At 61.4% G+C, this 57,085-nt stretch carries 49 protein-coding genes (1 of these 49 cut by a window edge); 24 read left to right on the top strand and 25 right to left on the bottom strand.

Features of this window, described 5'->3' with window-relative positions; all coding sequences use genetic code 11:
- The 3 genes from ACIPOO_RS26485 to ACIPOO_RS26475 form a co-directional block, all read left to right on the top strand.
- Positions 1–236, top strand: partial view of a GNAT family N-acetyltransferase gene (locus ACIPOO_RS26485; protein ID WP_400610939.1) — the end only. 328 nt of this gene lie to the left of the window's left edge; only the last 236 of its 564 coding nucleotides appear in the window; its start codon lies beyond the left edge, outside the window; it ends in the stop codon at positions 234–236.
- 88 nt (positions 237–324) lie between these two features.
- The gene (gene tesB / locus ACIPOO_RS26480) at positions 325–1,194 is read left to right on the top strand and encodes an acyl-CoA thioesterase II (RefSeq protein ID WP_400610938.1); all 870 of its coding nucleotides are present in this window, start codon (positions 325–327) and stop codon (positions 1,192–1,194) included.
- Positions 1,191–1,793 (top strand): HAD family hydrolase, encoded by a 603-nt coding sequence (locus ACIPOO_RS26475; RefSeq protein ID WP_400610936.1) that lies wholly within the window; start codon positions 1,191–1,193, stop codon positions 1,791–1,793. The genes tesB and ACIPOO_RS26475 overlap by 4 nt, the downstream gene beginning before the upstream one ends.
- Positions 1,794–1,922: 129 nt before the next feature.
- Here the strand turns inward: ACIPOO_RS26475 and ACIPOO_RS26470 are convergent, their stop codons facing one another.
- The 8 genes from ACIPOO_RS26470 to ACIPOO_RS26435 form a co-directional block, all read right to left on the bottom strand.
- Entirely contained in the window at positions 1,923–2,912 is a 990-nt protein-coding gene (locus ACIPOO_RS26470) for an alpha/beta hydrolase (protein ID WP_400610934.1), read from the bottom strand.
- A 4-nt stretch (positions 2,913–2,916) separates the two neighbouring features.
- Positions 2,917–3,804 carry a neutral zinc metallopeptidase gene (locus ACIPOO_RS26465; protein ID WP_400610932.1) on the bottom strand — a complete coding sequence of 296 codons (888 nt, stop codon included), beginning with the start codon at positions 3,802–3,804 and terminating at the stop codon, positions 2,917–2,919.
- 145 nt (positions 3,805–3,949) lie between these two features.
- The gene (locus ACIPOO_RS26460) at positions 3,950–4,312 is read right to left on the bottom strand and encodes a hypothetical protein (RefSeq protein WP_400610930.1); all 363 of its coding nucleotides are present in this window, start codon (positions 4,310–4,312) and stop codon (positions 3,950–3,952) included.
- Entirely contained in the window at positions 4,313–5,284 is a 972-nt protein-coding gene (locus ACIPOO_RS26455) for a hypothetical protein (RefSeq protein ID WP_400610928.1), read from the bottom strand. It lies immediately after the preceding gene.
- Positions 5,285–5,402: 118 nt separating this feature from the next.
- Complete coding sequence (locus tag ACIPOO_RS26450; protein WP_400610926.1) at positions 5,403–6,341, bottom strand: LysR family transcriptional regulator; 939 nt, start codon at positions 6,339–6,341, stop codon at positions 5,403–5,405.
- A 71-nt stretch (positions 6,342–6,412) separates the two neighbouring features.
- Complete coding sequence (locus ACIPOO_RS26445; RefSeq protein WP_274136050.1) at positions 6,413–7,939, bottom strand: tripartite tricarboxylate transporter permease; 1,527 nt, start codon at positions 7,937–7,939, stop codon at positions 6,413–6,415.
- Positions 7,936–8,469 (bottom strand): tripartite tricarboxylate transporter TctB family protein, encoded by a 534-nt coding sequence (locus ACIPOO_RS26440; protein ID WP_400610924.1) that lies wholly within the window; start codon positions 8,467–8,469, stop codon positions 7,936–7,938. Before ACIPOO_RS26440 ends, ACIPOO_RS26445 begins: the two co-directional genes overlap by 4 nt.
- Before the next feature lie 64 nt (positions 8,470–8,533).
- Positions 8,534–9,550, bottom strand: a complete 1,017-nt coding sequence (locus tag ACIPOO_RS26435) for a Bug family tripartite tricarboxylate transporter substrate binding protein (protein WP_400610922.1) — start codon at positions 9,548–9,550, stop codon at positions 8,534–8,536.
- Between the two features lie 728 nt (positions 9,551–10,278).
- On the opposite strand from ACIPOO_RS26435, the gene ACIPOO_RS26430 reads away from it, so the two are divergent.
- The 5 genes from ACIPOO_RS26430 (at position 10,279) to araD1 (ending at position 16,217) form a co-directional block, all read left to right on the top strand.
- Entirely contained in the window at positions 10,279–11,628 is a 1,350-nt protein-coding gene (locus ACIPOO_RS26430) for an MFS transporter (protein ID WP_400610920.1), read from the top strand.
- Positions 11,621–12,580: an amidohydrolase family protein gene (locus tag ACIPOO_RS26425; RefSeq protein ID WP_400610918.1), complete on the top strand. Its 960-nt coding sequence runs from the start codon at positions 11,621–11,623 to the stop codon at positions 12,578–12,580. The genes ACIPOO_RS26430 and ACIPOO_RS26425 overlap by 8 nt, the downstream gene beginning before the upstream one ends.
- A complete protein-coding gene (locus ACIPOO_RS26420; protein ID WP_274136040.1) occupies positions 12,577–13,581 on the top strand; it encodes a 4-hydroxythreonine-4-phosphate dehydrogenase PdxA in 1,005 nt (334 codons plus the stop codon). Before ACIPOO_RS26425 ends, ACIPOO_RS26420 begins: the two co-directional genes overlap by 4 nt.
- 333 nt (positions 13,582–13,914) lie before the next feature.
- Positions 13,915–15,090 carry an L-rhamnonate dehydratase gene (locus ACIPOO_RS26415; RefSeq protein ID WP_400610916.1) on the top strand — a complete coding sequence of 392 codons (1,176 nt, stop codon included), beginning with the start codon at positions 13,915–13,917 and terminating at the stop codon, positions 15,088–15,090.
- 131 nt (positions 15,091–15,221) lie between these two features.
- Complete coding sequence (gene araD1 / locus ACIPOO_RS26410) at positions 15,222–16,217, top strand: AraD1 family protein (RefSeq protein ID WP_400610914.1); 996 nt, start codon at positions 15,222–15,224, stop codon at positions 16,215–16,217.
- Between the two features lie 101 nt (positions 16,218–16,318).
- Here the strand turns inward: araD1 and ACIPOO_RS26405 are convergent, their stop codons facing one another.
- The 3 genes from ACIPOO_RS26405 to ACIPOO_RS26395 all read right to left on the bottom strand — a co-directional run bounded on the left by ACIPOO_RS26405 (position 16,319) and on the right by ACIPOO_RS26395 (position 20,259).
- Positions 16,319–17,605 carry an MFS transporter gene (locus tag ACIPOO_RS26405; protein WP_400610912.1) on the bottom strand — a complete coding sequence of 429 codons (1,287 nt, stop codon included), beginning with the start codon at positions 17,603–17,605 and terminating at the stop codon, positions 16,319–16,321.
- A gap of 276 nt (positions 17,606–17,881) precedes the next feature.
- Positions 17,882–18,967 carry a tRNA (uridine(54)-C5)-methyltransferase TrmA gene (gene trmA / locus ACIPOO_RS26400; RefSeq protein ID WP_400610910.1) on the bottom strand — a complete coding sequence of 362 codons (1,086 nt, stop codon included), beginning with the start codon at positions 18,965–18,967 and terminating at the stop codon, positions 17,882–17,884.
- Positions 18,964–20,259: an NCS2 family permease gene (locus tag ACIPOO_RS26395; RefSeq protein WP_274135748.1), complete on the bottom strand. Its 1,296-nt coding sequence runs from the start codon at positions 20,257–20,259 to the stop codon at positions 18,964–18,966. Before ACIPOO_RS26395 ends, trmA begins: the two co-directional genes overlap by 4 nt.
- A 443-nt stretch (positions 20,260–20,702) precedes the next feature.
- On the opposite strand from ACIPOO_RS26395, the gene choX reads away from it, so the two are divergent.
- The 5 genes from choX to ACIPOO_RS26370 all read left to right on the top strand — a co-directional run bounded on the left by choX (position 20,703) and on the right by ACIPOO_RS26370 (position 25,835).
- The gene (gene choX, locus ACIPOO_RS26390) at positions 20,703–21,644 is read left to right on the top strand and encodes a choline ABC transporter substrate-binding protein (protein ID WP_274135747.1); all 942 of its coding nucleotides are present in this window, start codon (positions 20,703–20,705) and stop codon (positions 21,642–21,644) included.
- 166 nt (positions 21,645–21,810) lie between these two features.
- Complete coding sequence (locus ACIPOO_RS26385) at positions 21,811–22,743, top strand: alpha/beta hydrolase (protein ID WP_400610907.1); 933 nt, start codon at positions 21,811–21,813, stop codon at positions 22,741–22,743.
- A gap of 463 nt (positions 22,744–23,206) precedes the next feature.
- A complete protein-coding gene (locus ACIPOO_RS26380; RefSeq protein ID WP_400610905.1) occupies positions 23,207–24,646 on the top strand; it encodes a cytochrome ubiquinol oxidase subunit I in 1,440 nt (479 codons plus the stop codon).
- Between the two features lie 3 nt (positions 24,647–24,649).
- Positions 24,650–25,657 carry a cytochrome d ubiquinol oxidase subunit II gene (gene cydB, locus ACIPOO_RS26375; protein WP_274135745.1) on the top strand — a complete coding sequence of 336 codons (1,008 nt, stop codon included), beginning with the start codon at positions 24,650–24,652 and terminating at the stop codon, positions 25,655–25,657.
- Positions 25,658–25,667: 10 nt separating this feature from the next.
- On the top strand, positions 25,668–25,835 hold the full coding sequence (locus ACIPOO_RS26370; RefSeq protein ID WP_400610903.1) for a DUF2474 domain-containing protein: 168 nt from the start codon (positions 25,668–25,670) through the stop codon (positions 25,833–25,835).
- Between the two features lie 113 nt (positions 25,836–25,948).
- On the opposite strand, the gene ACIPOO_RS26365 is transcribed toward ACIPOO_RS26370, so the two are convergent.
- Both ACIPOO_RS26365 and ACIPOO_RS26360 read right to left on the bottom strand, forming a co-directional pair.
- Complete coding sequence (locus ACIPOO_RS26365; protein WP_400610901.1) at positions 25,949–27,073, bottom strand: methyltransferase; 1,125 nt, start codon at positions 27,071–27,073, stop codon at positions 25,949–25,951.
- Positions 27,074–27,222: 149 nt separating this feature from the next.
- Positions 27,223–27,456 (bottom strand): LuxR C-terminal-related transcriptional regulator, encoded by a 234-nt coding sequence (locus ACIPOO_RS26360; RefSeq protein ID WP_400610899.1) that lies wholly within the window; start codon positions 27,454–27,456, stop codon positions 27,223–27,225.
- Between the two features lie 324 nt (positions 27,457–27,780).
- Between ACIPOO_RS26360 and ACIPOO_RS26355 the strand changes: the two genes are divergently transcribed.
- Positions 27,781–28,557: a ferredoxin--NADP reductase gene (locus ACIPOO_RS26355; RefSeq protein WP_400610897.1), complete on the top strand. Its 777-nt coding sequence runs from the start codon at positions 27,781–27,783 to the stop codon at positions 28,555–28,557.
- Positions 28,558–28,728: 171 nt separating this feature from the next.
- On the opposite strand, the gene mscL is transcribed toward ACIPOO_RS26355, so the two are convergent.
- Positions 28,729–29,178 (bottom strand): large-conductance mechanosensitive channel protein MscL, encoded by a 450-nt coding sequence (gene mscL / locus ACIPOO_RS26350; RefSeq protein WP_274135735.1) that lies wholly within the window; start codon positions 29,176–29,178, stop codon positions 28,729–28,731.
- Between the two features lie 196 nt (positions 29,179–29,374).
- Between mscL and radA the strand changes: the two genes are divergently transcribed.
- A complete protein-coding gene (radA, locus tag ACIPOO_RS26345; RefSeq protein ID WP_274135734.1) occupies positions 29,375–30,745 on the top strand; it encodes a DNA repair protein RadA in 1,371 nt (456 codons plus the stop codon).
- Positions 30,746–30,864: 119 nt separating this feature from the next.
- Here the strand turns inward: radA and ACIPOO_RS26340 are convergent, their stop codons facing one another.
- Positions 30,865–31,233, bottom strand: coding sequence for a PilZ domain-containing protein (locus tag ACIPOO_RS26340; RefSeq protein WP_274135733.1), 369 nt, complete (start codon positions 31,231–31,233; stop codon positions 30,865–30,867).
- Between the two features lie 134 nt (positions 31,234–31,367).
- On the opposite strand from ACIPOO_RS26340, the gene ACIPOO_RS26335 reads away from it, so the two are divergent.
- The 3 genes from ACIPOO_RS26335 (at position 31,368) to yjiA (ending at position 34,811) form a co-directional block, all read left to right on the top strand.
- Positions 31,368–33,437, top strand: coding sequence for a carbon starvation CstA family protein (locus ACIPOO_RS26335; RefSeq protein ID WP_400610894.1), 2,070 nt, complete (start codon positions 31,368–31,370; stop codon positions 33,435–33,437).
- Between the two features lie 26 nt (positions 33,438–33,463).
- Positions 33,464–33,661: a YbdD/YjiX family protein gene (locus ACIPOO_RS26330; RefSeq protein ID WP_274135730.1), complete on the top strand. Its 198-nt coding sequence runs from the start codon at positions 33,464–33,466 to the stop codon at positions 33,659–33,661.
- Positions 33,662–33,839: 178 nt separating this feature from the next.
- Positions 33,840–34,811, top strand: coding sequence for a GTPase (gene yjiA / locus ACIPOO_RS26325; RefSeq protein ID WP_400610892.1), 972 nt, complete (start codon positions 33,840–33,842; stop codon positions 34,809–34,811).
- 165 nt (positions 34,812–34,976) lie between these two features.
- Here the strand turns inward: yjiA and glyA are convergent, their stop codons facing one another.
- A complete protein-coding gene (gene glyA, locus ACIPOO_RS26320; RefSeq protein WP_274135727.1) occupies positions 34,977–36,230 on the bottom strand; it encodes a serine hydroxymethyltransferase in 1,254 nt (417 codons plus the stop codon).
- 233 nt (positions 36,231–36,463) lie between these two features.
- A complete protein-coding gene (locus ACIPOO_RS26315) occupies positions 36,464–40,303 on the bottom strand; it encodes an EAL domain-containing protein (protein ID WP_400610890.1) in 3,840 nt (1,279 codons plus the stop codon).
- A gap of 386 nt (positions 40,304–40,689) precedes the next feature.
- Between ACIPOO_RS26315 and ettA the strand changes: the two genes are divergently transcribed.
- A complete protein-coding gene (ettA, locus tag ACIPOO_RS26310; RefSeq protein ID WP_274135726.1) occupies positions 40,690–42,354 on the top strand; it encodes an energy-dependent translational throttle protein EttA in 1,665 nt (554 codons plus the stop codon).
- 285 nt (positions 42,355–42,639) lie between these two features.
- Here the strand turns inward: ettA and ACIPOO_RS26305 are convergent, their stop codons facing one another.
- Both ACIPOO_RS26305 and ACIPOO_RS26300 read right to left on the bottom strand, forming a co-directional pair.
- Entirely contained in the window at positions 42,640–43,137 is a 498-nt protein-coding gene (locus ACIPOO_RS26305) for a GreA/GreB family elongation factor (RefSeq protein ID WP_274135724.1), read from the bottom strand.
- An 84-nt stretch (positions 43,138–43,221) separates the two neighbouring features.
- Complete coding sequence (locus ACIPOO_RS26300; protein ID WP_400610887.1) at positions 43,222–43,581, bottom strand: hypothetical protein; 360 nt, start codon at positions 43,579–43,581, stop codon at positions 43,222–43,224.
- A gap of 229 nt (positions 43,582–43,810) precedes the next feature.
- Here ACIPOO_RS26300 and ACIPOO_RS26295 point away from each other — a divergent pair, with 229 nt between their 5' ends.
- Positions 43,811–45,019, top strand: a complete 1,209-nt coding sequence (locus ACIPOO_RS26295; protein WP_274135721.1) for a multidrug effflux MFS transporter — start codon at positions 43,811–43,813, stop codon at positions 45,017–45,019.
- A 674-nt stretch (positions 45,020–45,693) separates the two neighbouring features.
- Complete coding sequence (locus ACIPOO_RS26290; RefSeq protein ID WP_400610884.1) at positions 45,694–46,386, top strand: ArsR/SmtB family transcription factor; 693 nt, start codon at positions 45,694–45,696, stop codon at positions 46,384–46,386.
- Between the two features lie 88 nt (positions 46,387–46,474).
- On the opposite strand, the gene ACIPOO_RS26285 is transcribed toward ACIPOO_RS26290, so the two are convergent.
- Complete coding sequence (locus ACIPOO_RS26285; RefSeq protein WP_274135717.1) at positions 46,475–47,428, bottom strand: adenosine deaminase; 954 nt, start codon at positions 47,426–47,428, stop codon at positions 46,475–46,477.
- Between the two features lie 180 nt (positions 47,429–47,608).
- On the opposite strand from ACIPOO_RS26285, the gene ACIPOO_RS26280 reads away from it, so the two are divergent.
- Positions 47,609–48,700, top strand: coding sequence for a calcium:proton antiporter (locus ACIPOO_RS26280; RefSeq protein WP_400610882.1), 1,092 nt, complete (start codon positions 47,609–47,611; stop codon positions 48,698–48,700).
- 106 nt (positions 48,701–48,806) lie between these two features.
- Here the strand turns inward: ACIPOO_RS26280 and ACIPOO_RS26275 are convergent, their stop codons facing one another.
- The 5 genes from ACIPOO_RS26275 to ACIPOO_RS26255 form a co-directional block, all read right to left on the bottom strand.
- Positions 48,807–50,162 carry an 8-oxoguanine deaminase gene (locus tag ACIPOO_RS26275; protein ID WP_400610880.1) on the bottom strand — a complete coding sequence of 452 codons (1,356 nt, stop codon included), beginning with the start codon at positions 50,160–50,162 and terminating at the stop codon, positions 48,807–48,809.
- Between the two features lie 159 nt (positions 50,163–50,321).
- Positions 50,322–51,008: an SDR family oxidoreductase gene (locus ACIPOO_RS26270; protein WP_400610878.1), complete on the bottom strand. Its 687-nt coding sequence runs from the start codon at positions 51,006–51,008 to the stop codon at positions 50,322–50,324.
- 473 nt (positions 51,009–51,481) lie between these two features.
- A complete protein-coding gene (locus tag ACIPOO_RS26265; RefSeq protein WP_400610876.1) occupies positions 51,482–52,075 on the bottom strand; it encodes an IMPACT family protein in 594 nt (197 codons plus the stop codon).
- Positions 52,076–52,110: 35 nt separating this feature from the next.
- On the bottom strand, positions 52,111–52,770 hold the full coding sequence (locus tag ACIPOO_RS26260) for a TetR/AcrR family transcriptional regulator (RefSeq protein WP_274135710.1): 660 nt from the start codon (positions 52,768–52,770) through the stop codon (positions 52,111–52,113).
- Positions 52,771–52,859: 89 nt separating this feature from the next.
- The gene (locus tag ACIPOO_RS26255) at positions 52,860–53,780 is read right to left on the bottom strand and encodes a LysR family transcriptional regulator (protein ID WP_400610874.1); all 921 of its coding nucleotides are present in this window, start codon (positions 53,778–53,780) and stop codon (positions 52,860–52,862) included.
- A 139-nt stretch (positions 53,781–53,919) separates the two neighbouring features.
- Here ACIPOO_RS26255 and ACIPOO_RS26250 point away from each other — a divergent pair, with 139 nt between their 5' ends.
- Both ACIPOO_RS26250 and ACIPOO_RS26245 read left to right on the top strand, forming a co-directional pair.
- Complete coding sequence (locus tag ACIPOO_RS26250; RefSeq protein WP_274135708.1) at positions 53,920–55,266, top strand: aspartate aminotransferase family protein; 1,347 nt, start codon at positions 53,920–53,922, stop codon at positions 55,264–55,266.
- Positions 55,267–55,336: 70 nt separating this feature from the next.
- Positions 55,337–56,830, top strand: a complete 1,494-nt coding sequence (locus ACIPOO_RS26245) for a CoA-acylating methylmalonate-semialdehyde dehydrogenase (RefSeq protein ID WP_400610872.1) — start codon at positions 55,337–55,339, stop codon at positions 56,828–56,830.
- The last annotated feature ends 255 nt before the right edge of the window (positions 56,831–57,085 follow it).

The following is a 57,085-nucleotide window of genomic DNA, read 5'->3' as shown; positions in this document are numbered from 1 at the left end:
ACGCCAGCGAAGCGGCCTGGACCGTGCTCGGCTGCGGTTTCGAGCACGTGGAGCTGGACGAGATCGTGTCCTTTACGGCGGTCAGCAACCTGCCTTCGCAAAAGGTCATGCAGGCCATCGGCATGCGTCATGAGCCGAGCGACGATTTCGAGCATCCGAACCTGCCCGCCGAGCACCCGTTGCGCCCGCATGTGCTGTACCGCATCAACCGTCAGCAGTGGCTCGCCACCTTGTGATTGGCGGGAATCGCGCTACAAACATCTGTATCATTTCGCACAGACTGTGACGAATACGTGCGAGACGACTGTGTGTGAGGAGCTGGGAATGAGCCATGTGCTGGATGATCTGGTAGCGCTGCTGAGCCTTGAACCGATCGAAGAAAATCTTTTCCGTGGCCGTAGCCAGGACCTGGGCTTTCGCCAGCTGTTTGGCGGGCAAGTGCTGGGCCAGTCGTTGTCGGCGGCGAGCAAGACCGTCGAAGACGCCCGCCATGTTCATTCGTTGCACGGCTATTTCCTGCGCCCGGGTGACGCCCATCTGCCGGTGGTCTACCAGGTTGACCGGGTTCGCGACGGCGGCAGCTTCAGCACCCGGCGCGTGACGGCGATCCAGAAGGGGCACCCGATCTTCACCTGCAGCGCGTCCTTTCAGTACGACGAAGAAGGCTTCGAGCACCAGAGCCAGATGCCGCAAGTGGTCGGTCCGGAAAACCTGCCTTCGGAACTGGAGCTGATGCGCCAGCGCGAGCACCTGATTCCGGCGCACATGAAAGACAAACTGCTGTGCCCCAAACCCATCGAGTTTCGCCCGGTGACCGAGTCCGACCCCTACAACCCCAAGCCGACCGATCCTGTGAAATACGTGTGGTTCCGGGCGGATGGCGAGTTGCCGGACATCCCCGCGCTGCACAAATACATGCTCGCCTATGCCTCGGACTTCAATCTGCTGACCACCTCCCTGCTGCCTCACGGCAAGACGGTCTGGCAGAAAGACATGCAGATCGCCAGCCTCGACCATTCGCTGTGGTTCCACGGTGAACTGCGCGCCGATGACTGGTTGCTCTACGCGATGGACAGTCCCTGGGCCGGAAACTCCCGTGGCTTCTCTCGCGGCAGCGTGTACAACCGCGCAGGTACGCTCGTAGCCTCGGTCAGCCAGGAAGGGTTGATTCGCCATCGCAAGGACTGGGCATGAGCCTTTCGCAGTTGCGCCACTGGGTATTCGACATGGACGGCACGCTGACCATCGCCGTGCATGACTTCCCGGCCATCAAGCGCGCGCTGGGCATTCCCCAGGAAGATGACATTCTCGGCCATCTGGCAGCCTTGCCCGCCGATGTTGCGGCGGCCAAGCATGCGTGGCTGCTGGAACATGAGCGTGAACTGGCAGTGGCGTCGAAGCCTGCGCCCGGTGCCGTGGAACTGGTCAAGGAACTGGCCGGGCGTGGCTATCGCCTGGGCATCCTGACCCGCAATGCCCGGGAGCTGGCCTACGTGACGCTGGAGGCCATCGGGATTGCCGACTGTTTTCATGTCGATGACGTGCTGGGCCGCGACGAAGCACCGCCCAAGCCCGATCCAGGCGGGCTGCTCAAACTCGCCCAGGCGTGGAACGTCGAGCCGTCGCAGATGGTGATGGTCGGTGATTACCAGTTCGACCTGGCCTGCGGCAAAGCCGCCGGGACGCACACCGTGCTGGTCAACCTCCCCGAAAACCCCTGGCCGGAACTCACCGACTGGCATGCCGATGATTGCACGGCGTTGCAGGCGATGTTGGGCGGTGCGCAAGGCTGATTAAAAGCAAAAACTGTGGGAGCGAGCTTGCTCGCGAAGGCTATTGCATGGCCGACACAGAGGGGTCGATCTGGCCGCCGTCTTCGCGAGCAAGCTCGCTCCCACAGTGGGGCGTGTGTGCCGCCGACATCAATTGCCCTTGAACAACGCCGCCTGCCCCTCGGGCGAGGTGAACATCGCGTCGCCGTTGTGACCCACGCCTTTGACCTCGACCACACGCTGGTTCAAGCCCTCGGGATGGCGCTTGGTCAGGTAATCGAAGTAATTGTGCCCGCGCACCAGGCGATACGCCCCTTGCGCCTCGGCGCCGCAGTCCTTGTCCAGTGCCGGATGGTTCGGGTCGGTGTCCTGCTCGCCCAACAGGTAGGTGACGTCGCGTTTCACATAGGCCGCTTCAAGCTCGGCCGCCGTTTCCTTGCCCGCATAAGGTGGCAACTTGTTCAGGCCGTACTTCCAGGTGTCGAAGCCCGGGCAACTGGCGGTGGTCACCGGCAGCGGACGGGTCGCGTCGAAGTACGCATAGGAAGACGGGTTGGCGATCACATACCGCAGCTTGATGCCTTCCTTCTTCAGTAGCGCATCTTCCTTGCCGCCGATCATCGCGTAGCGCTGCACCACCTGCGCGCCACCGGAATGCCCGGCAATCACGACTTCCTTGAGGTTGGGGAACAGCTTGCTGTCGGAGAGGCGCTTGAGGATATGGTCGATGACCACGAACGAGCTGACAGGCTTGGCCCCCAGCGACTTGTCGCCTGCCATCCAGTCATTGCGATGCCAGCGCAGGACGGTTTCCGGCAGATGGTGAGCGGTGATGTCCTTTTCATCGAGGAACTGCGGCGCAATCAGCAGGGTTTTCGACCGCTGCTTTGACTGGTTGGCGGCGCGCTCGACGCTGCGCAGGTAGGTCTGGGCATTACGCAAACGCCCGTGAAGCACAATCACCACTCGCTGGATCTGCGGGCTCGGGCGCACCCAGCTCTGGCTCAGCCCCAGGGTGGCCTGGGACGTTCCGTTGATCAGCAGCCGGTCGGGGCTGATGGATTTGACCGCCTGATCCGCAGCATGAGCGGTAACGCTCATCAGGGTGCCCAACAACAGGATCGAAAGCGGTTTCATCATGTGATCAGAGGCTCTTGGCGGCGAATGTATCGCATTGGTTGATTTGTCCCTGGGCAAAACCTGCCTTGAACCAGCGCACGCGCTGGGCAGACGTCCCGTGGGTGAACGAGTCCGGTACTACACGTCCCTGGCTTTGCTGCTGCAAACGGTCATCGCCAATGGCATTGGCCGCATTCAGCGCCTCTTCAATATCACCGGGTTCGAGCCAGTTCAAACGCTTTTGCGCGTTAAAGGCCCAAACACCGGCAAGGCAGTCTGCCTGAAGCTCCTGGCGCACCAGCAGGCCGTTGTCACCCTCCATGCGCATGCCGCGCTGACGGGCGGCGTCAACTTTAGCCGAAACCCCGAGCAAGGTCTGCACATGATGGCCAACTTCATGCGCAATCACGTACGCCTGGGCAAAATCCCCGGCCGCCTTGAAACGCTGGCTCATCTCCTGGAAGAACGCCATGTCCAGGTAAACCCGCTGATCCCCCGGGCAATAGAACGGACCGCTGGCCGAGGTGGCATAACCGCAGGCGGACTGCACCTGGCCGCGGAACAGAATCAGCGTCGGGTCCTTGTACTGCCGCCCGCCCGCCTGGAACAGCTGGCGCCAGGTGTCCTCGGTATCCCCCAGAATCGCCCGCACGAACTCCGCCTGCTCATCGTTGGCCGGCGGCGCCTGACGCGTCTGCGGATTGACCGCCGATGTCTGTTGCTGGCCCATCTGCCCGGCGATCTGCCCCAGGATCTGCATCGGGTCCTGACCGGTCAGCAGGCCAATGGCGACAATGATCACAATCCCGCCAAGCCCCAGCCCCTTGCCCCCAATGCGCAACCCACCCCCACCCCCGGTGTCGTCGCGCGCATCGACGACGTTGTCACTGCGACGTCCTTTTTTCCAGAGCATGGTAGGAACCCTCGGTTGGTGGTGTAGGAAGTGTAGACGGCGGGGGAGGCCGGCCGTCTGGTTAGCCGGAAAGTAAGAGGGGAGGTGAGGGAAATGGTTCAGGGCATGCCTTGATACTGTACGGGCATGCCCAGATGAGATTTTGTCAGGAGGTTGTTATTGCGTAATTCAAAATCGCCAGGCAGCCGCAATTAAGCAATAGCCAAATGTAAATGGCCCAAATTCGCCGCCTCAGAGACAGGGGAACCCTGAGGTGAGCATTTTTAGCGATATCACCTCGGCGATACATTATTCCGGGCATGTATATAAATGCGAAGATCATGCTCAGCCGCATATGCCTGCCGATGATTCCGCCTCCCCAAATATTTCTTGTATTGACGACTCCCGGGCAGTCGGACAGGTAGTGCTCAATGATGTCGAGATTTTTATGCCCGAACCGGGCCATGACGATAAGGTTGAGCAAAGTAGAAATGAACCAGGTCAATCCAGAGGCCAGAATAATAGGCATTTATGGCCTCCACTCGTAGATCAATTCGCCCATTCGTTCGCCAAACCTTTCTCCTCCAACGCCTCCTGCGTACCCACCTGCCGCCGCAGCGATGATTCCACACCCAATCACCCCCAGCCCTCCAGTAGTCACTCCAAAGACGACCATACACAGAGGTGTCAGAAAAGCTGTACCGAGTGTGCCTCCCGCCATCCCGCCGGCAATACCACCAGCTAGTTTGCTCCCCTCAACATATTTCGCCTTCCTGCACATCTCCTCCCGCCCCGTAATGCAAGCCTCTTTGATCTCCAGATGCGTCGAGTAAGCGTTCAACGCAATACCGATCGGCGTCCCGGCCTTCAACAATTTCGAAGCCTTGGCAATATGATTCAAACGGTCCGTATACCCCCGAAGCTCCCGCGTATGCAGGTAACTCTTGGTGGATATCCCGAGCATTTTCTTGATCGACCCCTTGTTGTGCATTCCGGTCCCCCAGCGAGCGATACCCTCTAGTTGGCCATCGAGCCTGGCGAACAGCACGCGCCGCTGGTTGATGAACTCTTGCCTCGCGATGGGCGTGCCGCGTTTGAGAGAGAGCTGATGCAACCGCTGGATATCCTGCAGCGTTTTCTCCACGCCTTTGAGGTGGTTTTCCCAACTGCCAGTGGCGGCGCCGATCCCCAGCGAGCTGTAGCCCAGGATTTTCTGCAGAAGATCGTAGTTCGTGATGATCTCGCGATCCGACCCCACTTCGTTCCGGAACAGCGAGTGGTAGGTGCCATAGGCGAGTCTCGTCATCTCCGCTTCTTCGGGCGAGATGCGTGGCGTGGATTCGTCGGCAACCACCATGAGCTGGCCGGGCATGACCATGTTGTTGCGCAGGTGGGCGTTGAGCTGATCGAACTTGGCGCCGCCACCTACCTGCGCCTTGATGAGGGGGTAGTTCTGGAATCGGTCGTTGATGAATACGTACGGCTTGCCTGCGACTGCCATTTTCCTGTCCTTGAGAAATGGGAAGCCGGCAGGATAGGAAAAGAGTTGAAGCGATACGATGGACAGGCGCGCAGTTTGAGCAAATTCAGAACAGCCCTACTCAAAGGGCTCAAAGTTCCTACAAGTCAGGCTGCTCAGCCTTCACCGACTGGATAAACGCCTGCATCGCCGAGGACTGAATCCGGTGTCGTCGGGTAATCAGTCCGTAGGGCGGCAGGCGTGCTTCGAAGTGGATCGGCAGGACCGCCAGCAGGTCGCGTCCGGCGTAGTCTTCGACCACGGAAACCGGGGTGACACCGAGCATGTCGGTCTGTTGCACCAGTGACAGCAGGGTCATGATGGAGGTGGTTTCGACGATGCTGTTGGGGATATCGACGCGGGCGTTGTGGAACACCTGGTTGATGATCGCGCGCATGGGGCTGGGTTGCTGTTGCAGTACCCAGGTTTCGTTTTGCAGGGCGGCCCAGCTCAGGTCCTTGGCGTGAACCAGCGGGTTCTGCGCGCCGGCGATCACGCACAGGGCTTCTTCGCCGAGGCTGTCGAACAACAGTTCTTCCGCGCGTGCGCCGCCGGGGATGCGGCCCAGCACGACATCGAGCTGGTCTTGGAGCAGGGCCTGGACCAGCACGTCGCTGGTGTCGACTTGAATGCTCATGGACAGGCGCGGGTGGCTCTTTTTCAGGTTGGCGATGGTGCGGGTCAGCAGCCCGGAGGACAGGGCAGGGATCGCGCCGACCGCAACGCGCCCCAGGTTGCCGGACTCCAGCGCCACCAATTCCTCGCGCATGCCGCTCAGTTCGGCAAACACCATGCGCGCGTAATAGATGACGGTTTCGCCGAACGGCGTCGGGCGCATGCCCCGTGGCAGGCGTTCGAACAGTTCGACGCCCAAGAGATCCTCGGCTTCGTGCAGCATCTTGGTGGCCGCAGGCTGGGTCATGCCGATGTTGTCGGCCGCCCGGCGCAGCGAGCCGAACTCCTGCAGCGCCAGCATCAGCCGCAACTGGCGCAAACGCAGGCGGCTGTGGATAACGCTGGCTTCCGGAATTCGGGTCATGGCAGTGGCTCGCGCAAAAGTCTGCGGCGAGCCTGCCAAGAACTGCAACGCATTGCCAGCATTGCGTGTCATCACAGGGTTTTGGCCTTGATTGCATGACGATTGCGCCAGCCAAAGGCGGCTTTGATGCCAGCGCTGATGATGGGCCAGAACAGCATCGCCAACGCAGCGGTGGTCAGGCTGCCCACTAGCGGGTTGGACCAGAAGATGCCCAGTTGCCCATCGGAAAACAGCATCGACTGGCGAAACGCATCCTCGGCCTTGTCGCCCAGCACGGCGGCCAGCACCAGCGGGGCAATCGGGTAGCCGAGTTTCTTGAACAGATAACCCAGTGCGCCGAAGCCCAGCATCAGCATGACGTCGAACATCGAGTTGTGCACCGAGTAGGCGCCGATGGCGCAGACCATGATGATGATCGGAGCGATGATCGAGAACGGGATGCGCAGGATCGAGGCGAACAGCGGCACGGTCGCCAGCACCACCAGCAGGCTGACCACGTTGCCCAGGTACATGCTGGCGATCAGCCCCCAGACGAAGTCGTGTTGCTCGGCGAACAGCGTCGGCCCCGGGTGCAGGCCCCAGATCATCAGCCCGCCGAGCATCACCGCAGCGGTCGCAGAACCCGGGATGCCCAGGGTCAGCATCGGCAGCAAGGCGCTGGTGCCTGCGGCGTGGTCGGCGGTTTCCGGGGCGATGACGCCTTCGATTTCGCCCTTGCCAAAGTTGTCGCGGTTTTTCGAGAACTTGCGCGCGATGCTGTAGCTCATGAACGAGGCGGCAGTCGGGCCGCCAGGCGTTATGCCCATCCAGCAGCCGACCAGGGTGCTGCGCAGGATCGTGAACCAGTAACGCGGCAGTTTGGCCCAGGTGCGCAGGATCACCATCGGCGTGATGCGCGCATGTTCGCCACGGAACACCAGGCCCTCTTCGACGGTGCAGAGGATTTCACCGATGCCGAACAGGCCGATCACCGCGACTTCGAAGCTGATGCCGGTCATCAGTGCCGGTTGATCGAAGGTCAGGCGCAGGTTGCCGGAAACGGTGTCCATGCCCACAGCGGCCATGGCGAAGCCGATCATCATCGCGACCACGGTTTTCAGCGGCGGGTTCTTGCTCATGCCAATGAAGGTGCAGAAGGCCAGCAGGTACACCGCGAAGAACTCCGGCGAGCTGAAGGTCATGGCGAATTCGGCGATCCGCGTGGAAAGGAATGTCAGCAGCAACACCCCGGCCAGCGCACCGATCAGCGCCGAGCTGAAGGCCGCGGTCAGGGCTTCGGCGGCACGGCCATCGCGGGCCATGGGGTAGCCGTCGAAGGTGGTCGCCACCGACGACGGCTCACCGGGAATGTTGAACAGGATCGAGGTGATCGACCCGCCAAACAGCGCCCCCCAGTACATGCACGACAGCAGGATGATCGCCGACACCGGCGACATGGTGAACGTCAGCGGCAGCAACAGCGCCACGCCGTTGGGGGCGCCCAGGCCCGGCAACACGCCGACCAGGATGCCCAGCAACACGCCAACGACCATCAGGCCGATGTGGCCTGGCGTGAGGATCAGGTTCATGCCTTGCAGCAGGGAATCGAACTCGCTCATTTCAGCGATCTCCACACAGAGCCGATCAGGTCGCCCAGCGGGCCTGCATCCAGCGGCACCCGAAACCACAGATCGAAGATCAGGTAGCTGGCCAGCACCGCGCCCACTGACACCGCGCCGATCTTCCACGTGCCGTAGGGCTTGGCGCGGGTCTTGTCGCGCCACATGAACCAGGCGATGAACACCGCTGAGGCGAGGTAGATCCCGGTGAACGGCATGGCGCAGACGAACAGCGCGATGGGAATGAACACCGACAGCACCTGGCGGAACTCACCACGGCTGACGAAACTGACGCTTAGCGGTTTCCAGCGAATCAGCGCGAGCACGCCATTGGCCAGGCTTGCCGAGGCCAGCAACAGGCCGATGTAGAACGGGAAATAACCAGGCTCCGGACCGGCGTCGCCCCAGCCGATGCCTTGCTCGACACTGCCGAACATCACCACCACGCCGATGACCAGCGTGAACAGCGCAAGCCCCAACTCGACCCAGCGGGTACCGACCAGGGAGCTTGAGTGAGAAGAATTGGACATCAGACACCTCCAGCGAATGACGGCCGCCCGCGCTCCGGCAGGAGGCGGGCGGTGACAGGGCAGGTCAGTTGCGCAGCCAGCCAGCGTCCTTGAACACCGGTGTGACGCGGGCGGTGTCTTTCTCGATATAGGCCGTCAACTGTTCGCCTTCGAGGAAGGTCGGCACCAGCGCGTTCTGTTTCACGTAGGCCTTGAATTCAGGCGTCTCGGAGACCTTGCGCATCAGTTCGGTGTAGAACGCCCGCTGTTCTGCGGTGACATTGCCCGGCATGAAGATGGTGCGCGGGAAACGGTATTGATCGATGCCAAGGCCGGCCTCGTGGCAGGTCGGTACGTCGGCCCAGGATTTATCCCCGGCGACCTTGTCGGTATAGCCCATGCGCTCCTGGCTGAAGACGCACAGCGGCTGCACCTGATCGCCGCGCCACTGGCTGATGCTTTCGGCGGGGTTGTTGACGTTGGCGGCGATGTGTTTGCCGGCCAGTTGGGTGGCGGCCTCGCTGCCGCTCTTGAACGGGATGTAGGTCAGCTTGGTGCTGTTGGTCTGGTTCAGCAGCAGGGTCAGGGTCTGGTCGACATCCTTGGACTGACTGCCGCCCATGCGGATTTTCGACGGGTCGGCCTTGACCGCCTCGACGAAGCCCTTGGCGTCTTTCCAGGGCGCGTCCTTGTAGGTCCAGAGGATGAAATCGTCTTCGGCCACGGCGGCGACGGGCGTCAGTTCCTGCCATTCGTAACCGAGCTTGGAGACCAGCGGCAGCAGGTAGATGTTGTTGGTGGCGATCACCAGTTTGTCGGCGTCGCCCTTGGAGACTTTCATGTCGAGGAAGGCTTCGGCCCCGTTGCCGCCGCCCTTGTTCAGCACCACCGTGTTTACATCCAGTAACTTATGCGTGCTGATGATCGACTGGATCAGCCGGCCCAACTGGTCGGTGCCGCCGCCTGGGCCACCGGCCACGACGATCTCGACATTCTTGTCAGGTTGCCATGCTGCCAGAGCGAGGGTGGGAAGTGCCGTGGCGCACATCAGTGTGCAGCCGAGCAGCAAACGGGACGCGCGTCGGAAGGATGCGGTTCGCATGATGATCCTCTTTTTTGTATTTGTTATGAGCGGCCGTCATCGTGATCGACCATGGACCGAGTGTGTGAAAGTTGCTATGTCGCGTCTAGTCAAAACATCAGATACACCGATAGCCTGGGGTTATAGGTCATTCACAGCCATGTAGGAGCGCGCTTGCCCGCGACGGGGCATGTCAGACGATGGAGATGTGGCGGCTGTACCGGCGTCATCGCGGGCAAGCGCGCTCCTACAGGGCGTAGTGGCTGTTACGGGGTGCAGGCGCCGAAAGGTGAGGATTATTGCAGGAGCGCGCTTGCCCGCGACAGGATGTGTGAGGCGATGGAGATGTGGCGGTTGTACCGGCGTCATCGCGGGCAAGCGCGCTCCTACAGGGCGTGGTGGCTGTTACGGGGTGCAGGCGCCGAAAGGTGGGGATGATTGTAGGAGCGCGCTTGCCCGCGACGGGATGTGTGAGGCGATGTAGATGTGTGGGATGTACCGGCGTCATCGCGGGCAAGCGCGCTCCTACAGGGCGCCGCTACCCTGAGCTTGCTCGCGATCAGGTTTCAGCCGCGCAGAGATACCCGAAAACACACCCAACCCGACACGTCGCGCTATATCCTCCAGCTATCACCGTATTTCCAGTTTTGATTAGACGGTTATCGCTTGCGCCTCGATAGTGGCTGCCAAGACCGGCGCGTTCGCAGAAGTGCGTCGACAATAAGAACAACAAATCGAGGTACGCACCCATGGCTCGCAGCAGCGCCGATGTGCCCTTGTCCGCAACGGGCGACTCCTTTGCTCCTCCTGTTTCCAGCGTGGCCAGTTCGGCCCGGGCCAGCACGGTGCGCTGGCGTATCTTCGCCATTATCTTCGTGCTGACCATGGTCAACCTGATCGACCGGGTTTCGCTGTCCATCGCGATGCCGACCATCGCCAAGGAATTCACGCTCTCCCCGGCCATGCAGGGCCTGATTCTCAGCAGCTTTTTCTGGGCCTATGCCCTGTTGCAGATCCCCGGCGGCTGGATGATCGATCGCTTCGGGCCGCGCCGGGTGATTACCTGGTCCACCGGGCTGTGGGGCACGTTCCAGGTGCTGGCCGGTTTTGCCACGGGCGGTGCGTCGCTGTTGTTTGCGCGGATGTTTCTGGGCGCCGCCGAAGCGCCGTTGTTTCCGTCGGGCGGCAAGCTGATTTCCCTGTGGCTGGCGCCGAGCGAGCGCAGCCGCGGCGCAGTGATGATGGACAGCGGCAGCCCCTTGGGTGTGGCGCTGGGCGGTCTGATCATCGCGTACCTGATTGTCTCGCTGGATTCGTGGCGCATGGCGTTTGTGATCGCCGGTATCGCCACGCTGGTGCTGGGCTGGGTGTCGTGGCGCTACCTGCGGGACGACCCCTCCGTGCATCCACAGGTCAACGCGGCGGAACTTGAGAAGATCAACGCCGGCCGCGATACCCCGGCCGCCGAAGCCGCGCGGGCCAAGGTCAAAGGGCTCGGCATCGCGGCCCGTTCCCTGACTGGCCTGCTGGTGGGGCGTTCGACCTGGGCGATGGTCTATTTCGGTCTGCTGACCTGGGGCCCGAGCTATCTGGCCCAGGCGCGGGGCTTCGACATCAAGGGCATCGGTTTCGCCACCTTCGTGATCTTCATCTGCGGCTCCCTGGGTTCGCTGACCGGCGGTTTCCTCTGCGACGGGCTGATCCGCAAGGGCGTGCGCCGTGGCCTCGCGGTCAAGGGCCTGCTGACGTTTTCCGGTGTCATCGCGCTCTGCGCGCTGCTGCTGTTGCCGCGAATGAGCGACCCGATCGCTGCCGTCGCGCTGCTGGCCATGACCGCGTTCTTCCTGATGTGGGGCAGTCTTTACTGGAGCTTCCCGGCGTTGCTCGCGGCACCGGCTCGGGTCGGCCTGATCGGCGGTGTGATGAACCTGGCGGGCAGTATCGGTGGCATCTTCGTGCCGATCCTGGTGGGCGTGATCCTGCAGTACTTCGGCGGCTTCGGTGCTGTGCTGGCGTTCTTCGCCATCTGCGCGGCGCTGTTCGTCCTCGCCACGCTGCTGATCAGCCTGGATGGCAAGCAGGAGGCGGGCAATGTCTGAGGCGCTTTACAACGGGCCGATCATCGACGCCCATCATCACTTCTGGGACCCGCAGGCCAACTACCATCCCTGGCTCGCCGAAGACGCCAACATCCCGTTTCGCTACGGGGATTACTCGGCGATCAAGCGGCGCTACCTGCCACCGGAGTATTTCGCTGACGCAACGCCCCACAACGTGGTGCAGACCGTCTACGTCGAGACCGAATGGGACCCCCGCGACCCGATTGGCGAAACTCGATTCATCGAGCAGATCGCCGCCCGCTATGGCGTGCCCAATGCCGTGGTGGCCCAGGCCTGGCTCGATCATCCGGACGCGCTGGCGGTGTTGGCCGAGCAGGCGCTGTTTCCCAGCGTGCGCAGCGTGCGGCACAAGCCGGGCGGGCCGCAGTCGCCGGAGCAGGTGGGTGAACAACGCACCTTGATGAGCGATGAACACTGGCGACGCAGCTACGCGGCGCTGCACGGACTGGGGCTGCGTTTCGACCTGCAGACGCCCTGGTGGAACCTGCCTGAAGCCGAACTCCTGGCGCGGGATTTTCCAGAGACCACGCTGATTCTCAACCACGCCGGCCTGCCGTCGGATCGCAGCGCCGAAGGCCTGGCCGGCTGGCACGGGGCAATGGCACGGCTGGCCGAGCGACCCAACGTGGTGGTGAAGATTTCCGGTCTTGGCCTCAAGGGCAAACGCTGGAGCAGCCAGGACAACCGCTGGATCGTGCGCGAAATCATCGCCATGTTCGGCAGCGAGCGGGCGATGTTCGCCAGCAACTTTCCGGTCGACAGCCTGTGCGGCTCGTTCGACGACATCTACAGCGGTTTCAAACACATCGTTCGTGATCTGCCGCCCGCCGATCAGGAGCGTCTTTTCTACAGCAATGCACAGCGTATCTACCGTTGTGCGCCGTCTGCCGTGGCGAGCCCGTGGCAAGAACAGTTGAGGAGTCAGGCATGAACAAAACCCGAATCGCGATGGTGCTCGGCGACCCGGCAGGCATCGGTCCGGAACTGATCGCACGCTTGCTCAGCGATGAAAAAGTACGCAGCCAGGCCCAAGTGCTGCTGATCGCCGACGAGAGCGAAATGCGCCGGGGCATGGACATCGCCGGGCTGTCGTTTCCCTACCGGCAGATCGACTCGCTGGACGGGCTGGATTTTCGCGATGACACGCCGCTGTTCTACAACTATCGCGGCGATGCCGTGGGGGAGTTTCCACGCAGTGAAGCCAGCGCCATCGGTGGACGTTACTGTCTGGATACGCTGAAAATCGCCCTTGACCTGACCGCCGCCAAGACGACTAACGCGGTGCTGTTCGGGCCATTGAACAAGACCTCGCTGCACATGGCCGGCATGGCTCACAACGACGAGCTGCACTGGTTTGCCGAGTTGCTGGGCTTCGACGGGCCGTTCTGTGAGTTCAACGTGCTGGACCGGTTGTGGACGTCCCGCGTGACCTCCCACGTCGCGCTCTCGGCCGTGCCCGGCATGCTGACTCAGGAGCGGGTGATCGAGGCGATCCGCCTGATCGACACTGCCCTCAAGCGCAACGGCCTGAAGGCGCCACGCATCGGTGTGTGTGGCTTGAATCCGCACAACGGCGACAACGGCTCGTTCGGTCGCGAGGAGCTGGACATCATCGGCCCTGCGGTGAAAACGGCGCAGGCTCAGGGGATGAACGCCGATGGGCCGTATCCGGGCGACACGATTTTCCTGAAAGTGCAGGGCGATGCCAGCGCGTTTGACGCGGTGGTGACGATGTACCACGACCAGGGCCAGATCGCGATCAAGCTGATGGGCTTCTCCCGTGGCGTCACGGTGCAGGGCGGCCTGCCGATCCCGATCACCACGCCCGCCCATGGAACCGCGTTCGATATCGCAGGGCAGGGCAAGGCCAACGTCGGGGCGATTCGCCAGGCCTTCGAGATTGCCTGCCGGATGGGGCAGAGCAACGTCTGAGGGGTTAGCCCTTTCTCATGAAAAACCACGTTTGCCGCGAGCTGCTTTCGAGCGCCTTGCGGCTTTTTTGTGCCTGGTCGGTTGGGGTTGCCTGATCTGACGCCGTCGCGGGCAAGCGCGCTCCTACAGGTGGGCTGGTTGTTCCTATAACTCTATTGAGCAATCTTGATTTGCAGCGATCACCTGCGGCTATCACTGGATACGCATAAGTGATTAGCCGACCCGCCTGGCCTGTCGCTAAATTCTCCCCATCGACCCGCGGCGCAGCGCTTGCCGCATCGAACGACAACTACAAAAAGGCCAGCGTGCCACCGGTTGAAAGGAACCGCTCTCATGAAAATCAAGGCAATCCGTACCCGCGTATTCGAATGGAAAGGCAAGGTCGTCCCACCGCAGGCGCACTTCTGCACCAACGCCAGCGACATCCTCTTCGAGCGCGGCGATGCCATGGGCTCCTTCCGTTTCCACGGTTGGCTGGTGGTGGAAGTCGAGACGGACAACGGCATCGTCGGTATCGGCAACTGCGCCTTGGCGCCGCGGGTGGCCAAGGAAATCATCGACACCTACCTGGCTCCCATCGCCATCGGCGAAGACCCGTTCGACAACGAATACATCTGGCAGAAAATGTACCGCCAGAGCCACGCCTGGGGTCGTAAGGGCATCGGCATGGCGGCCATCTCGGCCATCGACATCGCCATCTGGGACATCATGGGCAAGGCGGTGAACAAGCCGGTGTTCAAACTGCTGGGTGGCCGTACCAAGGAGAAGATCTGGACTTACGCCTCCAAGCTGTACGCCAACGACAACCTGGACCTGTTCCTCGAAGAAGCCCAGGGTTATCTGAGCCAAGGCTTCACGGCGATGAAGATGCGCTTCGGCTACGGCCCCAAAGACGGCCCGGCGGGCATGCGTCGCAACATCGAACAAGTGCGCGCGCTGCGTGACCTGGCCGGTCCCGATGTGGACATCATGCTCGAATGCTACATGGGCTGGACCCTGGAATACGCCCGCCGCATGCTGCCCAAACTCGCCGAGTTCGAGCCGCGCTGGCTGGAAGAACCGGTGATCGCCGACGATCTGGAAGGCTACATCGAGCTGAAGAAGATGGGCATCATGCCGATCTCCGGCGGCGAGCACGAGTTCACTTCGTACGGCTTCAAGGACATGCTCGAACGCCGCGCCGTCGACGTGATCCAGTACGACACCAACCGCGTGGGCGGCATCACCGCTGCGCGCAAGATCAACGCCATGGCCGAAGCCTGGTCGGTGCCGGTGATCCCCCACGCAGGCCAGATGCACAACTACCACCTGACCATGTCCACCACCGCCTCGCCGATGGCCGAGTTCTTCCCGGTGTTTGACGTCGAGGTCGGCAACGAGCTGTTCTACTACGTGTTCAAGGGCGAGCCTGCGCCGGTCAACGGCTACATCCAGCTGGACGACAACAAGCCGGGCCTGGGCCTGGAAATCTCGGATGAGTACCTGAGCGAGTTCAACATCATCGAGTAACCCCCGCCAGTTCCCGCTGTAGGAGCGCGCTTGCCCGCGACTGCGTTGTGTCTGTACAAGACCTGTCAACTGACACACCGCGGTCGCGGGCAAGCTCGCTCCTACAGGGTCATATCCCAGGAGACTCCTCAATGCGCCTGATCCAATTCGAAAACAGCACCGGACAACGCCAGGTCGGCGTCGTCGAAGGTGCCCAGGTCCACGTCGTACGCAACACCACCAGCACCCGCGAACTGGCGCTGGCGGCCATTCGCGGCAAGCACAACCTCCAGGCAGAAGTCAGCCAGCGCGGCACCGAGCCGGGCCCTGACTACGCAGGCCTGCTGCAAAACGGCCAGGTCCTGCCACCGCTGGATCACCAAGACCCTGCCCACTGCCTCATCAGCGGCACCGGCCTGACCCACTTGGGCAGCGCCTCGGCCCGGGACAAGATGCACCAGCATGACGGTCAGGTCGAAGCCGGCATGACCGACACCATGAAGATTTTCAAATGGGGTATCGAGGGCGGCAAACCGGCGCAGGGCCAGGTCGGTGCGCAGCCGGAGTGGTTCTACAAGGGTGACGGCAGCATCGTGGTGCGGCCGGGCGCTGACTTTCCGGTTCCGGGGTTCGCTGAAGACGCCGGAGAAGAACCCGAGCTGACCGGCCTCTATGTCATCGGTGACGATGGCCAGCCATATCGCCTGGGCTACGCGCTGGGCAACGAGTTTTCCGACCACGTCATGGAGCGCCGCAACTACCTGTACCTGGCCCATTCCAAGCTGCGCTACTGCGCTTACGGCCCTGAGCTGCGTGTCGGTGACTTACCCCGTCACCTGTCCGGCATGAGCCGCATCAAGCGCGATGGTGAAGTGATCTGGGAGAAGGAATTCCTCAGTGGCGAGGACAACATGTGCCACAGCCTGGCCAACCTCGAATATCACCACTTCAAGTACGCGCAGTTCCTGCGTCCGGGCGATGTGCACATTCACTACTTCGGCACGGCGACCCTGTCTTTCGCCGATGGCGTGAAGACCCAGCCCGGCGACCGTTTCCAGATCAGCCTCGATGAATTCGGGGCACCACTGGAGAACGGTATTGGCGAGGGCACCCGGCCGGTCGCAATAGGCCAGATCAGAACCTTGTAGGAGCGCGCTTGCCCGCGACGGCGGTGTGTCCGGACAAGACCGCTCAACTGACACACCGCAGTCGTCCGGATGCGGCCCAGACCAAGCGCGCTCCTACAGGGTTATGCGGCTTTAGCCGCCATGGCAGTGACTGAGTCGGGTGACGCCTCGGCGAAGTGGTTCACCTGGCGCAGGGTCTTGAACCCGACCATCCAGGTGCCCACCACGCCCAGGGTGCAGAGCCCGCCGATCACTGCGGCGGGAACTGCGCCGAACAGGGCCGCGCTGCTGCCGGCGCGGAACTCGCCCAGTTCGTTGGATGAGCCGATGAACAGCATGTTCACGGCGTTGACCCGGCCGCGCATCTCATCGGGTGTCGAGAACTGCACCAGGGTCGAGCGAATGTAGACGCTGACCATGTCGGCGGCGCCCGCGATCATCAGCGCCAGCAACGACAGCCAGAACAGCGTCGACAGCGCGAACACCAGGTTCGCCAGGCCAAACACCGCCACCGCGATGAACATCACCAGGCCCACATGGCGGTCGAATGGCCGCGCTGCCAGGTAAAGGCCGGTGCTCACTTCGCCCAGGCTCATCGCACTGCGCAGGGCGCCCAAGCCTTGCGGCCCCAGGTGCAGCACTTCGTGGGCGTAGATCGGCAGCAGTGCCACCACGCCGCCCAGCAATACGGCGAACAGATCCAGGGAAATGGTCCCCAGAATGATCGGCCGCGAGCGGATGAAGGCGATGCCGGCGGTGAAGCGTTTCCAGGCCGTGGATTCAAGAATCTGTTTCTTGCCCGCGAAGAGCACCGGAACCCGCGTCAGCAACAACACACCCGCAATGAAACTGCACATGCAGACGGTATAGGTCAGGCCTCCGCCGCCCAGTGCGTAAAGTCCGCCGCCGACCAAGGGGCCTGCGATGGTCGCAATGCGCATGATCATGCTGTTGGTGGCAATCGCCGAGGCCAGTTTTTCCCGTGGCACTACCTGAGGCAACAGGCTTTGCAGCGCGGGACCGGTGAACGCGCGGGCGCAACCGAACAGGGCCAGGGTGGCGTAGATCAGGCGGGTGTCCTGGTGATGGGTCACCGAGAACAGCATCAGCATCAGACTGCACAGGGCCTGCACGATCCAGCTGATGCTCAGGATCAGCTTGCGGTCGTAGCGGTCGATCAGATCGCCGGCCGGCATCAACAGCAACAGCATCGGGATGAATTGCGCCAGGCCCACATACGCCAGCGAGATCGGGCTGCGGGTCATGTCGTAGACCTGCCAGGCCACGACCACCGCTTGGATCTGCATGGCGAAAACGGCCGCCAGGCGTGCCGTCAAAAAAGCGAAGAAGCCGGGAAGTTTGAGCGCGCTTTCGGAAGCGGTCGCAGAGGCAGGCGTTTCGGAACTCAAGGCAGGACATCCATCGAAGCGAGAGACGGCCGACTGTTATACACCGGTAAGCAGGTATATGCCGCTTACTGTCAGAAATTTTAAGGTCGCGGGGTGCAATATGCTCTTGTGGGAGCGCGCTTGCCCGCGATGGCGTCGTGCCAGACGAAATCTCTGTACCTGACACACCGCAATCGCGGGCAAGCGCGCTCCTACAGGGTTAGCGTCTGACCAGCAGCACACCCTATTTCATGCTGATCGTTCCCATGCGGAGCGTGGGAACGATCATAAAGGCGTTTACCGGCGAACCAGCAGCACACCCGATTCCATATGATGGGTATACGGGAACTGGTCAAACAACGCACAGCGCTCTACCCGGTGGGTGTCGTGCAGCTGGGCGATGTTGGCGGCCAGGGTTTCCGGGTTGCAAGAGATGTACAGGATGCGCTCGAAACGCCGGGTCAGCTCGCAGGTGTCCGGGTCCATGCCGGCGCGGGGCGGGTCGACGAAAACGCTGCCGAAGTCGTAGCTTTTAAGATCCACACCGGCCAGGCGCCTGAACGGGCGCACGTCATTCAGCGCTTCGGTCAGCTCTTCAGCCGACAGACGCACCAGGGTGACGTTATCCACAGCGTTGTCCGCCAGGTTGCTCAGCGCGGCGTTGACCGAGGTCTTGCTGATTTCGGTGGCCAGCACTTTGCGTACGCGGGTCGCCAGCGGCAGGGTGAAGTTGCCGTTGCCGCAATACAGCTCCAGCAAGTCATCCTCACGCTCGCCCAGGGCTTCGAAGGCCCAGCTCAGCATCTTCTGGTTCACCGTGCCGTTGGGCTGGGTGAACGCGCCTTCGGGCTGGCGATAGCTGAAGGTGCGGCCGGCCACGTCCAGTTGCTCGGTCACGTAATCGCGGCCGATCACCAGACGCTGGCCCTTGGATCGGCCGATCACGCTGACGTCGAGGTCCTTCGCCAGTAGCTCGGCTTCCTGTTGCCAAGCCTCGTCCAGCGGGCGGTGGTAGCACAGGGTGACCATGCCGTCGCCTGCCAGGGTGGTCAGGAAGTCCACCTGGAACAGCTTGTGGTTGAGCGTCTTGCTGGCTTCCCAGCGCTCGCGCAGCACCGGCATCAGCGCGTTGACCTGCAGGCTTGCGATGGGAAAATCGTCGATCAGGATCGGCGTGTGCTTGTCGCCGGGGGCAAACATCGCGTAATGGCGCTTGCCCTCGTCGCGCCACAGACGAAACTCGGCGCGCAGGCGGTAATGCTCGCGCGGCGAATCGAAAACCTGCGGCTCGGGTGCGTCGAACGGCTTGAGCAGTTCGCGCAGCCGCTCGGCTTTTTCGTCGAGCTGACGGCTGTAGCTCGCGGGGTCGAAAACAGAACTCATGCGTTGAACCAGCCCAACTTGATCACGAACAGGATCGACAGAATCACCAGTGCCGGATTCAACTCACGGCCACGGCCGCTGAGCAGTTTGATCGCTGTCCAGGAAATGAAACCAAAGGCGATGCCGTTGGCGATGGAATAGGTGAACGGCATCGCCAGGGCGGTGATGACCACCGGCGCGGCTTCGGTGATGTCGTCCCAGTTGATTTCCGCCAGGCCCGAGGTCATCAGCACTGCCACGAACAGCAGGGCAGGGGCGGTGGCATAGGCCGGAACGCTGCCCGCCAACGGGGCGAAGAACAGCGCCAGCAGGAACAGCACCGCGACCACGATGGCGGTCAGGCCCGTGCGGCCACCGGCGCTGACGCCCGCCGCCGACTCGATGTAGCTGGTGGTGGTCGAGGTGCCCAGCAGGGAGCCGGCCATCGCTGCGGTACTGTCGGCGACCAGCGCACGGCCCATTTTCGGCATGTGCCCGTCCTTGCCCATCAGCCCGGCGCGCTTGGCGACGCCGATCAGGGTGCCGGAGTTGTCGAACAGGTCAACGAACAGGAACGCGAAGATCACGCTCACAAGGCCAATGTTCAAGGCGCCTGCGATGTCCAGTTGCAGGAAGGTCGGGGCCAGCGAAGGCGGCATCGACATCACGCCGCCGAACGGAGAGAAGCCCAGCAGGATCGAAACGATGGTCACCGCCAGAATGCCGATCAGCACCGCACCGCGCACTTTCAGGGCTTCCAGCGCCACGATCAGCACGAAGCCCAGGGTCGCCAGGATCGGTGCCGGTTGTTTCAGGTCGCCCAGGCCGACCATGGTCGCCGGGTTGCTGACCACGATGCCGGCGTTGTGCAGGGCGATCAGCGCCAGGAACAGGCCGATACCGGCCGCGATGGCCGAGCGCAGCGGCAACGGGATGCTGTTGATGATCCATTCGCGGATGCGGAAGATCGACAGCAGGAAGAACATCACCGCCGAAATGAACACCGCACCCAGCGCCACCTGCCAGGTGTGCCCCATGTGCAGCACCACGGTGTAGGTGAAGAAGGCGTTCAGGCCCATGCCCGGCGCGAGCGCGATCGGGTAGTTGGCGATCAGGCCCATGACCGTGGAGCCGATGGCGGCGGCCAGGCACGTGGCGACGAATACAGCACCCTTGTCCATGCCGGTCTCGCCGAGGATGCTCGGGTTGACGAACAGGATGTAGGCCATGGCCAGGAAGGTGGTGACCCCGGCCAGGATTTCGGTGCGCACATTGGTGTTATGTGCCCTGAGTTGAAACAGCCGCTCCAGCATTTATGGCTTCCTTTGGCGCATGGCGCCGTGAGTTGAATCGACTAATAGAGAAAAGCACAGCCTGTCGAAACAGCCTGCATAAATTCTGCCAGTCGGAAAAAGCCGCGCATCATACCAGCAGGTTTGCGCGATGGCTGCCTACGCTGATCAAAGCGTAATGGTAGGAGCGCGCTTGCCCGCGATTGCGGCGTGTCTGCACCGATACTTTGGCTGTTACACCCTGATCGCGGGCAAGCGCGCTCCTGCAGAAGGTGATGTCAGTGGGCTACTTTTGCAGATGTCGCCCCAGTGCAAGCACAGGTCGCGCTGGTGCGTTTCGCGCCGGGTGGGGCTGCGTAATTTGCTCCAACGCGGCAGCATTCAGATAGCCGTGGGTCTTGAAGCCTTAAAAGAACTGCCAAAAAGAGCTGATTAAAAATAACGAGCCGACCCGAGGAGCACGCATGAAGAGATTTATTCGTCAGATCAGTTGCGGTGTGTTGATGCTGAGCAGCACGGCCTTGATGGCAGCCGAGCCTGCCAAATGCCAGAGCGTGCGCATGGGTGTGGTCAACTGGACCGACGTGATCGCCACCAGCGCCGTGGCCGAGGTGCTGCTGCAGAACATGGGTTACGACGTCAAGCAGACCAGCGCCGCTCAACAGATCGTCTTCGGTGGCCTGCGCGATGACCGCCTGGACGTGTTCCTCGGTTACTGGAAACCTGCGATGGACAAGAACATCGCACCCTTCGTGGCCGCCAATCAGGTCAAGGTTTTTGACACCCCGAGCATGAACGACGCCCAGGCCACCCTGGCCGTGCCGCAGTACGTGGCGGACGGCGGCCTGAAGACCTTCGCCGACATCGCCAAATTCAAGGACAAGCTGGGCGGCAAGATCTACGGCATCGAGCCCGGCACCGGCGCCAACGCCAACATCAAGGGCATGATCGAGAAGAACCAGTTCGGCCTGGGTGGCTTCCAGTTGGTGGAGTCGGGGGAGGCGGGCATGCTGGCCGCCGTGCAGCGCGCTACCAAGCGTAACGAATGGGTGGTCTTCGTGGGCTGGACCCCACACCCGATGAACATCAACATGAAAATCGCTTACCTTACCGGCAGCGAGGACGTGTTTGGCCCGGGTGAAGGTGCGGCGACCGTATCGGTGGTGACCGCCCCGGATTACGCGACCCGTTGCCCGAACGTCAACAAACTGATGAGCAACCTGAAGTTCACGGCGGCGCAGGAAAGCCAGATGATGGTGCCGATCATGGACCGCAAGGCCCCGAACGACGTCGCCAAACAATGGCTCAAGGATCACCCGGAAGATGTGAAGCGCTGGCTCGATGGCGTGACCACCTTCGACGGCAAGGACGCGACAGCGGCCGTGCAGGTGGCGGTGAACAAGTAATAGGGGGGCTTCCCGTTACTTGGTCGCAAAACCGCAACCGGACCCTGTAGGAGTGAGCTTGCTCGCGATTCGGTGTGACAGACACCGCAGCGATTGCTGAAAGAACGCATCGCGAGCAAGCTCACTCCTACAGGTCATCCACTGGCCGCCAGTTCAGCGGAGTGTCGTGATGCCTTATCCCCTGTCGCCAGAAATGGCGAACTTCGTCGAAAAGACCGTCTCCTACAGCGTTGATTCGCTGGATATCGCGGATCAGCGTCGCGCGTATTCGCGCATGTGCGAAGCCTTTACGCCGACGCGCCCTGCTGAACTGTCCGTCAAGGATTTCAGCCTGGGTGGGGTGGCGGTACGCAGCTACCGCCCTCATCATCTTTCCCTCGAACATCCCTCTCCCTGCGTGCTGTACCTGCACGGTGGCGGCTGGGTGGTGGGGGATCTGGATTCCCACGACTTTCTCACCGCAGCCCTGGCCACGGACCTCAACGCCGTGGTGATCGCCGTGGACTACCGGCTGGCACCTGAACACCCTTTTCCCGCTGGTCTTGAGGATTGCCTTGAGGCGTGGCATGCGTTGCAGGCCCAGGCGCAACGCCTGGATATCGACCCGCGCCGTGTTGCCATCGCCGGAGACAGTGCCGGCGGCAACCTCGCCGCAGCAGTCTGCCTGGCCTTGCGCGAAGCGGGCGAGCGCCAACCGGTGGGGCAGGCGCTGATCTACCCAGGGCTGGGCGGCGCCGATGAGCTGCCGTCGCGCAGCGAGTGTTTGGATGCGCCATTGCTGGGCACGGCGGATCTGGCGTTCTACCGCAACCTGTACCTGGCGCAGGACGAGCGCTCCCCTTATGCCATGCCGCTCAATGCCACTGACTTCCGCAGGCTGGCCCCGGCCTTCATTGCCGTCGCGCAGTTCGATCCGCTGCGCGATGACGGCGTCTGCTACGAGCGCGCCCTGCGCGAGGCCGACGTGCCCACCGAATTCGACCCGGGCCTTGGCCTGGTCCACGGCAGCCTGCGCGGCAAAGGCCGGGTACCGGAAGTGGATGCGCTGTATCGGCGTCTGGTCGCGGCGTTGCTGGGGTTTCTGCGCAGCTCCCTATGATTCACGCGGTCCCGTAGCAGATGGGCTTGCCCGCGGGCGCGGACTCAAGATCGCCCCCGCCGGCAAGCCGTGCTGCTACGGGATTTGTGGCGTGCCCGCGATATCTTGCAGGCAAAGGCCTTGGGGATAACCCGCCATCTGATCCGTATTCCCTCCAACTGCTCTGCATCAACAGGTGAGACAACTCGCCACGCGGCAAAAGACCACGCAGGCCATGTGCCGAAATGGGACTACTCTTTCAACGTTGGTTGACCTGAATCAATCGCCTCTGGTGCTTTGATTGACCGGTCGGCTTGACTCAACGCTCAAACAGACCCGCTTCACTCGCGAGGCTTTTTTCCGTGTGGCCTGAGCGCGAAATCAAAAAGAACAATTGCACGCAGGCGTACTCAATACTTCGTGGGGGGCAGTCGCCCAAAGGCCCCCAGGTCTGATGCCGGTATCACCTGATAGAGGAAGACCTATGTTCGGCTTAGAGGCGCTCGATCTCGCCCGAATTCAGTTCGCGTTCACCGTATCGTTCCACATTCTGTTTCCTGCCATCACCATTGGGCTTGCGAGCTTTCTCGCGGTGCTCGAAGGTCTGTGGCTCAAGACCCACGACAACACCTACCGCGATCTGTACCACTTCTGGTCGAAGATCTTCGCCGTCAACTTCGGCATGGGCGTGGTCTCCGGGCTGGTCATGGCCTACGAGTTCGGCACCAACTGGAGCCGGTTCTCGGATTTTGCCGGCGCGATCACCGGTCCCTTGCTGACCTACGAAGTGCTCACCGCCTTCTTCCTCGAGGCCGGTTTCCTGGGCGTGATGCTGTTCGGCTGGAACCGCGTGGGGCGCGGGCTGCACTTTTTCGCCACCGTCATGGTTGCAGTGGGCACCTTGATTTCGACCTTCTGGATCCTGGCGTCCAACAGCTGGATGCAGACCCCGCAGGGCTTCGAAATCGTCGACGGCCGGGTGATTCCGGTGGACTGGCTCGCCGTCATCTTCAACCCTTCATTCCCCTATCGCCTGGCGCACATGGCCATTGCCGCATTCGTCGCCACGGCGTTCTTCGTCGGTGCCTCGGCGGCCTGGCACCTGCTGCGCGGGCGCGATAACCCGGCCATTCGCCGGATGCTCTCGATGGCCATGTGGATGGCACTGATCGTCGCGCCCATTCAGGCAGTGGTCGGTGATGCCCACGGTTTGAACACATTGGAACACCAGCCAGCGAAGATCGCGGCCATCGAAGGGCATTGGGAGAATATCGGCGACGAACCGACCCCGCTGATCCTGTTCGGCCTCCCCGACATGAAAGAGGAGCGCACCAAATATGCCGTCGAAATCCCGTATCTGGGCAGCCTGATCCTGACCCACAGCCTGGACAAACAGATCCCGGCGCTCAAGTCGTTCCCGCCTGAGGATCGTCCCAACTCGTTGATCGTCTTCTGGTCGTTCCGGGTCATGGTGGCCCTGGGCATGCTGATGATCTTCGTGGGCCTGTGGAGTGCCTGGCTGCGCTGGCGCGGCGGGCTGTATAGCAATCGGCTGTTCCTGGGGCTGGTGATGTGCATGGGGCCGGCTGGCCTGATCGCGATGCTGGCGGGCTGGTTCACCACGGAAATCGGACGTCAGCCGTGGGTGGTCTACGGGCTGATGCGCACGGCAAACGCGTCTTCAAACCACAGCGTAGAGCAGTTGACCATCACTCTGGTGCTGTTCGTCCTGGTGTATTTCATGCTGTTCGGCGCAGGGTTCGGCTACATGATGCGCCTGGTGCGCAAAGGGCCGAAAACCCATGAAGGCGATGACACGCCACATGGCGGGCCGGGCCAGAAACGCACGCCTGCACGTCCTCTCTCTGCTGCCGACGAAGGCAGCGAAGAAGGCCACAAAGACACCGTGCGTGAGGGGAACTGAGTCATGGGTATCGATCTTCCACTGATCTGGGCCGTGATCATCATCTTCGGCCTCATGATGTACGTCGTCATGGACGGCTTCGACCTCGGGATCGGCATTCTCTTTCCGTTCATCAAGGGCAAGACCGATCGTGACGTGATGATGAACACCGTCGCACCGGTCTGGGACGGCAACGAAACCTGGCTGGTGCTGGGTGGCGCTGCGTTGTTCGGCGCGTTTCCGCTGGCGTATTCGGTGATTCTCGAAGCGCTGTACCTGCCACTGATCTTCATGCTCATCGGCCTGATCTTCCGTGGTGTGGCGTTCGAGTTTCGCTTCAAGGCAACCGACGCCAAGCGCCACCTGTGGGACAAGGCGTTCATCGGTGGTTCGCTGGTGGCGACCTTCTTCCAGGGTGTGGCGCTGGGGGCCTACATTGATGGCATTCCGGTGGTCAATCGCGCCTATGCGGGCGGAGGGCTGGACTGGCTGACGCCGTTCTCGCTGTTCTGTGGTGTCGCGCTGATCGCGGCCTACGCGTTGCTGGGCTGCACCTGGCTGATCATGAAAACCGAAGGCGCCCTGCAGAAGGCGATGCACGATCTGGCCCGGCCTCTGGCACTCGTCACGCTGGCGGTCATGGCAGCCGTCAGCCTGTGGACGCCGCTGGCCCATGCGGAAATTGCCGACCGCTGGTTCAGCATCCCGAATCTGTTCTGGTTCATGCCTGTGCCGGGGCTGGTGCTGGTCACCCTGTACTTCTTCTTCAAGGCGATTGAGCGCAACGCGCACTACACACCGTTCCTGCTGACGCTGGTGCTGGTGTTCCTGGGCTATAGCGGGCTGGGCATCAGTCTGTGGCCAAACATCATTCCGCCCGCGGTCTCGATCTGGGACGCCGCTTCGCCGCCGCAGAGCCAGGGGTTCATTCTGGTCGGTACGCTGTTCATCATCCCGTTCATCCTGGGTTACACCTTCTGGAGCTACTACGTGTTCCGCGGCAAGGTTACCCACGAAGACGGCTACCACTGAGGACGCGGCGATGACCGGCAAGGATTCTCTGAATGAAGACGATGCGGCTGCCAAAAAGCCGCTCTGGCAGCGGCTTGGCTGGCTGGTGGTGATCTGGACAGGCAGTGTGCTGGCGTTGTTCGTCGTCGCCAGCCTGCTGCGGATGTTCATGACAGCGGCGGGGATGAAAACCCACTGATCAAACCACCCTGTAGGAGCGCGCTTGCCCGCGACGGCGTAGAGTCAATCACATCTTAGTTGACTGACACACCGGCGTCGCGGGCAAGCGCGCTCCTACGTTGTGGGGTGGGGTTACTTGCGAGCCTTGAGAATCACGAACTTCGGCGTAGCCGCCACTTGCTCCACCCCACGGAACAGCCGCGCCAGCTTGGCGTGGTAGCCCAGGTGCCGGTTGCCGACGATGTACAGCGCGCCGCCGGTGACCAGCGCCGAGCGCGCCTGCTGGAACATGCGCCAGGCCAGGAAATCTCCCACCACTTGCTGCTGATGGAACGGCGGATTGCACAGCACCACGTCCAGCGAATCCTCTTCCTGACCCGCCAGGCCATCGCCCGCGCGGATCACCGCCTCACGCTCCCCCAGCGCCAGCCGCCAGTTTTCCCGGGCCGATTGCACCGCCATGTACGACTCATCCACCAGCGTGTACTGCGCGTCGGGGTTGGCCAGTGCGCTGGCAATCGCCAGCACGCCGTTGCCGCAGCCCAGGTCCGCCACCCGGGCATTGCCGAGGTTTTTCGGCAGATGCGGCAGGAACGCTCGGGTGCCGATGTCCAGGCCGTCGCGACAGAAAACGTTGGCGTGATTGACCAGCTCGATCTTCGGCTCATCCAGGGTGTAGCGGGTCGGGAAGGGCGATGCTTGAAACGGCTTGGCTTCAGGGGTGCAGAACAGCAGCCGGGCTTTCTTCACCGCAAGCGAGGCCTGCGCCGGGCCGATGTACTCTTCCATCAGCTCACCGGCCGAGCGTGGCAGGTGTTTGATCATGCCTGCCGCGACTACCCTGGCATCCGGGGCCAGTTGGCCTTGCAGGCGAATCAGTTGTTCCTCCAGCAGTGCCAGGGTTTTCGGCACGCGGATCAAAACCCAGTCGAAGGGCCCGACCAGCGGCTCGCTCGCCGGAATCACCGGCACGGCATCGAAGGCCTGGCCGTTACGGGCGAGGTTTTTCTCCAGTGCCTGAACGCCCAGAAACGAATCGGTGCTGCTGAACACGGTTGCATGGGGCGCAAGGCTTGCGGCCAGTGCGCCAAAGTTATCGTTGAGAATCAGCACCCGGGTCTGCAACGTCAGGCCATGCTCGGCCACGTGGTTGAGCAGGTACTCGTCGGCCGCATCGAAGGCCTGCAACGGTTCATCCGACTGCTCGGGCTGGCGAATCAGGTCGAGCTGGGCGAAAGGCGTGGTAAGCAGGGGCATGGGCAGGGCATTTCCATTCGTTGACGACGCGGTCGGCTTTGGCGGCTGGTGTTCAGCTGCGCTAAAGACTGGCGAAATCGGCGATTTTACGTGTTTTCCGCTGCCTGTACCTGCGTTTTTGTGGGGTGGCGAATGCGCCCGCATCCTGGTTAGAAGAGCCCTTGCAGCGCGGCGTGGACGACCGCCGACGTCTTGTTGGCGACCCCGATCTTGCGCTTGGCGCTGCCGATGTGGAAGTTCACCGTGCGTATCTTCAAATCCAGAATGATCGCCACCTCTGCGGCGGTCTTGCCCTCGGCCGACCATTTGAGGACCTCAACCTCCCGAAGCGTCAGGCCTTTGTAGTGTGATTGGACAGCGATATCGGTAATCAGATGTTCCATGGCCAGCCTCCATGCGTTTCGTCAGATCCCTTTCTGAATGAAGTCTAGGAAAGGATGCCAGTGGATGACGGGGTCTTCGCAGGGTGCCGGCCAGCCTGCATCACCGTACAATCGTTGGGATTCTTTAGTAATTTCAATTAAATCAATTGGTTAAGAGTCTGGCGTGACGAGCCCTGCGACGCCTTCGCGATAACGCCTATCGCGAAATACTCTAAAAGCCGTTCCACGGATTTGCCGATACCACTACAAACCCGCGGTGTTTATAACCACCGGTTTGCGGGACACTGGGCGTATTGATTGGAATCGAAGGAGCCCGGAGCGCCCATGAACGCCAGTGCAGAGAAATTCACCCGGCAGACGCTGCTCGACGTCACGCCGCTGACCCCCAGCCTGTTCACCCTGCGCACCACCCGCGATGCCGGCTTTCGCTTCACGGCGGGGCAGTTCGCGCGCCTGGGCGTGACCAAGGCCGACGGCAGCACTGTGTGGCGGGCGTATTCGGTGGTGTCGTCGCCGTTCGACGAGTACCTGGATTTCTTCTCGATCGTGGTCCCGGGTGGCGAGTTCACCAGCGAACTGAGCCGCCTGCGTGCGGGCGACACGCTGATGGTGGAAAAACAGGCCACCGGCTACCTGACCCTGGACCGCTTCACCGATGGCCGCGATTTGTGGATGTTATCCACAGGCACGGGGGTGGCGCCGTTCCTGTCGATCCTGCAGAACTTCGAGGTATGGGAAAAATTCGAGCGCATCATTCTGGTGTACAGCGTGCGCGAAGCGGCGGAGCTGGCGTATCAGGAGCTGATCGCCGAGCTGACCCGGCGCGAATACCTGGCCGAATACGCCCACAAGTTCCAGTTCATCGCCACGGTGACCCGCGAAAAACACCCCGGCGCGTTGCATGGGCGCATTACCACGTTGATCGAGAACGGTGAGCTGGAGCGGGTGGCGGGCGTCGAACTGACGCCTGAGCATTCGCGAGTGATGATTTGCGGCAACCCGCAGATGATCGAAGACACCCGCGCGCTGCTCAAGACCCGCGACATGCGCCTGGCCCTGACCCGCAAGCCGGGCCAGATCGCCGTTGAGAATTATTGGTAAAACAAACGCCCGCTGGCGCTGCGCGGTCATCGGGTGATCACAAAACCTGTGGGAGTGAGCTTGCTCACGAAGGCTGTGTTCCATCCGCTACATATCTGGCGGATGTACCGGCCCCTTCGTGAGCAAGCTCACTCCCACAGGGTGAAGCATTGTTTGGACGATAGTGCGGTATCATACCAACCGATCAGGATTGACCTGAATCGGTGCCGCCGGTTTGCTGTTCTGCTCTTTGAGCAGGTCGCGGATTTCGGTCAGCAGGGTTTCCTGTGGGGTCGGAACGGGTGGCACGGTCGGGGCCTTGGCTTCTTCGCGTTTGAGGCGGTTGATCGCCTTCACACCCATGAAAATGGCGAACGCCACGATGATGAAGTCGATCACGGTCTGGATGAATTTGCCGTAGGCCAGTACCACTGCCGGGGCCGTTCCTTCCGCGCCTCGCAACGTGATCGCCAGATCACTGAAGTCCACGCCGCCAATTAGCAGCCCCAGGGGCGGCATGATTACATCGCCGACGAACGACGAAACGATCTTGCCGAATGCCGCGCCAATGATGATACCGACGGCCATGTCGACCACGTTTCCTTTGACGGCAAAGGCTTTGAACTCGCTTAGTACGCTCATGGTGTATTCCTTTGTTACAGATGAGGGTGGTGGATGCAGTGTATGACAGCTACACGCATCTCGCGTAATCCCTGCAATCGACCGGGTCTGTACGTGGAAGTTTTATCCGATTGCGTGCAAAACCTCGTCACGAGCCGCATTCCACCGGGTTTCTGGCCATGAGGTATGATTGGCCCTTTTTTGCGGCGGGGGTTTCATGGCCAAGGCCAAACGCATGTATGGCTGCACCGAGTGCGGCGCGACCTTTCCCAAGTGGGCGGGGCAGTGTGGCGAATGCGGCGCCTGGAACACGCTGACCGAGACCATGATCGAAAGCGGCGGCGCAGCGCCCCCCAGCGGCCGCTCGGGCTGGACCGGCCAGCAGGCGCAGATCAAGACCCTGGCCGAGGTCAGCGTCGAAGAGATTCCGCGCTTCTCCACCAACTCGGCCGAACTGGACCGGGTGCTGGGCGGCGGCCTGGTGGACGGCTCGGTGGTGCTGATCGGCGGTGATCCCGGTATCGGCAAATCGACCATCCTGCTGCAGACCCTCTGCGCCATCGCCGAACGCATGCCCGCGCTGTACGTGACCGGCGAGGAATCGCAGCAACAGGTCGCCATGCGCGCCCGCCGCCTCGGCTTGCCCCAGGACAAGCTGCGGGTCATGACCGAAACCAGCATCGAGAGCATCATCGCCACGGCCCGGGTCGAGAAGCCCAAGGTCATGGTCATCGACTCGATCCAGACCATCTTCACCGAGCAACTGCAATCGGCGCCGGGCGGTGTCTCGCAGGTGCGTGAAAGCGCAGCCCTGCTGGTGCGCTACGCCAAGCAGAGCGGCACGGCGATTTTCCTGGTAGGCCACGTGACCAAGGAGGGCGCACTGGCCGGGCCTCGCGTACTCGAACACATGGTCGACACCGTGCTGTATTTCGAGGGTGAATCGGACGGTCGTCTTCGCCTGTTGCGGGCGGTGAAGAACCGCTTCGGCGCGGTCAACGAACTGGGTGTGTTCGGCATGACTGACAAGGGCCTGAAAGAAGTCTCTAACCCGTCGGCGATCTTTCTGACCCGTGCACAGGAAGCCGTTGCAGGCAGCGTGGTCATGGCCACGTGGGAAGGCACCCGGCCGATGCTGGTGGAGGTACAGGCGCTGGTGGATGACAGTCACCTGTCCAACCCGCGCCGGGTGACCCTGGGCCTGGATCAGAACCGCCTGGCGATGCTGCTGGCGGTCCTGCATCGCCATGGCGGCATTCCGACCCACGATCAGGACGTGTTTCTCAACGTGGTCGGCGGGGTGAAGGTGCTGGAGACCGCGTCCGACCTGGCATTGATGGCTGCGGTGATGTCCAGCCTGCGCAATCGCGCATTGCCGGGGGATCTGCTGGTGTTCGGCGAGGTGGGGCTGTCGGGCGAAGTAAGGCCGGTGCCGAGCGGGCAGGAACGATTGAAAGAGGCCGCCAAGCACGGTTTCAAGCGGGCCATCGTGCCCAAGGGCAATGCGCCGAAGGAATCACCGCCAGGCCTGACGGTGATCGCCGTGACCCGGCTCGATCAAGCGCTGGATGCGTTGTTCGAGGAGTAGCACCTGGCGGCCGCAACCCTTGTAGGAGCGCGCTTGCCCGCGATTGCGGTGTGTCAGACAGCATTGATGTTTCAGACACACCGCAATCGCGGGCAAGCGCGCTCCTACAGTGGTGTTATTCAGACCTCGATCAACGCCGCCAACTCCCGCTCAAGCTCTGCAGGGTCGGCCAGGTTCAACTCGATCAGCCGCCGCAAGTGCGTCACCGACTCCAGCCCGATGTGTTCGCAGACAAACCCCAGATGATTGTGATCGTCGTGGGTCAGGCGCACTTCCATGCGCACGTCGATATCGACGTTCAAATGGATATCGACAATGAAGGGCTCATCCGGATTGCCCTGCCAGGGCGAAGGGCGTTCGATCAAAAGTCCTTTGAGTGACAGATCGATCAAATGCACCGGCCAGCTTTTCGGGCCTTGGGTCAGTTCGGTCTTGGCATCGAACGAGATACGTTTAAAACGGCGACGCTCTTCGTGGGAATCTGTCATGAGTCGACTTCTCCTTGGATGTTTTGACTATAGGTCAAATCCGGCGCTAGACCATTGTGGGGGTGGCCTTTCGCTTCAGCGGCGCTAAACTCAATAGGCCGTTCAAAACAAGTCCACTCAGTTGGAAATAAAAAATGAAAAACAATAATAGTCTGCTGCGCCATGTGCCCTGGCTGATTGTTGCGATTCTCGGGGCCTGGGCCCTGGGAGTGGTTGCATTGCGTCGGGGAGAGGCAATCAACGCACTCTGGATCGTGGTCGCTGCGGTCGCTATCTACCTGGTTGCCTATCGTTACTACAGCCTGTTCATCGCATCGCGCGTCATGCAGCTGGACCCGAACCGGGCCACGCCTGCCGTGCTCAACAATGACGGCCTGGACTACGTTCCGACCAACAAACACATTCTTTTCGGCCACCACTTTGCTGCCATTGCCGGGGCAGGCCCGCTGGTGGGTCCGGTGCTGGCTGCGCAGATGGGCTACCTGCCCGGCACCCTCTGGCTGATCGCCGGCGTGGTACTGGCCGGTGCCGTGCAGGACTTCATGATCCTGTTCCTCTCCACCCGCCGTAACGGCCGTTCGCTGGGCGACATGGTCCGCGAGGAAATGGGCCGCATCCCGGGCACCATCGCCCTGTTCGGCTGCTTCCTGATCATGATCATCATCCTTGCGGTGCTGGCGCTGATCGTGGTCAAGGCCCTGGCCGAGAGCCCATGGGGCATGTTCACCGTCATGGCGACCATCCCGATTGCGATGTTCATGGGCGTGTACATGCGCTTCATTCGCCCGGGCCGTATCGGCGAAATTTCGGTGATTGGCGTGGTCTTGCTGCTGCTGTCGATCTGGGTCGGTGGCCATGTCGCTGCGAGCCCTGAGTGGGCACCGGTGTTCACCTTCACCGGCGTGCAGATCACCTGGCTGCTGGTGGGCTACGGCTTCGTTGCGGCCATGCTGCCGGTCTGGCTGGTACTGGCACCGCGCGACTACCTTTCGACCTTCCTGAAGATCGGCACCATCGTCGCCCTGGCCATCGGCATCCTGATTCTGGCGCCTGAGCTGAAAATGCCAGCCCTGACCCAGTTCACAGACGGTTCCGGACCGGTGTGGAAAGGCACCTTGTTCCCGTTCCTGTTCATCACCATCGCCTGTGGTGCGGTGTCGGGCTTCCATGCGCTGATTTCGTCGGGTACTACGCCGAAACTGCTGGATAACGAAGTCAACGCCCGTTACATCGGTTACGGCGGCATGCTTATGGAGTCGTTCGTGGCGATCATGGCGATGGTGGCGGCTTCGGTGATCGAGCCAGGCATCTACTTCGCGATGAACAGCCCGGCGGCGATTGTCGGCGGTGACGTCAACGCGGTTGCACAGATGGTCAGCAGTTGGGGCTTTGTCATCACCCCGGATCAACTGACCGCCGTGGCCAAGGAAATTGGTGAGAACACCGTACTGGCCCGTGCCGGTGGTGCGCCGACCCTGGCCGTCGGTATCGCGCAGATCCTGCATCAGGCCTTCCCTGGTCAGGACACCATGGCGTTCTGGTACCACTTCGCGATCCTGTTCGAAGCGCTGTTCATCCTGACCGCCGTTGACGCCGGTACCCGTGCCGGTCGCTTCATGCTGCAGGACCTGCTGGGCAGCTTCGTGCCTTCGCTCAAACGCACCGAGTCCTGGACCGCCAACGCCATCGGCACCGGTGGTTGCGTGGCGCTCTGGGGTTACCTGCTGTACCAGGGCGTGATCGATCCGCTGGGCGGCATCAACACCCTGTGGCCGCTGTTCGGTATCTCCAATCAGATGCTGGCGGGTATCGCGCTGATGCTGGCCACCGTTGTACTGATCAAAATGAAGCGTCAGCAGTACGTCTGGGTCACCATCCTGCCGGCTTCCTGGCTGTTGATCTGCACCGTGACGGCAGGCTTTATCAAACTGTTCGACCCAAGCCCGGCCGTTGGCTTCCTGGCCCTGGCGAAGAAATACAGCGCGGCGGCTGACGCCGGTCAGATCCTGGCCCCGGCCAAGACCGCCGACCAGATGCAGCATGTGATCTTCAACGCGTACACCAACGCGGCGCTGACCACGCTGTTCCTGTTCGTGGTGCTGAGCATCCTGTTCTACGCGATCAAGGTCGGCCGCGCCGCCTGGATCAAGAAAGAACGCAGCGACAAGGAAGCGCCATTCCAGGCCTTCCCGAAAACCAACTGAGTGCGCTGTAAGGCGAGGAGCTGCATATGTTCAATGACCTGAGTCGTCTGGGTAAGTATCTGGGTCAGGCCGCGCGCCTGATGGTCGGCATGCCGGACTACGACACCTACGTCGAACATATGCAGACCAAGCACCCTGACAAGCCGGTGATGTCGTACGAGGCGTTCTTCCGGGAACGCCAGGATGCGCGTTACGGCGGCAAGGGTGGGCCGAAGTGCTGTTGATCGGCTGACTGTCGCAACTTGTGTTAAAAACGCGTCACGCCTGTCGTGGCGCGTTTTCTTTTGTAGGAGCGCGCTTGCCCGCGACCCGCAGTGTGTCTGCACCCCATACGTCGTTTGACACTACGCAGTCGCGGGCAAGCGCGCTCCTACGGTTATTCATGAGTGCTGGAGATTTCTTGTGTTCACACCCATCCCCGTCACCGTTCTGAGTGGTTTTCTCGGCGCGGGCAAGACCACGTTGCTTCGTCATCTGCTCAAGGCCGAACACGGCCTTAAAATCGCCGTCATCGAAAACGAATTCAGCGACGCAGGTGTCGATACCCAGTTGCTGGGCGATGAGCCGGTACAAGTGATGACCCTGTCCAACGGCTGCGTGTGCTGCACCATTCACACCGACCTGACCAAGGCGCTGGTCCTGCTGCTGGAGCGGCTGGACAGCGGTGAGATCGCCTTCGACCGCCTGGTGATCGAATGCACCGGTCTTGCCGACCCGGCGCCGGTGGCCCAGACCTTTTTCATCGATGAAGAACTGCGTGAGCGTTACATCCTCGACGGCATCATCACCCTGGTGGACGCCGCCCACGCCGACACCCACCTGGAGCAGACCATCGCCCAGGCGCAGATCGGTTTCGCCGACCGCCTGCTGGTGAGCAAGACCGATCTGGTGGAGGAGGCGACGTTCAAGGCTTTGAGCGAGCGCCTTACCCGCATCAACCGCCGTGCGCCGATCCGCGTGGTCGAGCACGGCAAGATCGACCTCGCCGAACTACTGGACGTGCGCGGCTTCAACCTGAACGCGGATGTCGGCGGGATGGTCCTGCGTCCGGTCGCACCGGCAGGGCGCGGCATCGACCGCATCAGCAGCCTGGTGCTGCGCAGCGACAAGGCGCTGGATATCGACAGGCTCAGCGAGTTCATGAACGAACTGCTGGAAGACCACGGCAAGCAACTGCTGCGCTACAAGGGCGTGCTGAACATCTCAGGCGAAGACCGCAAGCTGGTGTTTCAGGGCGTGCTCAAACTCTACGGTTTTGATTTCGACGTGGAGTGGGGGGCAGACGAGAAGCGCGAAAGCGTGATCGTGTTCATCGCCGACGAGTTGCCGGAAGAGAAGATTCGCGAAGGGTTTGCCAGGGTTGCTGCAGCGTAGCTGACAACTGTAGGAGCGCGCTTGCCCGCGACGGCGGTGTGTCATTCACCGCACCGGCGTCAGACAAACCGCGATCGCGGGCAAGCGCGCTCCTGCAAGCGATCATCGTTGCCCACAAAAAAGCCCGGCTCAAGAGCCGGGCTTTTTCATATCAGGCAACCGCTATCAAGCGCCGTAAACCGGCAGCTTGGCGCAGATGGCCTTGACCTTCTCGCGAACGGCGTCGATCACCGCTTCGTTGTTCAGGTCAGCCAGGATGTCGCAGATCCAGCCAGCCAGTTCCTTGCACTCTGCTTCCTTGAAGCCGCGAGTGGTCACAGCCGGGGTGCCGAAGCGCAGGCCGGAGGTGACGAACGGGGAGCGCGGGTCGTTTGGCACCGAGTTCTTGTTCACGGTGATGAAAGCCTTGCCCAGTGCGGCGTCGGCGTCTTTACCGGAGATGTCCTGTTTGATCAGCGACAGCAGGAACAGGTGGTTCTCGGTACCGCCGGAAACCACGTCGAAGCCACGCTCGATGAACACGGCGGCCATGGCCTTGGCGTTCTTGACGACTTGTTGCTGGTAAGTCTTGAACTCAGGCTGCAGCGCTTCCTTGAAGCAGATCGCCTTGGCAGCGATGACGTGCTCCAAAGGGCCGCCCTGGCCGCCCGGGAATACGGCGGAGTTCAGTTTCTTCTCGATCTCGGCATTGGCGCGCGCCAGGATCAGGCCGCCACGTGGACCGCGCAGGGTCTTGTGGGTGGTGGTGGTCACGACGTCAGCGAACGGAACCGGGTTCGGGTAGACGCCAGCGGCGACCAGACCGGCCACGTGGGCCATGTCGACGAACAGGTAGGCACCGACCTTGTCAGCGATGGCGCGGAAACGGGCGAAGTCCAGGACCTGCGAGTAAGCCGAGAAACCGGCCACGATCATTTTTGGCTTGTGCTCGACAGCCAGGCGCTCGACTTCGTCATAGTCGATCAGGCCGTTGCCATCGATGCCGTACTGAACAGCGTTGTACAGCTTGCCGGAGGAGGAAACGCTGGCGCCGTGGGTCAGGTGACCGCCGTGGGCCAGGCTCATGCCCAGGATGGTGTCACCGGCGTTCAGCAGGGCCAGGTAGACGGCGCTGTTGGCCTGGGAGCCAGCGTGTGGCTGGACGTTGGCGTAGTCGGCGCCGAACAGCTCCTTGGCGCGGTCGATGGCCAGTTGCTCGACGATATCGACGTACTCGCAACCACCGTAGTAACGCTTGCCTGGGTAGCCTTCGGCGTACTTGTTGGTCAGCACCGAGCCTTGGGCTTCCATGACGGCAGGGCTTGTGTAGTTTTCCGAGGCGATCAGCTCGATGTGCTCTTCCTGGCGCTTGGCTTCCTGTTCCATAGCGGCATACAGGTCGGAGTCGTACTTGGCGATAGTCAAATTACGGCTGAACATGGCGGTCCTCGGGGATCGTGCAGTAGAAAAGGGGGGCATTCTACAACATCGGGTTTTATATGGCATATGAAAGGCGGTCATGTCGTGGACAAGCGGCTTTCATCCACAACCTGTAGGAGCGCGCTTGCCCGCGACCGGGTGTGTCAGCCAGCGCAGCGGTGTCTGCTTGGACGTGGTCGCGGGCAAGCGCGCTCCTACAAGGATCAAGCCTCGGCAAGCTGTACTGCTACGGATCAATCGATCATGAACAGGGCATCATTGCTGAATTGCGCCTCGAAGCGCTGCGCCGGCATCGGTCTGCCGAACAGGTAGCCTTGCACCTCGTCGCAACCATGCTCACGCAGGAAATCCAGCTGCTCGTGGGTTTCCACGCCTTCGGCGATCACCGCCAGGTTCAGGCTGTGGGCCATCGCGATGATGGCGCGGGCGATCTGGGCGTCCTGCTCGCCCGAGGGCAGACCGTCGACGAAGGTGCGGTCGATCTTCAGCACATCGATGGGGAACTGCTTGAGGTAGTTCAGCGATGAGTAACCGGTGCCGAAGTCGTCCACCGCGATGCTCAGCCCCAGGCGCTTGAGGCTGTCGAGGATATGCATGGCCTCGCTGACTTCGCGCATCAGGATACTTTCGGTCAGCTCCAGCTCAAGGCACGCCGGCGGCAGGCCGGTTTCCTGGAGGATGTTGGCGATGCGCGTGCCCAACTGGCCATCGGAGAACTGCCGCGCGGAAATGTTGACCGACACTTTCGGCACGCGAACCTTGGCCAGATGCCACTCGCGCAACTGGCGACAGGCTTCCTTCAGCACCCATTCGCCGACTTCCACCACCAGCCCCAACTCTTCGAGCACCGGAATGAAATCCCCCGGCGGCACCAGGCCACGGCGCGGATGGCGCCAGCGCAGCAGGGCTTCGGTACCGGTCAGGCGCTTGCCGTCGCCGCTGAACTGCGGCTGGTAATAGAGGGTGAACTCTTCCTGCTCCAGCGCGTGGCGCAGGTCGCTTTCCAGTTCCAGGCGCTCCAGGGCGCTGGCGTTCATGTCCGCCTGGTAGAACTGGAAGTTGTTCTTGCCACGCTCCTTGGCGTGGTACATCGCCGTGTCGGCGTTCTTCATCAACTGGCTCAGCTCGTTGCCGTCCTGGGGGCTCAGGGCGATGCCGATACTGGCGGTGACGAAAAACTCCCGGCCTTCCAGCACGAAGGGTTTCACCAGGCTTGCGAGAATCTGTTCGGCCACATGAATGGCCCGGGTCAGTGCTGCCTGCTGGGTGGCGCCGGGTTGCAGGAGCAGGGTGAATTCGTCGCCACCCATGCGCGCCACGGTGTCGTCTTCGGCCACACAGGCGAGCAGGCGCGAGGCCATTTCCTTGAGCATGCGATCCCCTGCGGCATGGCCGAGGGAGTCGTTGATCGGCTTGAAGCGGTCAAGGTCCAGGAACATCAGCACCACCCAGGCGTGCTGGCGTTCGGCATGCTGCAGGGCGGTGTGCAGGCGGTCCTGGAACAGCGTGCGGTTGGGCAGGTGGGTCAGGGCGTCGTAGTAGGCCAGGCGGTGAATGCGCTGTTCGCTGGCCTTGCGCTCGCTGATGTCGCTGAAGAAACACACGTAGCTGGCCAGGTCGCCTTCATCGTCCAGCACCGCAGTGATGCCGACCCACGCCGGATAGTGTTCGCCGTCACGACGCTTGAGCCACAGCTCGCCCTCCCAGCTGCCGCGCTGGTTCAACTGCTTGAGGATGTAGCCCATGTGGGCTTCCTGCTGGTCGTCGACGGTCAGCATCATCGGCAACTGGTCCAGCACCTGGGACACCGCGTAGCCGCTGACCCGACTGAAGGCATCGTTGGCCTGCACGATGTAACCGGCGGGGTCAGTGATCAGGATGGCCGAAGTCGAGTGCTCGAACACGGTCGCGGCCATGCGCAGGTCTTTTTCCGCACGGCGCTGCTGACTGATATCACGGCCAACACCGAGAATGCCTTCAAATGCGCCGGATTCGTCCCACACCAGAACCAGACGCAACTCCACCGGAATCTTGCGCCCATCGGCACGCAGGCAGTCGAACAGGAACAACTGCGTGGTGATTTCACGGCGCAGGGCCGCCAGCGCTTCGGGTTTGTTCAGCGCTTTGCCAATCACGTGCAGCAGCGAATTCAGGCTGGTCAGTTGCTGCGGGTTGGCGATGATCGAGTTCCAGCCGTTCTCCAGAATCCATTCGGCGCTGTACCCCAGCACGGTGTTGACCGATGGGCTGACGTAGTTGGGCGCAAGCTTGGGGTCGGTGGAAAAGATCACGTCGCTGATGCTTTCGGCGAGCATCCGGTAGCGCTGCTCGCTGTCACGCAGGGACTGGCTGGCTTCGATCTGTTCGGTGATGTCCTTGGCCACGCCGATGATGCGCGTGACCTGGCCATCGCTGTCCGGCGCCAGGGCCTGCTCGCGGATGTCGAAACGCCGCCAGTTGCCGCGCCGGTCGCGAAAGCGCAACTGGCACTCGGTCAGCGCGCTCAGACCTTGTTCGCTGCGGGCCAGGCGCAGTTGCTCGTAGGGTTCGGCGTCATCGGGATGCAGCAGGATTTCCCAGAAGTATTCGCCCATCTGGTGCAGTTCTTCGCGGCTATAACCCAGCGTGTGCCCCAGGTGGTGGTTGCTGTAGATCATGCGCCGGGTCACGACGTCCTGAACGTACAGATGGTCGGGCACGGTGCGCACCACATCCGACCAGAAACTCTCGCGCTCCAGCAGTTCGATTTCGGTCTGCTTGCGGTTGGTGATGTCGTTGATGTTCAGGATCACCGAATTGAAGTCTTCGGGCTGCTCGGGCAGGCGCACCACCAGCCATAGATGCTGGTCCTGGCCTTGCGCGTCGGGCAGCAGGATTTCCAGTTCCAGCTGAGGCTGGCCATCGAGCACCGCGCCGATCAGTTGCACGCCAATGCCCTGGCGGGAACGCGGGCAGCCCTCGATCAACTGCTGCCAGACCTTCTGCGCGGAATCAGCGCGCAACAGGCTGGAGGCCACCTGATTGACCTCGGTGATGCGCAACTGATGCAGCAGGCCCTTGAGTTGGTCTGGGTGATTGATCAGCCGCTTTTGCAACTCCTCGCTGCTGTTCAGTTGCAGGTGCTTGAGGTATTCCGGCAGGCCCGAGAGGTCGAGCACGCACAGCGCAACGCCGGTGCCTTCGAAGATGTCCTTGTAGCGACGGCGGCTCTCATGCAGTTGCAACTGGCGCCGACGCAGGCTGCGCAACGCCAGCAACGGCACGATGGAGCAGAGCAGGGCGATCAGGCATTTGCCCAGCAACGGCGCAATCAGCGCTTCCCGAGCCCGGTCCGGGTCGAACAGCCCGCGCAACTGCCAGTCGCTGTTGGCCACAGGCTCCAGCAGCACGGTCTGCAGATTGCCGCCAGCGGCCTGGCTGTCACTGGGTTCACCCTGGAAAACCAGGTGCAGGGACGAGGTGTTCTCAAGCCGCCAGAGTGGCCGGTAGTCCTGTGCGCTCTGGCGGGTCAGGGAATTCAGCGCCTGTGGGTCCAGGCGTATGGCCCAGTAGCGCTGGTTGTCATTGCCGGGCTGGCGAACCAGCAGGTAGAACAGCGAGCCGTCCGGCGCATCGGCATAGTAGTAAGGATGACCTTCGACCCGTGCGTGCAATTGAGTCAAGAAACTGACGTCCTTGCTGTCCGTGGCGCTGTCCATTGCGATACCCGCCGAGCTGTCCAGCCAGGCGACACTGAGCAGCCCCGGCATGGATTTGCGCAGGCGCTCAAGCATCGCGGCGGTCTGCGCCTGGGTCTCGGGCTTGCCGTTGGCGCCGTCCAGCAGGTTCAACGCGACCTGGGCATTGAGCGCCATGTTCAGGCTCAGGCGGTCGGCCAGCTGGATGCTGTAATCGACGCTGCGCTGATGCTGGCGATCCTGGGTCTGTTGGAACTGCTCAACCAGCTGCCATAACAAAAGCACGAGCATCAGCAGCACCAGCACTGCCAGTGCGCCTTTGAACGAGCCCCGTAAAGGCGCGGACGCCGCGCTATTGGAGGAACGCAACGGAGGAGTGGGTGCTGGTGTGGACAAACTGTGATCCTGACTGCTGGACTGAATCAGCGTGTGCGAAATGCACTATAAGCTGGACGCCCAAAGGGCGGCTAGCATGCCTTGAGTTGTGGCTAAGTGCCAGCCCCATTGGGCTGCGCGGTTTGCCCTGTTGACGGCATTCGGGTAGCTTTGCGGCACGCGCGAGGTGCCCGATTCCTGTAATTTTTCATAATGCTTGCAATCCTTGCTCCAGCTTTATGACTTACGCGGTAAGTTTTCTGTCGCAGCTTTTCTGGTCAAGCCTTAACCAATTCAAGGCCCGGATACGCCACACGGCAAGTTGCGACGATAAATAAAAAGCATTTTTTGCAACGGAGCACTAAGCTCGCGCCCTTATTCACTGTCCCAATCCAGGTTTTCATTCCATGGCTCAATACGTCTTCACCATGCATCGGCTGAGCAAGGTTGTTCCGCCGAAGCGGGAAATCCTGAAAAACATCTCCCTGTCGTTCTTCCCCGGCGCCAAGATCGGTGTCCTGGGCCTCAACGGTTCGGGTAAATCCACGCTGCTGAAAATCATGGCCGGTGTCGACACCGAGTTCGATGGTGAAGCGCGCCCGATGCCGGAACTGAACGTCGGCTACCTGCCGCAGGAACCGCAACTGGACCCGACCAAGACCGTTCGTGAAGTGGTCGAGGAAGCGGTCAGCGTGATCAAGGACGCCCAGGCGCGTCTGGACGAGGTCTACGCCGCCTACGCCGAGCCGGATGCCGATTTCGACAAACTGGCCGCCGAACAGGCCAAGCTCGAAGCCATCCTGCAGGCCAGCGATGGCCACAACCTCGAGCGTCAGCTGGAAGTCGCCGCCGATGCGCTGCGCCTGCCGGCCTGGGATGCCAAGGTCGAGCACCTGTCCGGTGGTGAGAAGCGCCGCGTGGCCCTGTGCCGCCTGCTGCTGTCGGCCCCTGACATGCTGCTGCTGGACGAACCGACGAACCACCTGGACGCCGATTCCGTCGCCTGGCTCGAACACTTCCTGCACGACTTCCCGGGCACCGTGGTTGCGATCACGCACGACCGTTACTTCCTGGACAACGTCGCTGGCTGGATTCTGGAACTCGACCGCGGCGCCGGTATTCCGTACGAGGGCAACTATTCGGGCTGGCTGGAAGCCAAATCCGATCGTCTGGCCCAGGAATCCAAGCAGCAGTCGGCTCACGAGAAGGCCATGAAAGAGGAACTGGAGTGGGTGCGCAAAGGCGCCAAGGCTCGTCAGTCCAAATCCAAGGCCCGTCTGCAGCGCTTCGAAGAAATGCAGTCGCAGGAATTCCAGAAGCGTTCGGAAACCAACGAGATCTACATCCCGGCCGGTCCGCGCCTGGGTGACAAGGTCATCGAATTCAAGAACGTCACCAAGGGCTATGGCGACCGCGTGCTGATCGACAACCTGTCGTTCTCCATGCCTAAAGGCGCCATCGTTGGCGTGATCGGTGGTAACGGCGCGGGTAAATCCACGCTGTTCCGCATGCTGATGGGCAAGGAACAACCGGATTCGGGGTCCATCGAAATCGGTGAAACCGTGCAACTGGCCTGCGTCGATCAGAGCCGTGACGACCTGGACGGCAGCAAGACCGTATTCGCGCAGATCTCCGACGGTTCCGATCAGATCAAGATCGGCAGCTACGAGATTCCGTCGCGTACCTATGTCGGCCGTTTCAACTTCAAGGGCGGCGATCAGCAGAAGTTCGTGAAGGATCTGTCCGGTGGTGAGCGTGGTCGCCTGCACCTGGCGCTGACTTTGAAAGAGGGCGGCAACGTCCTGCTGCTCGACGAACCGTCCAACGACCTGGACGTTGAAACCCTGCGTTCCCTGGAGGAAGCCCTGCTGGACTTCCCGGGCGCCGCGATTGTGATCTCCCACGATCGGTGGTTCCTGGACCGCGTCGCGACTCACATCCTGGCCTACGAAGATGATTCGCAGGCGGTGTTCTTCGAAGGCAACTACACCGAGTACGAAGCCGACCGCAAGAAACGCCTGGGCGAAGCAGCCGCCCAGCCGCACCGCGTGCGTCACAAGAAGCTGGCCTGATCGGGGCCAGCGTCATGAAAAACGGAGCCTTCGGGCTCCGTTTTTTTTTGGACAAGTTTCTGTCGTGCGGGATGGGGATAACGACGATTGTCGATCAGTGATGATTTGTGGGAGCGGGCTTGCCCGCGAAAGCGGTGGGTCAGACTCCTTTGATGCGGCAGGTGTGACGCATTCGCGGGCGAGCCCGCTCCCACAAATATGGCTTGGCGTATCGGCTGCGAGTACATACATAAATTCGAGCTTGATCCCCTGTAGAGTATCCAAGGGCGCAGTGGCTCCGTTTTTTCAAACATCCGCCTCAATCTGCACCACCTCGATCACCTGATCTCCCGCCGGGCGCTGCCAGGTGACTTCGTCGCCCACGTGCGCGCCCATCAGCGCCTTGCCCAGCGGCGAGGCCCAGTTGATGAGCTGGCTGGCGGCATCAGCCTGATCTTCACCCACCAATTGCACCCGCTGCTGCACGTCCTCTTCATCGGCGAAGGTCACCCAACTGCCGATCTGCACCTTGTCAGTAGAGATGGCAGGTGTCACCACCTGAGCACTGTGAAGACGCTGATTGAAATAACGCAGATCCCGTTCGATATCCGCCAGCCGCTGCTTGTCTGCACGCTCACCGCGCGCCGACTGCTCGCTGTGCTGTGCCTGCAACGCGGCGACATGGGCCTGCAACTGGGCAAGACCACTGGCGGTCACGTAATTGGGTTGCGCGCTGACGTGCCGCTCCACCGGCTGGCTGACCTGCGCGGCAGCGGCGTCTTCGTTGACGAAGGCCCGACTCATGGCGTGCTCCCTGTTCAGTACATGAATGTTGGGCCATCCTTGCACTCCAGAAGTTTCGCCAGATGCCCCGCAGCGACATGGCCTTCAGCGAGAGCGATACGCCTTGGCCGCGTCCTGGGTCTTCTCCTGTTCCCAGGCCCGGTCGCGGTCGTTCCAGATGCTGTCGCGACCCTGATCCTGAACGTTGCGGTTCTCCAGTTGCGCCTGACACTGGCGGAAACCATCCCCCCAGCCCTGTGCGTATATCGTGTCACGCAAGTAACGCGGCACGTCCTTCTTGTATTGGCCCTTCATGACATCCACTGACTGCCGCCCACTGCCGCAGCCATCCTGGAAACCGTCCGCAAATGCCGGCGGATAACCTTCGGCCAGTAACTGGTCGTGGGTAGACTGACAGCCGGCGACAACCACAAGACACCACAGCACAACCCAACGCGCGTTCATATCCATTTCCTCTACAGATATGAAAAATTCTAGAAGCATATCTGTGAGTTATTTGTAAAAGCGGTGTGAGAAATCCATTGGCCGATGTCCGGTACGGGTCGATTAGTTCCGCGATCCCGCCTGACGGTAATTAAACCTGAAAAAACTTTTAATAATTTTCCCTGCGACGGCCTGAGAAGATGGCGGGTTGTTAAACTGTCAGGCTGCGCGCAACTGCTTTGGAAGATCAATGAACCTTAGAACGATTCTGATTCTTGGCGCTCTCAGCGCATTTGGCCCATTGGCCATCGACTTTTATCTACCCGGCTTTCCGGCAATGGCACTGGCTTTTGGCACGGACGAAAAACACGTCCAGATGACCCTGGCCTCTTACTTCCTGGGCTTGAGCATCGGGCAACTGGCCTATGGGCCGATCGCTGACCGGTTTGGCCGCCGCATCCCGCTGCTGTTCGGCGTCGGACTGTTCACGCTGGCGTCCCTGGCCTGCGCGTTTGCGCCGAACCTTGAGTGGCTGATCGTTGCACGTTTCGTCCAGGCCCTGGGTGGCTGTGCGGGGATGGTGCTGTCGCGGGCGATTGTCAGCGACAAGTGCTCGCCCGTCGAGTCGGCGAAAGTGTTTTCCCAGTTGATGCTGGTCATGGGCCTGGCCCCGATCCTGGCCCCGATGCTCGGCGGTTTGCTGGTCAATGTGTACGGCTGGCAGTCGATCTTCCTGAGCCTGACGTTCTTCAGTGCCCTCACGGCATGTGCCGTGGCTGCAGGCTTGCCTGAAAGCATGCCCGCAGGCCACCCCCGTCCACCGCTGTCCGGCGCGGCGGGCTCATATTGGGCGTTGCTGGGCGACCGGATCTTCCTGGGGCACGCCTTGACCGGCGGCATTGCGATTGCGGGTATGTTCTCCTATATCGCAGGCTCTCCCTTCGTGTTCATCAAGCTGTATGGCGTGCCTGCCGAGCATTACGGCTGGCTGTTCGGCACCAACGCGGCGGGCTTCATCCTCGTCGCGCAAGTCAACGCCCGGCTCGTGGGCCGCTTTGGCCCGGCATGGCTGCTGTCCCGCGCGGTATGGATCTACTTGAGCGCCGCCGTGGTGCTGCTGGCGATTGCCTCGATGCACACCGAGAAGCTATGGCCGTTGCTGATCCCGCTGTTCATCTATATCGCCAGCCTTGGCTGCATCATCCCCAACGCCTCGGCCTGTGCGATGGCGGGGCAGGGCAAGCGTGCAGGCAGCGCTTCGGCCTTGCTGGGCTGCCTGCAATTCAGCGTGGCGGCGGGGGCGGCGGCGCTGGTCGGGGTGTTGCACGATGGCACCGCCGTGCCCATGGCGACGGTTATCACCCTGTGTGGGGTGCTGGCCGTGACGCTCGCGATGATTACCCGACGCGCCCAGGGCAGGCGTGATGCGCAGGTTGCGCCCACTGACGTACGCATCTGACCCGCTCCGGCAACGTTCCCGCGTTGCCGGACTTCCTGCTTCTTTTATTGAAAAGCTGTGCTGACCGGTGCACTGTTATTGATTGTTAATGGCAGTGAACAAATGAGAGAAGTGCAGACTATTACTACTCTCCCGGCAGACCTTTCGTACACGCACTTCGTTAGGAGGAAGGCGTGACAGTATATCTGGTTAAAAAATCCGCCTCCCTATGGAAAACCCTGGCTATTTTTCCTGCGGGATAATGGAGTTTTTGCTGTAGGAAATTGCGCTGCCTTCAATTGACGTCACTTCCCCAAAATGCCAGCAGAGGCCCGCTATTCCGGCCTTTTCGGCGCTAAAACATGTGCTGGAGAGGCTGTTGTCTAACGCCAGACTTTGCCTGATGTTTCGCACAGCGGCCCTACGGTGCTTCGGGTGCAACAAATCCTGAGCAATCCGCCGCTGTCCTCCAGCCCTTATACTGTGTCTTTAGAGTGGATCCGATCCAATAACGGATGCTCGATACTGTCACGGTTAATTAACTAAATCTGTACTAGTGCGGCACTTGTTCTGCTCAAAGGTCCCATGAGGTGATGCAGATCAAGGCTGCCGTTCGCCCTATGCAACGATGATGGCCGCTGTAGAGGGCGAGTCGGTCATCGCAAAAGACCAATGATTCAACAGGGAGTGAATACATGGAACACGCACCATGCATCAGTCAGATTGCCGCGCTGCTGGCCGACCCCAAACGCAGTGCCATGATGTGGGCGTTAATGGACGGCGCGTCGCGGGCAGCTGACGAGATTGCATTGCTGGTGGGCTTGTCCACCTCATCGGTGGGCGCACACCTGGCGCGGCTGGCATCGGGAGGCTTGCTGCGCCAGGAGTCGCGCGGCCGAAAGCGCTTCTTCAGGCTGGCGGCGCCTGAGGTCGGAGCGGCGGTGCAGGCACTGGCCAGCGCATCGATGGTCAGTGCCGAGATCATCAGCCGCAGCGTCGCCCAGCCCTTGCCGCCGTTGCCACTGCGCCGGGCTCTGGTGTGCGCCGATCATCTGGGCGGCGACATGGCCACGGATCTGTATCAGCGGATGCTCGGGGCGGGCTGGATCGAGCAGTCGGAGCATCGTCTGGAAGTGACCAGTGTCGGAATATCGAGATTTGCCGAGCGGGGCATTTTCATCCCTGCGTTGGCCCACCGGCAGCGCGAGACTGTCTGCGAGTGCGCCGAATGCAGTGACCGCGGTCCGCACCTGGGCGGTGCGCTGGGGGCGGGATTGCTGCAGCTTTTCATGCAACTGGGGTGGTTGCGTGCCACGGAAGAGGCCACCACCTTGCAGGTGTCTTCCAATGGTCAGCGTGAGATCAACAAGATCGCGTCCGCTGCCTGAATGCAGACGCTGTAGCAGCACGGCTTGCCGGCGGGAGGCCTGGAGTGGCACCCGCTGGCAGGCCCTGCTGCCATGAATCACGCTCAGGTCACGGTTTGACCAGACGCGCATCCAGGCTGTTCTGTGCCAGGCGTTTGGCCTGATCCTGGGTCATGCCCAGATGAGTGTGCAGCGCGTGGAAGTTTTCGGTCACGTAGCCACCGAAGTAGGCCGGGTCGTCCGAGTTTACGGTGACTTTCACGCCACGCTCGAGCATGTCGAGGATGTTGTGCTGGCTCATGTGGTCAAACACGCAGAGCTTGGTGTTGGACAGCGGGCAGACCGTCAACGGGATCTGCTCATCGATGATGCGTTGCATCAGCCGTTCGTCTTCGATGGCGCGCACGCCGTGGTCGATCCGCTCGATCTTCAGCAGGTCCAGCGCTTCCCAGATGTACTCGGGCGGACCTTCCTCGCCGGCGTGGGCCACGGTCAGGAAGCCTTCTCCACGGGCGCGGTCGAACACGCGCTTGAACTTGCTGGGCGGATGGCCCATTTCCGAGCTGTCCAGGCCGACGGCGACGAAGGCATCGCGGAAGGGCAGTGCCATGTCCAGTGTCTTCTCGGCTTCTTCCTCACTCAGGTGCCGCAGGAAGCTCAGGATCAGGCCGCTGCCCACGCCGAGTTTTTCCTTGCCGTCCTTGAGCGCGCCAGTGATCCCGTTGAGCACCACTTCGAAGGGGATGCCCCGGTCGGTGTGGGTCTGCGGATCGAAGAACGGTTCGGTGTGAATCACGTTCTGAGCCTTGCAGCGTTCAAGGTAGGCCCAGGTCAGGTCGTAGAAGTCCTGCTCGGTACGCAGGACGTCCGCGCCCTGGTAATAAAGGTCGAGAAACTCCTGCAGGTTATTGAAGGCGTAGGCCTTGCGCAGGGTTTCGACGTCGTTCCACGGCAGTGCGATCTTGTTGCGCTCGGCCAGGGCGAACAGCAGTTCAGGTTCCAGCGAACCCTCAAGGTGCAGGTGCAGTTCAGCCTTGGGCAGGGCATTCAGCCAGTCGTACATGTTCTTTTCTCATCAGGTGCAATGGAGTGATTCTACAGATTCACGGGCGATGACTGGTTAAAAACCTGACCGGAAGGTTCAGCTGTCTTGAAACCTTTATTTACAAACTGCACTCTCACCGCTTGAGCAGGCAATACTCCACGGATGAGCGACCCGCGTCGCAGAGGCAATAAGGCAACGATGGGCACGATTCTCAAGCAAGAAAAATTTCTCCTGTTGGCGGTGATTGCGGCCTGTCTCGCCTACTTCTTCGAACACCAGTTGCTCGGCCATGGGCACACCGTTGCGTTGCTCGCGGGCGTCGCCCTGGTGGTGTTCATCGTCTGTGCCTCGATGCGCGTCGCCCACCATGCCGAGTTGCTTGCGGAGAAGTTCGGCGACCCCTACGGCACGATGATCCTGACGCTGTCGGCGGTGTTGGTCGAGGTGGTGATCCTGGCGATCATGATGAGCAACGAGCCGTCGCCGACGCTGGTGCGAGACACCATCTACTCGGCGGTGATGCTGGATATCAACGGCATCCTGGGGCTCGCGGCGCTGATGGGCGGGCTCAAGCACGGCGAGCAGTCCTACAACGATGACTCCGCGCGCTCTTACAGTGTGATGATCCTGACCGCCATGGCGGTATCGATGGTGGTGCCGGAGTTCATACCCGAGTCCAAATGGAAGGTGTACTCGGCCTTTACCATTGGCGCGATGGTGTTGTTGTACGGTCTGTTTCTGCGCATGCAGGTGGGGCCGCACAGTTATTTCTTCAGCTACAGCTACCCGGACAAGAAGCGGCGCAAGGATCAGCCCGAACAGGAAGGCACGCCGGTGAATCTGACTTTGTCGATCGCCACGCTGGTGTTTGGGGTGGTGGTCATTGGCGCGCTGGCGGAGGTCATGTCCAAGACCATCGACCTGGGCCTTGAAGGCAGCGGCGCACCGCCGGTCATGACTGCGATTCTGGTGGCGGCGATTTCCGCTGCGCCGGAAATCCTCACGGCGCTGCGAGCGGCGCTGGCCAATCGCATGCAATCGGTGGTCAACGTTGCGCTGGGGGCATCGTTGTCCACGGTGATCCTGACCGTGCCGGTGATGGAGGCGATGGCGCTCTACACCGGTCAGCCGTTCCAGATGGCGATGACGCCGGTGCAGACCGTGATGGTGTTCGTCACCTTGCTGGTCAGTGCCATCAACCTCAACGACGGCGAAACCAACGCCATCGAAGGCATGACGCACTTCGTGCTGTTCGCGACCTTTGTAATGTTGTCGTTGTTGGGGATGTAGCCGGCTGCTACGGACAGTGCAGCAACATAGATCGTTGTAGCAGCCGGGCTTGCCCGCGGGAGCGATCTTGAGATCACCGACGCCAGCAAGCCAAACCGCATCCGGGTCAGCCCCGAATCAACTCCGCTGCCGCCTGGCGGTGATCTGCAATCAGCCCCTTGAGGTCCAGCCCCTCAACTTGCCCATCGATCACCCGCCATTTGCCGCCAATCATCACCCGGTCGGCGCGATCGGCACCGCACAACAGCAGCGCTGAAATCGGGTCATGGCTGCCCGAGAATCGCAGCTCATCGAGTTTGAACAGCGCGAGGTCGGCCTGCTTGCCGACCGCCAGTTGACCGATATCCTCGCGACCCAGCAGCTTCGCCGAACCGCGGGTTGCCCAGCCTAATGCCAGCTCCGGAGTGATTTTCTCGGCGCCATAGCGCAAGCGCTGCAGATAGAGCGCCTGTTTCGCCTCCAGAATCATGTTCGAGGCATCGTTGGAAGCCGAGCCATCCACGCCCAATCCGATGGCCGCCCCGGCGGCCGTCAGCTCCAGCGTTGGACAGATGCCCGAGGCCAGGCGCATGTTCGAGCTCGGGCAATGGCAAATCCCCGTACCTGCCTCGCCCAGACGCCCAATCTCCTGCTCATTGAAATGAATGCCGTGGGCCAGCCAGGTGCGAGGCCCGAGCCAGCCGACGCTGTCCAGGTAATCCACCGTTCGCAGGCCAAAGCGTTGCAGGCAGAAGTCTTCTTCATCCAGGGTTTCAGCCAGATGCGTGTGCAGACGGACATCGAGCCTCTCGGCCAGCGCGGCACTTTCAGACATGATTTCGGTGGTCACCGAAAACGGCGAACACGGCGCCAAGGCGATCTGGATCTGCGCGCCGTCGCCACGTTCGTGATAGCGGTCGATCAGGCGCAGGCTGTCTTCCAGAATCACCTGCCCCTGTTGCACGGTCTGCTGCGGTGGCAGGCCGCCATCCTTTTCACCCAGGCTCATCGAACCTCGGGTCAGCATCGCGCGCATCCCCAGCTCCCGAACGCTCTGCACCTGCACGTCGATGGCGTTTTCCAGTCCATCCGGAAACAGGTAGTGGTGATCCGCTGCCGTGGTGCAGCCCGACAGTAACAATTCCGTGAGCGCGACCTTGCTGGCCAGCGCGAGTTTTTCCGGAGTCAGGCGTGCCCAGACCGGGTACAGCGTCTTGAGCCAAGGGAATAACGGCTGATTGACCACCGGCGCCCAGGCGCGAGTCAGCGTCTGGTAGAAATGATGATGGGTGTTGATCAGCCCCGGCAGTAGCACATGCTCACGGGCATCGAATACCTGATCGCAAGGCTGGGCAGGTGTTTGCCCGGCGCTGAGCATTTCAACGATAACACCGTCCTCGACCACCAGCCCGCCTCGGGCATCGAGGTCGTTGGCAGTGAACACGGCAAGGGGATTTATCAACCAGATACGGATAGCGGGCATGGGCCGGCTCCTCTGAAAGTGGGTTCAGGTCGCCAGCTCAGTTTTGCCCTGTCTGCTGATCCAGGGTCGCCGCGGCATCGAATGCGCCGTGAAGCGAGGGTCGGGAGTTTAGGGCGTGGGCGGGGTGTGGATCAAGTGCCCGCCCGAGCAGTGGGGGTGTCACCAGGGAATCGTCTCACCCTTGTAATTGACGAAGTGATGCCCGCCTTTTCCGGCGAAGCGTTCCAGTTGCTCGACCATCCCGCGCACGCTGGTTTGCACGTCGATATCGGCGCCTTCGCCGCCCATTGCGGTGCGGACCCAGCCGGGGTGCATCGAGAGGACGGTGGGTTTGTTGTCGCCCAGTTGCGTGACGAAGGTGTTGGTCATGGAGTTCAAAGCCGCCTTGCTGGCCTTGTACAGGGCCATTTCGGGCGCGTCGGGCATGGTGACGCTGCCGAGTACCGAACTCATGAAGGCAATGACGCCGGTGCCTGGGCGGATCTGATCGACGAAACGCTTGGCCAGGCGTACGGGGGCGACGGCATTGGTCAGGAACAGTTGGCCCAGTTCTTCTGCATTGGCGTCGGTGGGATTGCTGTGCAGCGGGCCCATGATGCCGGCGTTGACGAACAGCAGGTCATAGACCTGGCCCTTCAGGCTGTGGACAAGTGAATCCAGCGAGGCTGGCTGGTCCATTTCCAGTGTCTGGATGTGAACGCCGGAAACGGCTTTCAACTCGTCGGCCTTGTTCACATCCCGGACGGTGGCGGTCACCTCCCAGCCAAGCTCGTTCAGGCGTTGTACCAGCCCCAGGCCCAAGCCCCGTGAGGCGCCGATAATGAGTGCGGTTTTATTTGAAGCCATGAGTGCATCTCCTTGCAACAGTGGATTTGGCAGTGCCAGGAAGTCGCCCTCAGCTTGCCACAAGAATGGGCGACGCGGCGGCGGGATCGGCGTTTGACCAGAGCCTGGCCATCGGTTGAACGGAGTTCATGAAATTTGGATGAAAAATGACCAAATGTCAGCAGGCGAGATATCCCCGGCCCTGTGGACAAGCTTGCACCTGTTATCCACAGGTTGCTCCACAGTTAATGTGCGCAAGCGAAAGCCCGCGGTATAAGCACCTCTGCGGTAGTACCGAGTCGCGATAAGGCACTCTAACATCCTGTTTTGCGGTGAATTTGTCCGGTGGATAAGTAAATTGATCAAATAATGATCGAACTGCTGCAGGCCGTGTGCAGCAAGGGCTGTGGGCGAATGTGCTCAGCTTGTCCACAGGCGGATGCACAGTAGATGTGGGCAAAGTGCTGGCTTTGAACATACGCAAGTCGTGCAGGTTATGCACCGCCCGGGCGTTGCAGCACGATGCGCCCGCGACTGATGTCCGAGAGCTGTCGTTGAAAGGTTTCGATCTGCTCCGGGCCCAGCGCGACGACGAGATCGACACCCGAGGCGGTGAAGGTCTCCTGATCGACCAGCCCGTTGAGTTCGGCCAGGCGCAGCTTCACCAGAGCCAGTTCGCTGAAGGAACAGTCGAACTCCAGCGATACCCGGTCAATCAACGGCAAGCGCGGCGCCTGCTGCAGGCACTTGTTCGCCCCTCCGCCATAGGCGCGAGCCAGGCCACCGGTGCCCAGTTGAATGCCGCCATACCAGCGAATCACCAACACCACGACCTGATCGAAATCCTGTGCTTCGATGGCGGCCAGTATGGGCCTGCCGGCGGTACCGCCCGGTTCGCCGTCGTCGGTGCTGCGGTACTGGGCGCCGAGTTTCCATGCCCAGCAATTGTGGGTGGCATTCAGGTCGCTGTTCTGCTCGATGAACGCCTGGGCCTCGGCCGGGCTGTTGATGGGCGCGGCCAGGGTGATGAAGCGGCTCTTGCGGATTTCTTCGCGAAACTCACAAGGGCCGACGAGAGTAGAGGGCATTGACGGTTCCAGCTATAAGCAAGGTTCTTGAGCATTCAAAGGGGCGGCGTGAGGCCACAGCCCTTGAGGATGATGCGGATCAGATTGTTACCGGCTTCTTCCATGTCCTGTCGAGTCAGGCGTGTGCGCCCGGTGACCTGGCAGATCTGGGTGGCGAAGTCGGCGTAATGCTGGGTGCTGCCCCACAACAGGAAAATCAGGTGCACCGGGTCGACCGGGTCCATCTTGCCTGCGTCGATCCAGCCCTGGAACACCGCCGCACGGCTCTTGAACCACTCGCGATAGTCCTGGCTGAAGTACTCGTTCAGGCACTCGCCGCCGCTGATGATTTCCATGGCGAAGATCCGCGAAGCCTGTGGCTGGCGCCTGGAAAACTCCATCTTCGCGCGAATGTACTGGGTCAGCGCCTGGGCCGGATCGTCTTCGACGCTCAGGTTATTGAAGGTGCTGTCCCACAGCTCGATGATGTTGCTCAGTACCGCGACATACAACCCCAGCTTGTTGGTGAAGTAGTAATGCAGGTTGGCCTTGGGCAATCCCGCGTTCTGCGCGATCGTGTTCATGCTGGTGCCTTTGAAACCGTGGCGGGCGAATTCGTCCTCGGCGGCTTTCATGATCGTTTCTTCGTTCTTTTGACGAATGCGGCTTGCCGGCTTGCTGGTGCTGACGCTGTGAGCAGGTACTTCAAGGGTCATGTGCGATTCCAGACGGATCATTGGCTGCGACGGGGTGAACTGATAACGCACCCGGCACGATCCCACAAGAGTCGGCTGCGCAAATAGGTTCAGCGCGTCGCAGCCAGACTCTCCAGAAAGCTTTCGAGCACCAGATGCGGGCGCCGGCCCTTACGGGTCACGGTCACCAGGCTCAGGTCGTAGAAACGTGACTGGGGTTTCAGCGCACGCAACCGCCCTTGCTGCACCCAGAAACTGGCGTAGTGATCCGGCAGATAGCCGATGTAGCGCCCCGTGAGAATCAGAAACGCCATCCCCTCGCGATCCGACGCACTGGCGGTGCACTTGAGGGCCTGATAGTGGGCCTGGACGTCGGCCGGCAGACGAAACGTCGGCGCAATCGCTTCCTGTTCAGCCAGGCGAGCGTCATCGAGTTGTGCGTCGTCAACGTAAAAAAGCGGATGCCCGACCGCGCAATACAACAACGAGCGCTCGCTGTAGAGCGGCTGGTATTCAAGGCCCGACAAGGCGTTGGCCTGGGGCACGACGCCCACGTGCAGGCTGCCATCGAGCACGCCTTGCTCCACTTCGTTGGGTGCGACCATCCGGATATTGATGTGAACGTCCGGGCCGCGCTCCTTCAGGTGCGAAAGTGCGTGAGTGATGCGCATGTGGGGGAGGGTGACCAGGTTGTCGGTCAGGCCGATGTTCAGTTCACCGCGCAGGTGTCGGTGCAGACCGTTCACCTCTGTACGAAAACTTTCCAGTGCACTCAACAACTGCAGCGATGACTGATAGACCTCGCGGCCTTCTTCTGTCAGAGAAAACCCCGCTCGACCCCGTTGGCACAAGCGCAGGCCCAGGCGTTGCTCCAGATCGCTCATCTGCTGGCTGATGGCCGACCGCCCGATGCCCAGCGCACTTTCCGCCGCAGAAAAGCCGCCTGATTCGACGACGCTTCGAAAAATGCGCAGCAGGCGAATGTCGAAGTCGCTGACCTGGGCCAGGGGATCGGGACGGCGTGTGCTCATTGTTTAGTAGTCCACCAACTAAAGATCATAAAAGCAGGATTTTAGCGACTTTATGCCCATGGCAACTTAGCTGCAACCGGCCCTGCTTCCCTGAAGGGAGAGGAAGACAGGCCACCCACGTCCTTGTGAGGTTATTACAATGAACATGCCCGAATCGTCCGATATGTCGCTGGCCAGCCAACTCAAGCTCGATGCGCACTGGATGCCCTACACCGCGAACCGCAATTTCCAGCGCGATCCGCGACTGATCGTGGCGGCAGAGGGCAGTTATCTGACAGACGACAAGGGGCGCAAGATCTACGATGGCCTTTCCGGTCTGTGGACCTGCGGCGCCGGGCACACCCGCAAGGAGATTCAGGAAGCCGTCGCCAAGCAACTGGGCACGCTGGATTACTCGCCGGCTTTCCAGTTCGGGCATCCGCTGTCTTTCCAACTGGCTGAAAAGATCACCGAACTGACGCCGGGCAACCTGAACCACGTGTTCTACACCGACTCCGGTTCCGAGTGCGCGGACACCGCGGTGAAGATGGTGCGCGCCTACTGGCGCCTGAAAGGCCAGGCGACCAAGACCAAGCTGATCGGCCGTGCCCGTGGCTATCACGGTGTGAACATTGCGGGCACAAGCCTGGGGGGCGTGAACGGTAACCGCAAGATGTTCGGCCAGTTGATGGATGTCGATCATCTGCCTCACACCCTGCTTGCCAGCAATGCCTATTCCCGCGGCATGCCGGAGCAGGGCGGCATCGCGCTGGCCGATGAAATGCTCAAGCTGATCGAGCTGCACGACGCCTCGAACATCGCGGCTGTCATTGTCGAGCCGATGGCAGGTTCTGCTGGCGTGATCGTTCCGCCGCAGGGTTACCTCAAGCGTCTGCGCGAAATCTGCGATCAACACAACATCCTGCTGATCTTCGACGAAGTGATCACCGGCTTCGGCCGCACTGGCTCCATGTTCGGTGCCGACAGCTTTGGCGTCACCCCTGACCTGATGTGCATCGCCAAGCAGGTCACCAACGGTGCAATCCCAATGGGCGCCGTGATTGCCAGCAGCGAGATCTACCAGACCTTCATGAATCAGCCGACGCCGGAATACGCGGTGGAATTCCCCCACGGCTACACCTACTCGGCGCACCCGGTAGCGTGTGCAGCAGGTCTGGCGGCGCTGGATATCCTCAAGCGCGAAAACCTGGTGCAGCAAGTGGCTGAAACTGCCCCGCATTTCGAGAATTCGCTGCACGGCCTCAAGGGCAGCAAGAACGTCATCGACATCCGCAACTACGGCCTGGCCGGCGCAATCCAGATCGCTGCCCGTGATGGCGATGCCATCGTGCGGCCGTTCGAGACTGCAATGAAACTGTGGAAAGCCGGTTTCTATGTGCGCTTTGGCGGCGACACCCTGCAGTTCGGCCCAACGTTCAACAGCAAGCCGCAGGACCTGGACCGGATGTTCGATGCGGTGGGCGAAGCGCTCAACCAGATCGACTGATTTCACTCTCACTTATCAACAGGCGCAGCCCGGGTTGCGCCTGCGGGCAACACTTCCTCGGAGTTAACGCATGAGCACCATTGCACACCTGATTCATGGCGAGTTGGTCAGCGACGGCGGCCGTACCGCCGATGTTTTCAATCCGTCCACCGGTCAGGCGATTCACAAGGTTTCGCTGGCCAGCCGTGAAACCGTCCAGCAAGCCATCGACTCGGCCAAGGCTGCATTCCCGGCATGGCGCAACACGCCACCTGCCAAGCGCGCCCAGGTCATGTTCCGCTTCAAGCAATTGCTGGAGCAGAACGAGGCACGCATCGCCCAGCTCATCAGCGAAGAACATGGCAAGACCCTGGAAGACGCCGCCGGTGAACTCAAGCGCGGTATCGAAAACGTCGAGTACGCCAGTGCCGCCCCTGAAATCCTCAAGGGTGAGTACAGCCGCAACGTGGGCCCGAACATCGATGCCTGGTCGGACTTCCAGCCGCTGGGCGTGGTGGCCGGTATCACACCGTTCAACTTCCCGGCGATGGTCCCGCTGTGGATGTATCCGCTGGCAATTGCGTGCGGCAACTGTTTCATCCTGAAACCATCGGAGCGCGACCCAAGCTCCACCTTGCTGATCGCCCAGTTGCTGCACGAAGCCGGTTTGCCCAAAGGCGTGCTGAACGTGGTGCATGGCGACAAGGTTGCGGTGGATGCGCTGATCGAGGCGCCGGAAGTCAAGGCGCTGAGCTTCGTGGGCTCGACCCCTATCGCCGAGTACATCTATAAAGAAGCGACCGCCCGTGGCAAACGCGTACAGGCACTGGGTGGCGCGAAGAACCATGCCGTCCTGATGCCGGATGCGGATCTGGACAACGCTGTCAGCGCTCTGATGGGCGCCGCCTACGGTTCCTGCGGCGAGCGTTGCATGGCGATCTCGGTTGCCGTGTGTGTCGGCGACCAGGTGGCCGATGCACTGGTGGCCAAGCTGGTCCCGCAGATCAAGGCGCTGAAGATTGGCGCAGGCACTTCCTGTGGCCTGGACATGGGGCCGCTGGTGACCGGTCAACATCGCGACAAGGTCAGCGGCTATATAGAAGACGGCGTCAGCAGCGGTGCCAAGCTGGTGGTCGATGGTCGTGGCCTGACCGTGGCCGGTCACGAAGATGGCTTCTTCCTGGGTGGCTGCCTCTTCGATCAGGTGACCCCAGAAATGCGCATCTATAAAGAAGAGATCTTCGGGCCGGTGCTGTGCATCGTTCGTGTGAACAGCCTTGAGCAGGCGATGCAGCTCATCAACGACCATGAATACGGCAACGGCACCTGCATCTTCACCCGTGACGGTGAAGCGGCGCGCCTGTTCTGCGATGAAATCGAGGTCGGGATGGTGGGCGTCAACGTTCCGCTGCCAGTGCCGGTTGCGTACCACAGCTTCGGCGGCTGGAAGCGTTCGCTGTTTGGCGACCTGCATGCCTATGGCCCGGATGGCGTGCGGTTCTACACCCGTCGCAAGGCGATCACCCAGCGCTGGCCGCAACGTGCGAGCCACGAGGCGTCGCAGTTTGCCTTCCCAAGCTTGTAACGCTTGATCGAAAGGGGCGGGCCGCAAGGCTCGCCCCTTTGCTTTTCAGGCCGTTTCTGACCGATATGACAATTTAATGTAATTAAGTGTTGACGCCCCCTCGAATCTCTCTATAATTCGCCCCACTTCCGGCGCAGTCGGAGCGGAAAACTCCTTGATAATCAACGAGTTAGACGTTCAGGATAGCGAGGAAGTGCTTCGGTTCAGGTCACTGAATCGGCAGCGGTGAAAAAGGTGGTTGACAGCAGGTTGTAA

Origin of the sequence: Pseudomonas sp. NPDC090201, from assembly GCF_044746825.1 — a bacterium.
In the GTDB taxonomy this organism is placed as follows: Bacteria; Pseudomonadota; Gammaproteobacteria; order Pseudomonadales; family Pseudomonadaceae; genus Aquipseudomonas; species Aquipseudomonas putida_AD.
This window is presented reverse-complemented; position numbering and strand designations above follow the sequence as displayed.

Excerpts from the sequence above, each read along its gene's own strand:
- tesB (WP_400610938.1), top strand. The coding sequence starts at position 325 with ATGAGCCATGTGCTGGATGATCTGGTAGCGCTGCTGAGCCTTGAACCG.
- ACIPOO_RS26475 (WP_400610936.1), top strand. The coding sequence starts at position 1,191 with ATGAGCCTTTCGCAGTTGCGCCACTGGGTATTCGACATGGACGGCACG.
- ACIPOO_RS26470 (WP_400610934.1), bottom strand. The coding sequence starts at position 2,912 with ATGATGAAACCGCTTTCGATCCTGTTGTTGGGCACCCTGATGAGCGTT.
- ACIPOO_RS26465 (WP_400610932.1), bottom strand. The coding sequence starts at position 3,804 with ATGCTCTGGAAAAAAGGACGTCGCAGTGACAACGTCGTCGATGCGCGC.
- ACIPOO_RS26460 (WP_400610930.1), bottom strand. The coding sequence starts at position 4,312 with ATGCCTATTATTCTGGCCTCTGGATTGACCTGGTTCATTTCTACTTTG.
- ACIPOO_RS26455 (WP_400610928.1), bottom strand. The coding sequence starts at position 5,284 with ATGGCAGTCGCAGGCAAGCCGTACGTATTCATCAACGACCGATTCCAG.
- ACIPOO_RS26450 (WP_400610926.1), bottom strand. The coding sequence starts at position 6,341 with ATGACCCGAATTCCGGAAGCCAGCGTTATCCACAGCCGCCTGCGTTTG.
- ACIPOO_RS26445 (WP_274136050.1), bottom strand. The coding sequence starts at position 7,939 with ATGAGCGAGTTCGATTCCCTGCTGCAAGGCATGAACCTGATCCTCACG.
- ACIPOO_RS26440 (WP_400610924.1), bottom strand. The coding sequence starts at position 8,469 with ATGTCCAATTCTTCTCACTCAAGCTCCCTGGTCGGTACCCGCTGGGTC.
- ACIPOO_RS26435 (WP_400610922.1), bottom strand. The coding sequence starts at position 9,550 with ATGCGAACCGCATCCTTCCGACGCGCGTCCCGTTTGCTGCTCGGCTGC.
- ACIPOO_RS26430 (WP_400610920.1), top strand. The coding sequence starts at position 10,279 with ATGGCTCGCAGCAGCGCCGATGTGCCCTTGTCCGCAACGGGCGACTCC.
- ACIPOO_RS26425 (WP_400610918.1), top strand. The coding sequence starts at position 11,621 with ATGTCTGAGGCGCTTTACAACGGGCCGATCATCGACGCCCATCATCAC.
- ACIPOO_RS26420 (WP_274136040.1), top strand. The coding sequence starts at position 12,577 with ATGAACAAAACCCGAATCGCGATGGTGCTCGGCGACCCGGCAGGCATC.
- ACIPOO_RS26415 (WP_400610916.1), top strand. The coding sequence starts at position 13,915 with ATGAAAATCAAGGCAATCCGTACCCGCGTATTCGAATGGAAAGGCAAG.
- araD1 (WP_400610914.1), top strand. The coding sequence starts at position 15,222 with ATGCGCCTGATCCAATTCGAAAACAGCACCGGACAACGCCAGGTCGGC.
- trmA (WP_400610910.1), bottom strand. The coding sequence starts at position 18,967 with ATGAGTTCTGTTTTCGACCCCGCGAGCTACAGCCGTCAGCTCGACGAA.
- ACIPOO_RS26395 (WP_274135748.1), bottom strand. The coding sequence starts at position 20,259 with ATGCTGGAGCGGCTGTTTCAACTCAGGGCACATAACACCAATGTGCGC.
- choX (WP_274135747.1), top strand. The coding sequence starts at position 20,703 with ATGAAGAGATTTATTCGTCAGATCAGTTGCGGTGTGTTGATGCTGAGC.
- ACIPOO_RS26380 (WP_400610905.1), top strand. The coding sequence starts at position 23,207 with ATGTTCGGCTTAGAGGCGCTCGATCTCGCCCGAATTCAGTTCGCGTTC.
- cydB (WP_274135745.1), top strand. The coding sequence starts at position 24,650 with ATGGGTATCGATCTTCCACTGATCTGGGCCGTGATCATCATCTTCGGC.
- ACIPOO_RS26370 (WP_400610903.1), top strand. The coding sequence starts at position 25,668 with ATGACCGGCAAGGATTCTCTGAATGAAGACGATGCGGCTGCCAAAAAG.
- ACIPOO_RS26365 (WP_400610901.1), bottom strand. The coding sequence starts at position 27,073 with ATGCCCCTGCTTACCACGCCTTTCGCCCAGCTCGACCTGATTCGCCAG.
- ACIPOO_RS26360 (WP_400610899.1), bottom strand. The coding sequence starts at position 27,456 with ATGGAACATCTGATTACCGATATCGCTGTCCAATCACACTACAAAGGC.
- ACIPOO_RS26355 (WP_400610897.1), top strand. The coding sequence starts at position 27,781 with ATGAACGCCAGTGCAGAGAAATTCACCCGGCAGACGCTGCTCGACGTC.
- mscL (WP_274135735.1), bottom strand. The coding sequence starts at position 29,178 with ATGAGCGTACTAAGCGAGTTCAAAGCCTTTGCCGTCAAAGGAAACGTG.
- radA (WP_274135734.1), top strand. The coding sequence starts at position 29,375 with ATGGCCAAGGCCAAACGCATGTATGGCTGCACCGAGTGCGGCGCGACC.
- ACIPOO_RS26340 (WP_274135733.1), bottom strand. The coding sequence starts at position 31,233 with ATGACAGATTCCCACGAAGAGCGTCGCCGTTTTAAACGTATCTCGTTC.
- ACIPOO_RS26335 (WP_400610894.1), top strand. The coding sequence starts at position 31,368 with ATGAAAAACAATAATAGTCTGCTGCGCCATGTGCCCTGGCTGATTGTT.
- ACIPOO_RS26330 (WP_274135730.1), top strand. The coding sequence starts at position 33,464 with ATGTTCAATGACCTGAGTCGTCTGGGTAAGTATCTGGGTCAGGCCGCG.
- glyA (WP_274135727.1), bottom strand. The coding sequence starts at position 36,230 with ATGTTCAGCCGTAATTTGACTATCGCCAAGTACGACTCCGACCTGTAT.
- ettA (WP_274135726.1), top strand. The coding sequence starts at position 40,690 with ATGGCTCAATACGTCTTCACCATGCATCGGCTGAGCAAGGTTGTTCCG.
- ACIPOO_RS26305 (WP_274135724.1), bottom strand. The coding sequence starts at position 43,137 with ATGAGTCGGGCCTTCGTCAACGAAGACGCCGCTGCCGCGCAGGTCAGC.
- ACIPOO_RS26300 (WP_400610887.1), bottom strand. The coding sequence starts at position 43,581 with ATGAACGCGCGTTGGGTTGTGCTGTGGTGTCTTGTGGTTGTCGCCGGC.
- ACIPOO_RS26295 (WP_274135721.1), top strand. The coding sequence starts at position 43,811 with ATGAACCTTAGAACGATTCTGATTCTTGGCGCTCTCAGCGCATTTGGC.
- ACIPOO_RS26290 (WP_400610884.1), top strand. The coding sequence starts at position 45,694 with ATGGAACACGCACCATGCATCAGTCAGATTGCCGCGCTGCTGGCCGAC.
- ACIPOO_RS26285 (WP_274135717.1), bottom strand. The coding sequence starts at position 47,428 with ATGTACGACTGGCTGAATGCCCTGCCCAAGGCTGAACTGCACCTGCAC.
- ACIPOO_RS26280 (WP_400610882.1), top strand. The coding sequence starts at position 47,609 with ATGGGCACGATTCTCAAGCAAGAAAAATTTCTCCTGTTGGCGGTGATT.
- ACIPOO_RS26275 (WP_400610880.1), bottom strand. The coding sequence starts at position 50,162 with ATGCCCGCTATCCGTATCTGGTTGATAAATCCCCTTGCCGTGTTCACT.
- ACIPOO_RS26270 (WP_400610878.1), bottom strand. The coding sequence starts at position 51,008 with ATGGCTTCAAATAAAACCGCACTCATTATCGGCGCCTCACGGGGCTTG.
- ACIPOO_RS26265 (WP_400610876.1), bottom strand. The coding sequence starts at position 52,075 with ATGCCCTCTACTCTCGTCGGCCCTTGTGAGTTTCGCGAAGAAATCCGC.
- ACIPOO_RS26260 (WP_274135710.1), bottom strand. The coding sequence starts at position 52,770 with ATGACCCTTGAAGTACCTGCTCACAGCGTCAGCACCAGCAAGCCGGCA.
- ACIPOO_RS26255 (WP_400610874.1), bottom strand. The coding sequence starts at position 53,780 with ATGAGCACACGCCGTCCCGATCCCCTGGCCCAGGTCAGCGACTTCGAC.
- ACIPOO_RS26250 (WP_274135708.1), top strand. The coding sequence starts at position 53,920 with ATGAACATGCCCGAATCGTCCGATATGTCGCTGGCCAGCCAACTCAAG.
- ACIPOO_RS26245 (WP_400610872.1), top strand. The coding sequence starts at position 55,337 with ATGAGCACCATTGCACACCTGATTCATGGCGAGTTGGTCAGCGACGGC.